The organism is Marinoscillum sp. MHG1-6 (assembly GCF_024714475.1).
In the GTDB taxonomy this organism is placed as follows: Bacteria; Bacteroidota; Bacteroidia; order Cytophagales; family Cyclobacteriaceae; genus JAMZMI01.
This window is the reverse complement of sequence record NZ_JAMZMI010000001.1, coordinates 807,403-865,073: the sequence shown is the minus strand read 5'-3', so window position 1 is coordinate 865,073 and position 57,671 is coordinate 807,403. Positions and strand designations below refer to the sequence as shown.

The 57,671-nt window shown below is 43.8% G+C and carries 51 protein-coding genes (2 of these 51 only partly in view); 30 read left to right on the top strand and 21 right to left on the bottom strand.

Annotation, left to right across the window (positions count from 1 at the left end; translation table 11 throughout):
* On the top strand, nt 1-283 hold the 3' portion of the coding sequence (locus tag NXR94_RS03780) for an MmcQ/YjbR family DNA-binding protein (RefSeq protein WP_258103242.1). It extends 65 nt beyond the left edge of the window; the window shows 283 of its 348 coding nt (coding positions 66-348); its start codon lies beyond the left edge, outside the window; the stop codon is at nt 281-283.
* 294 nt (nt 284-577) lie between these two features.
* On the opposite strand, the gene NXR94_RS03775 is transcribed toward NXR94_RS03780, so the two are convergent.
* Nucleotides 578-2,245: a DUF5107 domain-containing protein gene (locus tag NXR94_RS03775; RefSeq protein ID WP_258103241.1), complete on the bottom strand. Its 1,668-nt coding sequence runs from the start codon at nt 2,243-2,245 to the stop codon at nt 578-580.
* Nucleotides 2,246-2,563: 318 nt separating this feature from the next.
* Here NXR94_RS03775 and NXR94_RS03770 point away from each other — a divergent pair, with 318 nt between their 5' ends.
* The 3 genes from NXR94_RS03770 to NXR94_RS03760 all read left to right on the top strand — a co-directional run bounded on the left by NXR94_RS03770 (nt 2,564) and on the right by NXR94_RS03760 (nt 4,863).
* Complete coding sequence (locus NXR94_RS03770) at nt 2,564-3,166, top strand: hypothetical protein (protein WP_258103240.1); 603 nt, start codon at nt 2,564-2,566, stop codon at nt 3,164-3,166.
* A gap of 123 nt (nt 3,167-3,289) precedes the next feature.
* Nucleotides 3,290-3,736, top strand: coding sequence for an SRPBCC domain-containing protein (locus tag NXR94_RS03765; RefSeq protein ID WP_258103239.1), 447 nt, complete (start codon nt 3,290-3,292; stop codon nt 3,734-3,736).
* Between the two features lie 8 nt (nt 3,737-3,744).
* Nucleotides 3,745-4,863: an NAD(P)/FAD-dependent oxidoreductase gene (locus NXR94_RS03760; RefSeq protein ID WP_258103238.1), complete on the top strand. Its 1,119-nt coding sequence runs from the start codon at nt 3,745-3,747 to the stop codon at nt 4,861-4,863.
* A gap of 6 nt (nt 4,864-4,869) precedes the next feature.
* Here NXR94_RS03760 and NXR94_RS03755 read toward each other — a convergent pair whose 3' ends face one another.
* Nucleotides 4,870-5,550, bottom strand: coding sequence for a DUF481 domain-containing protein (locus NXR94_RS03755; RefSeq protein ID WP_258103237.1), 681 nt, complete (start codon nt 5,548-5,550; stop codon nt 4,870-4,872).
* A 295-nt stretch (nt 5,551-5,845) separates the two neighbouring features.
* Between NXR94_RS03755 and NXR94_RS03750 the strand changes: the two genes are divergently transcribed.
* From NXR94_RS03750 to NXR94_RS03735, 4 genes are all read left to right on the top strand, one after another.
* Nucleotides 5,846-6,799, top strand: a complete 954-nt coding sequence (locus NXR94_RS03750) for a hypothetical protein (protein ID WP_258103236.1) — start codon at nt 5,846-5,848, stop codon at nt 6,797-6,799.
* 293 nt (nt 6,800-7,092) lie between these two features.
* Nucleotides 7,093-9,456 (top strand): beta-glucosidase, encoded by a 2,364-nt coding sequence (locus NXR94_RS03745; protein WP_258103235.1) that lies wholly within the window; start codon nt 7,093-7,095, stop codon nt 9,454-9,456.
* An 82-nt stretch (nt 9,457-9,538) separates the two neighbouring features.
* On the top strand, nt 9,539-10,891 hold the full coding sequence (locus tag NXR94_RS03740) for a M28 family metallopeptidase (protein ID WP_258103234.1): 1,353 nt from the start codon (nt 9,539-9,541) through the stop codon (nt 10,889-10,891).
* Between the two features lie 90 nt (nt 10,892-10,981).
* Nucleotides 10,982-11,503: a hypothetical protein gene (locus NXR94_RS03735; RefSeq protein ID WP_258103233.1), complete on the top strand. Its 522-nt coding sequence runs from the start codon at nt 10,982-10,984 to the stop codon at nt 11,501-11,503.
* Between the two features lie 46 nt (nt 11,504-11,549).
* Here the strand turns inward: NXR94_RS03735 and NXR94_RS03730 are convergent, their stop codons facing one another.
* Genes NXR94_RS03730 through NXR94_RS03710 form a run of 5 tightly spaced genes read right to left on the bottom strand, consistent with a single transcriptional unit; the run spans nt 11,550 to nt 16,517 of the window.
* A complete protein-coding gene (locus NXR94_RS03730; RefSeq protein WP_258103232.1) occupies nt 11,550-12,566 on the bottom strand; it encodes a sugar kinase in 1,017 nt (338 codons plus the stop codon).
* Nucleotides 12,567-12,602: 36 nt separating this feature from the next.
* Complete coding sequence (locus NXR94_RS03725; RefSeq protein ID WP_258103231.1) at nt 12,603-13,532, bottom strand: rhomboid family intramembrane serine protease; 930 nt, start codon at nt 13,530-13,532, stop codon at nt 12,603-12,605.
* Nucleotides 13,532-14,326 (bottom strand): rhomboid family intramembrane serine protease, encoded by a 795-nt coding sequence (locus tag NXR94_RS03720; RefSeq protein ID WP_258103230.1) that lies wholly within the window; start codon nt 14,324-14,326, stop codon nt 13,532-13,534. The genes NXR94_RS03725 and NXR94_RS03720 overlap by 1 nt, the downstream gene beginning before the upstream one ends.
* A complete protein-coding gene (mutL, locus tag NXR94_RS03715) occupies nt 14,323-16,170 on the bottom strand; it encodes a DNA mismatch repair endonuclease MutL (RefSeq protein WP_258103229.1) in 1,848 nt (615 codons plus the stop codon). Before mutL ends, NXR94_RS03720 begins: the two co-directional genes overlap by 4 nt.
* Nucleotides 16,170-16,517 (bottom strand): hypothetical protein, encoded by a 348-nt coding sequence (locus NXR94_RS03710; protein ID WP_258103228.1) that lies wholly within the window; start codon nt 16,515-16,517, stop codon nt 16,170-16,172. The genes mutL and NXR94_RS03710 overlap by 1 nt, the downstream gene beginning before the upstream one ends.
* A 233-nt stretch (nt 16,518-16,750) precedes the next feature.
* Between NXR94_RS03710 and NXR94_RS03705 the strand changes: the two genes are divergently transcribed.
* The 9 genes from NXR94_RS03705 to NXR94_RS03665 all read left to right on the top strand — a co-directional run bounded on the left by NXR94_RS03705 (nt 16,751) and on the right by NXR94_RS03665 (nt 28,257).
* On the top strand, nt 16,751-19,135 hold the full coding sequence (locus NXR94_RS03705; RefSeq protein WP_258103227.1) for a serine hydrolase: 2,385 nt from the start codon (nt 16,751-16,753) through the stop codon (nt 19,133-19,135).
* Between the two features lie 44 nt (nt 19,136-19,179).
* On the top strand, nt 19,180-20,328 hold the full coding sequence (bshA, locus tag NXR94_RS03700) for an N-acetyl-alpha-D-glucosaminyl L-malate synthase BshA (RefSeq protein WP_258103226.1): 1,149 nt from the start codon (nt 19,180-19,182) through the stop codon (nt 20,326-20,328).
* A gap of 49 nt (nt 20,329-20,377) precedes the next feature.
* Nucleotides 20,378-20,992: a sterol desaturase family protein gene (locus NXR94_RS03695; RefSeq protein ID WP_258103225.1), complete on the top strand. Its 615-nt coding sequence runs from the start codon at nt 20,378-20,380 to the stop codon at nt 20,990-20,992.
* Between the two features lie 306 nt (nt 20,993-21,298).
* The gene (locus NXR94_RS03690; RefSeq protein ID WP_258103224.1) at nt 21,299-22,396 is read left to right on the top strand and encodes a VWA domain-containing protein; all 1,098 of its coding nucleotides are present in this window, start codon (nt 21,299-21,301) and stop codon (nt 22,394-22,396) included.
* A 9-nt stretch (nt 22,397-22,405) separates the two neighbouring features.
* Entirely contained in the window at nt 22,406-23,941 is a 1,536-nt protein-coding gene (locus NXR94_RS03685) for a magnesium chelatase (RefSeq protein ID WP_258103223.1), read from the top strand.
* A gap of 14 nt (nt 23,942-23,955) precedes the next feature.
* Nucleotides 23,956-24,594 carry a helix-turn-helix domain-containing protein gene (locus tag NXR94_RS03680; protein ID WP_258103222.1) on the top strand — a complete coding sequence of 213 codons (639 nt, stop codon included), beginning with the start codon at nt 23,956-23,958 and terminating at the stop codon, nt 24,592-24,594.
* Nucleotides 24,595-24,690: 96 nt separating this feature from the next.
* A complete protein-coding gene (locus NXR94_RS03675) occupies nt 24,691-26,028 on the top strand; it encodes a PhoH family protein (RefSeq protein WP_258103221.1) in 1,338 nt (445 codons plus the stop codon).
* Between the two features lies 1 nt (nt 26,029).
* Nucleotides 26,030-26,662, top strand: coding sequence for an MOSC domain-containing protein (locus NXR94_RS03670; RefSeq protein ID WP_258103220.1), 633 nt, complete (start codon nt 26,030-26,032; stop codon nt 26,660-26,662).
* A gap of 212 nt (nt 26,663-26,874) precedes the next feature.
* Nucleotides 26,875-28,257, top strand: coding sequence for a TIGR00341 family protein (locus NXR94_RS03665; RefSeq protein WP_258103219.1), 1,383 nt, complete (start codon nt 26,875-26,877; stop codon nt 28,255-28,257).
* A gap of 37 nt (nt 28,258-28,294) precedes the next feature.
* On the opposite strand, the gene NXR94_RS03660 is transcribed toward NXR94_RS03665, so the two are convergent.
* Entirely contained in the window at nt 28,295-28,486 is a 192-nt protein-coding gene (locus NXR94_RS03660) for a hypothetical protein (RefSeq protein ID WP_258103218.1), read from the bottom strand.
* 214 nt (nt 28,487-28,700) lie between these two features.
* Here NXR94_RS03660 and NXR94_RS03655 point away from each other — a divergent pair, with 214 nt between their 5' ends.
* The 4 genes from NXR94_RS03655 to NXR94_RS03640 all read left to right on the top strand — a co-directional run bounded on the left by NXR94_RS03655 (nt 28,701) and on the right by NXR94_RS03640 (nt 33,221).
* Nucleotides 28,701-30,077 carry a BatD family protein gene (locus NXR94_RS03655; protein ID WP_258103217.1) on the top strand — a complete coding sequence of 459 codons (1,377 nt, stop codon included), beginning with the start codon at nt 28,701-28,703 and terminating at the stop codon, nt 30,075-30,077.
* Nucleotides 30,070-31,146: a chorismate synthase gene (gene aroC / locus NXR94_RS03650; RefSeq protein WP_258103216.1), complete on the top strand. Its 1,077-nt coding sequence runs from the start codon at nt 30,070-30,072 to the stop codon at nt 31,144-31,146. Before NXR94_RS03655 ends, aroC begins: the two co-directional genes overlap by 8 nt.
* Nucleotides 31,147-31,161: 15 nt before the next feature.
* Nucleotides 31,162-32,568, top strand: a complete 1,407-nt coding sequence (locus NXR94_RS03645; RefSeq protein WP_258103215.1) for a dicarboxylate/amino acid:cation symporter — start codon at nt 31,162-31,164, stop codon at nt 32,566-32,568.
* Nucleotides 32,569-32,636: 68 nt separating this feature from the next.
* On the top strand, nt 32,637-33,221 hold the full coding sequence (locus NXR94_RS03640) for a NifU family protein (protein ID WP_258103214.1): 585 nt from the start codon (nt 32,637-32,639) through the stop codon (nt 33,219-33,221).
* Here the strand turns inward: NXR94_RS03640 and NXR94_RS03635 are convergent.
* The 3 genes from NXR94_RS03635 to fabG form a co-directional block, all read right to left on the bottom strand.
* The gene (locus NXR94_RS03635; protein ID WP_258103213.1) at nt 33,218-33,778 is read right to left on the bottom strand and encodes an EF-hand domain-containing protein; all 561 of its coding nucleotides are present in this window, start codon (nt 33,776-33,778) and stop codon (nt 33,218-33,220) included. The two genes, NXR94_RS03640 and NXR94_RS03635, sit on opposite strands and share 4 nt — an antisense overlap.
* A 170-nt stretch (nt 33,779-33,948) precedes the next feature.
* The gene (locus NXR94_RS03630; protein ID WP_258103212.1) at nt 33,949-35,994 is read right to left on the bottom strand and encodes a hypothetical protein; all 2,046 of its coding nucleotides are present in this window, start codon (nt 35,992-35,994) and stop codon (nt 33,949-33,951) included.
* Nucleotides 35,995-36,064: 70 nt separating this feature from the next.
* Nucleotides 36,065-36,811: a 3-oxoacyl-[acyl-carrier-protein] reductase gene (gene fabG, locus NXR94_RS03625; protein WP_258103211.1), complete on the bottom strand. Its 747-nt coding sequence runs from the start codon at nt 36,809-36,811 to the stop codon at nt 36,065-36,067.
* A 63-nt stretch (nt 36,812-36,874) separates the two neighbouring features.
* On the opposite strand from fabG, the gene NXR94_RS03620 reads away from it, so the two are divergent.
* A complete protein-coding gene (locus NXR94_RS03620; RefSeq protein ID WP_258103210.1) occupies nt 36,875-37,942 on the top strand; it encodes a hypothetical protein in 1,068 nt (355 codons plus the stop codon).
* Between the two features lie 72 nt (nt 37,943-38,014).
* Entirely contained in the window at nt 38,015-39,409 is a 1,395-nt protein-coding gene (lpdA, locus tag NXR94_RS03615) for a dihydrolipoyl dehydrogenase (RefSeq protein WP_258103209.1), read from the top strand.
* Nucleotides 39,410-39,474: 65 nt separating this feature from the next.
* Here lpdA and NXR94_RS03610 read toward each other — a convergent pair whose 3' ends face one another.
* From NXR94_RS03610 to NXR94_RS03590, 5 genes are all read right to left on the bottom strand, one after another.
* A complete protein-coding gene (locus NXR94_RS03610; RefSeq protein WP_258103208.1) occupies nt 39,475-39,792 on the bottom strand; it encodes a hypothetical protein in 318 nt (105 codons plus the stop codon).
* Nucleotides 39,793-39,941: 149 nt separating this feature from the next.
* A complete protein-coding gene (locus NXR94_RS03605) occupies nt 39,942-40,103 on the bottom strand; it encodes a hypothetical protein (protein ID WP_258103207.1) in 162 nt (53 codons plus the stop codon).
* 39 nt (nt 40,104-40,142) lie between these two features.
* Nucleotides 40,143-40,481, bottom strand: a complete 339-nt coding sequence (locus NXR94_RS03600) for a hypothetical protein (RefSeq protein ID WP_258103206.1) — start codon at nt 40,479-40,481, stop codon at nt 40,143-40,145.
* Nucleotides 40,482-40,498: 17 nt separating this feature from the next.
* A complete protein-coding gene (locus NXR94_RS03595) occupies nt 40,499-41,848 on the bottom strand; it encodes a serine hydrolase (RefSeq protein ID WP_258103205.1) in 1,350 nt (449 codons plus the stop codon).
* 36 nt (nt 41,849-41,884) lie between these two features.
* Nucleotides 41,885-42,292, bottom strand: coding sequence for a hypothetical protein (locus tag NXR94_RS03590; RefSeq protein ID WP_258103204.1), 408 nt, complete (start codon nt 42,290-42,292; stop codon nt 41,885-41,887).
* A 144-nt stretch (nt 42,293-42,436) separates the two neighbouring features.
* On the opposite strand from NXR94_RS03590, the gene NXR94_RS03585 reads away from it, so the two are divergent.
* Nucleotides 42,437-43,108, top strand: a complete 672-nt coding sequence (locus NXR94_RS03585; RefSeq protein ID WP_258103203.1) for a hypothetical protein — start codon at nt 42,437-42,439, stop codon at nt 43,106-43,108.
* A 7-nt stretch (nt 43,109-43,115) separates the two neighbouring features.
* On the opposite strand, the gene NXR94_RS03580 is transcribed toward NXR94_RS03585, so the two are convergent.
* The gene (locus tag NXR94_RS03580; RefSeq protein WP_258103202.1) at nt 43,116-45,530 is read right to left on the bottom strand and encodes a TonB-dependent receptor; all 2,415 of its coding nucleotides are present in this window, start codon (nt 45,528-45,530) and stop codon (nt 43,116-43,118) included.
* 121 nt (nt 45,531-45,651) lie between these two features.
* Between NXR94_RS03580 and NXR94_RS03575 the strand changes: the two genes are divergently transcribed.
* Together NXR94_RS03575 and NXR94_RS03570 are read left to right on the top strand one after the other, a co-directional pair.
* Complete coding sequence (locus tag NXR94_RS03575) at nt 45,652-46,251, top strand: ribonuclease HII (RefSeq protein ID WP_258103201.1); 600 nt, start codon at nt 45,652-45,654, stop codon at nt 46,249-46,251.
* Nucleotides 46,252-46,884 carry a hypothetical protein gene (locus tag NXR94_RS03570; protein ID WP_258103200.1) on the top strand — a complete coding sequence of 211 codons (633 nt, stop codon included), beginning with the start codon at nt 46,252-46,254 and terminating at the stop codon, nt 46,882-46,884.
* A gap of 114 nt (nt 46,885-46,998) precedes the next feature.
* Here the strand turns inward: NXR94_RS03570 and NXR94_RS03565 are convergent, their stop codons facing one another.
* On the bottom strand, nt 46,999-47,871 hold the full coding sequence (locus NXR94_RS03565; protein WP_258103199.1) for an esterase family protein: 873 nt from the start codon (nt 47,869-47,871) through the stop codon (nt 46,999-47,001).
* Nucleotides 47,872-48,151: 280 nt separating this feature from the next.
* On the opposite strand from NXR94_RS03565, the gene nadA reads away from it, so the two are divergent.
* The 4 genes from nadA to NXR94_RS03545 all read left to right on the top strand — a co-directional run bounded on the left by nadA (nt 48,152) and on the right by NXR94_RS03545 (nt 54,276).
* On the top strand, nt 48,152-49,075 hold the full coding sequence (gene nadA / locus NXR94_RS03560; RefSeq protein WP_258103198.1) for a quinolinate synthase NadA: 924 nt from the start codon (nt 48,152-48,154) through the stop codon (nt 49,073-49,075).
* A gap of 3 nt (nt 49,076-49,078) precedes the next feature.
* On the top strand, nt 49,079-50,608 hold the full coding sequence (nadB, locus tag NXR94_RS03555) for an L-aspartate oxidase (RefSeq protein ID WP_258103197.1): 1,530 nt from the start codon (nt 49,079-49,081) through the stop codon (nt 50,606-50,608).
* Nucleotides 50,609-50,613: 5 nt separating this feature from the next.
* Nucleotides 50,614-52,422, top strand: coding sequence for a hypothetical protein (locus NXR94_RS03550; RefSeq protein WP_258103196.1), 1,809 nt, complete (start codon nt 50,614-50,616; stop codon nt 52,420-52,422).
* A 168-nt stretch (nt 52,423-52,590) separates the two neighbouring features.
* Nucleotides 52,591-54,276: a hypothetical protein gene (locus NXR94_RS03545; protein WP_258103195.1), complete on the top strand. Its 1,686-nt coding sequence runs from the start codon at nt 52,591-52,593 to the stop codon at nt 54,274-54,276.
* 47 nt (nt 54,277-54,323) lie between these two features.
* Here NXR94_RS03545 and NXR94_RS03540 read toward each other — a convergent pair whose 3' ends face one another.
* The 3 genes in view from NXR94_RS03540 to trkA are tightly spaced (at most 3 nt apart) and all read right to left on the bottom strand, a layout consistent with a single transcriptional unit that may run on beyond the window.
* Nucleotides 54,324-55,433, bottom strand: coding sequence for a prolipoprotein diacylglyceryl transferase (locus NXR94_RS03540; RefSeq protein WP_258103194.1), 1,110 nt, complete (start codon nt 55,431-55,433; stop codon nt 54,324-54,326).
* A gap of 3 nt (nt 55,434-55,436) precedes the next feature.
* The gene (locus NXR94_RS03535; protein WP_258103193.1) at nt 55,437-56,891 is read right to left on the bottom strand and encodes a TrkH family potassium uptake protein; all 1,455 of its coding nucleotides are present in this window, start codon (nt 56,889-56,891) and stop codon (nt 55,437-55,439) included.
* Nucleotide 56,892: 1 nt separating this feature from the next.
* Nucleotides 56,893-57,671: the 3' portion of a Trk system potassium transporter TrkA gene (gene trkA / locus NXR94_RS03530; RefSeq protein WP_258103192.1), read on the bottom strand. Its footprint extends 562 nt past the window's final position; 779 of the gene's 1,341 nt are visible here — the last part of the coding sequence; the start codon falls outside the window, past its right edge; it ends in the stop codon at nt 56,893-56,895.

Here is a 57,671-nt window from a genome sequence, read left to right as displayed (position 1 = left end):
CTTTGAAAAGATCTCCTTTCGGGTCAGAAAGAAAATTTTCGCTACCTACAACGAAACGAACCATAAGGTCACAGTTAAATTATCAGCAACTGACCAGGAGGCATATTCCTCAAAGAGCTCGAACATTTATCAAGTTGATAAAAAGTGGGGGAAACAAGGTTGGACATTCGTAGACCTAGAGGAAGTCAATGAAGAGTTGTTGAAGGATGTGCTCAAGTCAGCATATTGTGAAGTTGCTCCAAAAAATCTCTCGGAAATTGTCATCCCCGACAATAAAGAATAAAACGAAAATAACGCTCCCTCGCTATTTTAAGTGTTCAGCGATAAGCGTCACTTAAAATGGCATATCATCTTAAGTGTCTCTGACACGGATTTTCCTATTGCCAAAGGTTATTTCCAATAATTACGAGGTCAACAATCATCTCCGGACCTCAATATTGATAATTATTATCATTCGATTTTAGGAGCCTGTGTCTGAAGACACTGACCTTCATTTTTCCTGTTTAAATTGAGCCACGCTAACACTTAAAACACCTTAGCTTAAATCAGCATATTGCGAAGTTGCCCCAAAAAAACCTTATCTAACCAGAATCTTTTTGGACCAGGTCGTACCATTTTCTTGTACAACTAGAATCAATATTCCAGACTGAACCAGAGGAATTGCTACTTGTTGCTCTATGGATTCAACGGTCGAGATCATTCTTCCATGTAGATCATAGACCCATATCGCCCGACTTGCTGAGCCGTTAAATTGGATCTGAATTTCCCCATTTACAATACTAAGCTTTGGATCGAAGGATGGTTGTGTCCCTAGCAGCACGGCCGAGTTCATCGTTTTGGTAAAGGCTATTTCATTGTTTCGGATCAGCGAGACGTTAACCTCATATTCCCCTACTCGACCCAGACTTTCCAGGTTGAGTTCATAAACCGTTGATTCATCCAACGCGGGAATTACGGAAACATTTTCTGTATACACGGTCTCAGCTATGCCCTTCTCTTTAATGATCAAATCGATCCCATAAGCATCCGCTGCGATTGGCTGAAATGCATATGCTTTGAGGGTGTTATCATCCATCTCTGCATAAAATGAGACCTCCTTATTGATAAAGTCTGTACCCGGTATCCCAACAGTGGGTAGATAGGTCTCTGTCCAGCTGGTGGATTGGTTCGCACCTAGAAAGGCATCCTCAAAAAACTCCTGAGATACGCCTGACCATAATTCGATGTAAGGTCGCGCTGCATTATAGAAGTCCGTGGGATCAGCAGATAGTCCCTGTTGATCGCCCCATGTCCAAAATTTCATGCCGGGCGTGGTGGACTGATCACTGGAAATCCTGAACAACCCCTCCTCATTGTCGTGATTAACCACCCCATAGTGGTTTTCCTGTAATGTTGGGTAAGCATAGGCGATTCCCATATCCTGCCAGTTGGATAAGTGTGCGAGCTGATCATACTCACGTACGATATCGAAAGTACCTTGCACTATTGGATCCAGCCGGTTCATCCAGTCTCCGTTATTCCAGCCCACCTGGTACCTATCAATAGGAACGATCATTTCTGAGTTGCTCGGCGTTAAGGTCTTCCCAACTTCTGATCCAGGCGCAAAGGTGATGCATGTCCAATATTCGTAATTGTTGGATGTGGCATCATTCTCTAAAGTCACATCCACATCAAAATAGGGTTTGCCCTTCTCCAGAATCACATTAAAATGGCAGGTGATGCCTGTCTCCCCATTGTTATATTGACCGGGATGTCCGGGGTTGTTAAGGTCATCTGTACGCCACATGGATACTTCAATTTTTTCAGGGGTATTTGTGATCACCTCATAGTTCCATGGGGTATTCCAGTATTTGCCATGTTCAGGCTCAGGAAACGTGGGAAAGATCCCACCGTAGACCATCAACCAGTTGTGGTAAAAGATGCCCGTCTCAATTTGGTAGGGAACCCCTATCGGATTTTGATAGAGCTGCTCATGTCCTGTGGGTTTATAGATAAAGGAGATGATCCTGCCACCAAATTCGGGTATCAGACAAAGCTTCACCAGTTCATTTTCAAGTGTCACTCCATTGAAAGTCCTGTCGACAACCTTATTACGATCATATTGCTGAATGCCATAATATTCATTGAGCGAATAATCGAAATGCCGCCAGCTGATAGATGTATCCCGCAGGACAACTTGCGCCTGAAGAGGCTTAGCAGGAATGATGAGTAACAGGGTAATAAGGGCCATTGTTATTTTACGCATATAGGAATTTAGCCCCCCTATTCATAGAAGGGACAACTCACAGCGCTTCTGATGTAGTATTGAAGTATTAATTCTACAATTAATCGACGATTGCAGGGAAGTTCAGCAATTATTTAGCTGAATTTCACAATAACTCACCCTCTACGGCAATGAAATATTTGGCCTTCTGGAAATGAATTTGGGAAAGAGCCTGACCATGCCTCTCGTTATTTTAAGTGTTGGGCGATGAGCGTCACTTAAAACAACTAACGATATTAACTGGCGGTGCGGATATTTCAAGAATATCTTCATATTTGAATCAAATTGTTCAATTCCTCTATGAAGCCAACCACCTACCTCACCTACACCAACCAAAACGCTAAGATTGCAGTATATGCTGGAATGGCCATTTTGGCCCTATGCACGGTGGTGCCTTTGGCATTGACACCCCCTGAGGAAATAAGCTGGCATTGGGGTTATTTGGTTCCCGGAGGCATAATTGGGTTTTTTATCTACGTCATTGTAGCCTCGTTTCTAAAGTTTTTCATCCGTTTTACTATCTCTCAGGATGGCCTAACCATCCGAAAGCCTCTTTTTCACAAGCGTTTCATCCGATTTGATGAAATCGAGCAGGTGATTCTTTTGGATCAGGATAAGACCTATGACTTTTTCCTGAATGAAGTAAGTACACAATATGGCCTCAGGGACGATTCGGACCTGAGTACTTTGATCTATAAAATCAGGAAGGAGTCCCCGGCTTACATATACCTGACTATCACCCCCCGAGGCAGTAGCAGCGGCTCGGAAAATGCCGAACGACTAAGTTCTCTTCATATCGAAGCGGAGATGTTACTCATCAAGCTAAAAGACGGACAAATGTTTTTCCTGTCACCTGAAAAGATTCAGGTGTTTTATGATCAGCTGGTGAAGGGTATCAACTAATGAGGATAGACATTATAAGCTGTCCCTCATACACATTGGTCATATGACAAACGCCTCTACTGACCTCTTCGATATCAAATTTCCTTTCTTACCTTTAAGCTGACAGAGGACATACGAGAAGCAATGTCGAAAAAAGTAGAAGTCAATATTGAAATTGATACCACTCCTGAACGGGTGATCGAAGCCTTCATGGACGCACAAATGCTGAAGGAATGGTGGGAAGTGGAGAAATGTCTGATTCAAAAAAAGGTTGGCGGTATCTATACACTTGCCTGGAATATAACAGAGTCCGGTATGGCATTTGTCTCCACTGGGATTATCAAGAACTACGATCCCGCTGGCGAATTAACAATTACCGATTTTGTTTATCTCAATCCCGATAAACCCTTTTTGGGGCCAATGTCTCTCTGGGTGAAGGCGATTCCAAATGACTCTTCCTCCGATGTTTATTTATGCCAGGATGGCTATCAGGAAGGTGATGACTGGGATTGGTACTATCAGGCAGTCAAAGAAGCCTGGCCAAAGGTGATGGTCAGCTTCAAAGAATATCTTGAGGGCATCTCCCCCTGACAAAGCCTATGAACGACCTTAATACGCTAATCATTGGGGCGAGCGCTGCTGGTCTCTCCTGTGCAGCCCAACTTGGGAAGATAGGGGTTGATTATCTTATCATCGAAAAGCATCCTCACGTTGCCAATGCCTGGAGGCACCACTATGACCGGTTACACCTCCACACAAATAAAAGTGCCTCCAACCTACCCTTCCTTAAGTATTCAAGTGACATACCAAAGTACCCTTCCAGGCAACAGGTAGTCGAATACATGGAAAAGTACTGCCTTGACTTAGGTATCAACCCCAGTTATGAAACAGAAGCAAATAACATTTATCAGCGGGATGGGCAGTGGATCACCGAAACAAACAACGGCACCTTTCGGTCACAAAATCTGATCATCTGCACTGGAAACACGAACCGGCCCAGGCAATACACCAAGAAAGGTTTGGAGACTTTTCCAGGGGAAGTCCTGCATAGCACCGAGTATAAAAATGGAAAGCCTTTTCAAGGCAAAAAGGTATTGGTCATCGGGTTTGGTAATTCTGCCTGTGAAATTGCCATTTGCCTTCATGAGCATGGTGCCAGGCCCGCACTCTCCGTTCGCTCACCTGTGAATGTGGTCCCAAGGGATATATTGGGTATTCCTGTATTGCAAATCGGCATTTGGCAATCCAGATTCCGACCCGGGTGGGTAGACAAACTCAATCATCTTATACTTCGACTCATCGTTGGAGACTTTGAAAAATACGGTCTGAAAAAACTTCCTTATGGTCCCTTTGAGCAAATAACGGAGCATCATCGGATTCCTTTGCTGGATGTTGGCACCATGGATCTGATCCGAAAAGGCGCTATAAGGGTCTTTGGTGATGTTGACCAAATCCACAACGATTTGATACGATTCAAGGACGAACGCGAAGAGCAGTTTGATGCTATCATTACAGCTGTAGGCTATGAAAACGGGTTAGATAAACTGCTAAAGCTGGATGAGGAACGCAAGGAAGACCTCAAAAACAAGCTTTCCGATAGGACATACTTTGGAAAAGACAATCTCTACTTCTGCGGTTTCCACGTATCATCTACAGGAATGCTGAGAGAAGTTGCTCTTGAATCGAAAATCATTGCCGATGCCTTGAAGCCGGGTTGACTTTTCTCAAAACGACCATTTCAAACCATTTGTGAGCGAATACACAAACCCATTGATGGGTATGATCGGATGGTCCTCATATTGAGCAGCGAAAGTGGTATTAAACGCCAAAACATCGGTCAGCTTGATATTGAGTACCGCGTTTCCGCTAATGCGGTTTCGGAAAAGGTCAGCGTCTTTATCATAACCAACCTGGTAGTAGGCAATCAGATTGAGGTCCACGCTTTGGTTAATCGCCTGCTTGTAGCTGATATAATTGGTCATTTTAAATAGGTTCTTTTCTATAATAGGGGACCCCTCTGTCAGCATTTTCCAGTTTTCCCTTTCATACATGGCCCCTACCCCAAGGTACAGTTTGGTCTTCCTGTTTTTCAGTCTAATCCTGACATTTCCTCCTTCCAGCATTCGGAACGGCATCTTTCGTCCATCATCATATTGCACCTGCGTAAAGACCTCATAAGAGACTTTTCGCTTACGCAGAAAATTGACCCGAAAATGGGCATATCCCGTACTGAATAAAGGACCGCCAGTGGTTTTAAAATAATTCAGTTGATTGATGAGAATGAAGGCATGTTCTTTACCCACATAGACCAAATCTCCACCCGCAATCAGCCCCACATAAGTGATACTTTGCTCGGCCGTGGCACTTTTATTATTGAGGTTAAAGTCCAGATTCACGCTGCCCATCAGGTACCCTGCTGAATCAGCAGTGAGGTCCCCCTTGTCTACCTTAAGGATTTGAGAGTACCCCTCGGTAACGATAAAAAGTGATATGAAAAATATATAGTGTCTAATAATAAGTGTCTTTTATAGATCAACGAAGCTTCAGAATATTAGTATGTCCATCTGATCTTAATTTAGTCGCTCCCGGAATTGCGCTCCGGCGCTTTGATTTTGCTATTTGAAAACAGTATAATTAAGCTGGTAAACAACGAGGTAGCATCCTGTTTTAAAAAAATCGATGACTCCAGACCATTTTGCAATGCACAATAGAGACAACAGAACAATTGGCAAGGTCATTATTGGAGATGGGAGGCCATTGCTCATCTTCACAGGCCTGATCCTTATACTCTCTGGCTTGCTAGTGATCGCGCAATCATTAAGTGGCCATTTTCTTCCTCATGACACTGAGTTTATTGGTCTCTCTGCTTCGGAGCTTTGGAAGTATAATGAGGGAAGGATCAACCTTTTCATGTTTCACGACCGCGTAGCTTTCGGAGGATCCATTATTGCGGTCGGAGCATTATATATGTGGCTCACCGAATTTCCACTTAGAAATGGAGAGCCCTGGGCCTGGTTCTTACTCTTAATATCAGGCATTGTTGGGTTTGGTAGTTTTTTGACCTACCTGGGATATGGCTACCTCGACTCATGGCATGGATTGTCGACGCTATTATTGCTCCCATTTTTCATTTTAGGGATGGTCAGGTCCTATACCCTTCTCGATAATAAGAGCTTTAAGGACTTGCTCGGACAATCAGAAAAGATCAACTTGAAAACCCGGTATGGACTTGGAAAAGCATTATTGCTCTTCACCTCACTTGGACTGGTGGCGGGAGGCCTTACGATCATGACTGTAGGTATGACCACCGTTTTTGTTCCCCAGGATCTAGCCTTCATGAAAATTACCGTTTGCGGACTAGATGAAGTAAACGAGAACCTGATTCCATTAATCGCACATGATCGGGCTTCCTTCGGTGGTGGTGTTGCGACTATCGGCCTGCTCTTCTTTTTCAGTATTAGGCGTGCGAAAGCTACCATTAACCTTAGACAAATTGTGTTCATAGCTATGACTGCTGGATTTGGTTGTGCTGTAGGTGTTCATTTTGTTGTAGGGTATACTGATCTGATACATTTGTTGCCCGCCTACGCAGGAATGGTCATATGCTACTTAGGACTGATTTTGTGGCGGAAAAACGACTCTAACGGTCAATAATCATGCATTCTCCTAATTGACTGGCTATGTTCGCTTAATCGAATAAATACATTCATAACCTCCAGGCAATCACTCCCGACCACAGGAAAATCATCCACCGCCTCCTGTCAATGACAGACGACCATCCGGCAATCATTCACCACCATCAGTCAATCGTTCCCGACCTAGAGCCAATCATTTCCGACCGGAATTAGAAAGACTTCAAAAATGCTTTCACGGAGCCATTCATGTTTTTTGTGGCCAAATAGCTGTAAATTTCTAATAGCCTCAACATCCCCATAAATGACTTAGCCATGAAACTTTCTATCCTACCCCTGTTACTTCTTTTGGCCCTTTCATGCTCACAGAAACCTCAAAACTTTACCGACCTCAATGGTGATGGCACCATGCAGCCTTACGAAAATCAGGACTTGAGCACCGATAAACGCGTCAATGATATTCTGACACGGCTCACGGTTGATGACAAAATCAATCTAGTTGTTGGAATAGGGTTCAACTTCCCCGGCCGTTTCGAAACCTCCCAACCTATAAGAGTGGCAGGTGCTGTTGGTGGCACGTACACCTTTGATTCTCTGGGCATCCGGGGGCTACTCACCACGGATGGTCCTGCAGGAGTCCGCATTATGCCGATCGAAGGAACGGAAACCTATTATTGTACAGCATTCCCCATAGCCACATTGATTTCTTCTACCTGGGATACCGATCTGGCCTATCAAATGGGTGTAGCTATGGGCAACGAAGTGAAAGAATACGGCATGGACATACTGCTAGCGCCAGCTCTCAATATTCACCGTGACCCTCGGGCAGGCAGGAACTACGAATACTATTCAGAAGACCCATTATTATCCGGGAAAATAACGGCTTCTTTGGTCAATGGAGTTCAGTCTCTCGGTGTTGGTACCTCTGTTAAACATTTTGTAGCTAACAATCAGGAGACAAATAGAAACCTGCTGAATACTGTCGTGAGTGAACGAGCATTAAGAGAAATTTATTTGAAAGGATTTGAAATAGCCATCAAAGAGTCCAGCCCCTGGACAGTTATGAGTGCTTATAACATGGTCAATGGTACACCTACTTCTGAAGACTACGATTTACTCACCGGCATTCTCAGAAATGAATGGGGTTATGAAGGCTTCGTGATGACCGACTGGTTTGCCGGGACAGATGCAGTGAGCCAGTTGAAAGCCGGAAATGACCTGCTCATGCCGGGAACATCTGAACAGCGAAAAGCTCTTAAAGATGGCTTCAACGACGGAACACTTACCGAATCAGACCTGGACCTCAATGCAGGACGCATCCTGAAAATATTGCTCAACTCCCCTTCATTTAATGGTTATGCATACAGCAACAAACCCAACCTGGATGCCAATGCACAATTATCAAGGAAGGTCGCAGTTGAAGGAACAGTATTGTTGAAAAATGATGAAGTCCTTCCGGTTGAATCCAATGAGCTAAAAGTTGGGGCCTTTGGTATTGGTTCCTATGATTTTATTACCGGAGGGACAGGCAGTGGTGATGTCGTAGAGGCCTACAGCATTTCACTGGTTCAGGGCCTCAGAAACGCCGGCATTACCATTGATGAAAAACTCGAGGTAGCTTACGAAGCCTATTTGAAAGATGAAAAAGCTAAAAGTCCCCCACGCGCCAATATTTTCATGCCGCTCCCGGTCATTCCTGAACGACCATTAACCAATGAGGAAGTTGAAAGCATTGCCAATAATTCTGATCTGGCATTGATTACCTTAAGTCGAAGTTCTGGAGAATTTGAAGATAGAAAACTGGAAGGAGACTTCTACCTCACTGTAACTGAACAGGATATGATTGAAAAAATATCAAAGTCCTATCATGCACAAGGTAAAAAAGTAGTCATGATACTCAATATCGGTAATGTGATCGAAATGCAGTCCTGGAGAGACAAAGTCGATGCCATCGTACTACCATGGCAGGGAGGCCAGGAAGCTGGAAATGCAGTAGTGGATGTACTGACCGGAAAGGTTAATCCCTCCGGCAAACTACCCACCTCCTTTCCGATCAAATATGAGCATGTGCCTAGCTCCAAAAACTTTCCGGGAGAGGAATTGGGTGATCCTATAAACATTCGCGGAATATTTACAGCAGCTCCTGCTCAAGTCATTTATGAAGAAGGTATTTATGTAGGCTACAGATACTATTCCACCTTCGATCAACAAGTGGCCTATCCGTTCGGTTACGGATTATCCTATACCTCATTTGAATTTGACGCTGCGACCATCAGCAATAATGCAGGAAAGATTGAAATTAAGGTCAATGTACGTAACAGTGGCAACCGGGCTGGAAAAGAAGTGGTACAGGTCTATATTACCTCACCGGATACCGTGCTGGATCAACCAGCCCTGGAGCTTAGGGCTTTTGGTAAAACCCCGTTACTTGATCCCCAACAGGAAATGGAGATGACCTTTACCATAGCGCCTAAAGATTACGCCTCATGGAATACAGATCGGGCCTCCTGGGTTGTGTCAGCTGGCGAATATGAGGTAAAAATTGGCTCCTCGTCCGAAGACATTAGAACCACAGCAAACTTTGTGATAGCTGATGAAATCGTAGTTGAAACACTCAGTAATGCGGTCAAGCCAAAAATGGCAATTAATGATTTGTCCTCCTCAAGCATAAGCCGTTGATTGATTTAATTCCTAAACACTCTGTCAATTCCTCAAACCGCTTTATTGGTTTTGCTTACCGAAAGTGGTATTATTAATTAGGTTGAAAAATATTTACGCATCATCTTTCTCACTTATGCTTCATGATCAAAAGGCTCAAAGCCTTCAAATACGGTCCAAATACTTCTTCACAATCATACTCAGTATTATTACTTCATGGATGGCAGTTGCTCAGGACTTCAGCTATGCAAAGGAGGTTGTGAAGACCCTGGCATCAGATGAGTTTTATGGTCGTGGCTATGTTTCTTCCGGTGACAAAATCGCGGCGGAGTACATAAGTACTGAATTTGATGAAATTGGACTTAAGTGTTTCAAAAAGGACTACCAACAGAAATTTACAACTTCGGTCAATACCTTCCCGGCTACGATGTCACTTTCAATAAACGGGCTGCAGCTAAAAGCTGGGGCCGATTATTTGATTGACGCAGGGTCACCGGGCCTTCAGGGAAGTTTCACGACGGTAACCATTGGTGCGGATGACCTCCTGGATCGTCCGACCCTGATCGAAAAATTAAGAAGTGCTCAGGATCAATTTATTGTCATACCTGCCTACGATCAGGCTGACTACTCAAAGGACGAACAAAAGGAACTCACGGAGGTCATCAACTTCATCAAATATCATCCCGACAGTCCGGCAGCGGGCACTATCACTCTGACCAAGGATAAATTGACCTGGGGTGGGTCTACCATTGAATACAGTAAGCCGTCTTTCACGGTTTCGACGAAAAGCATCTCCGGGAAAGTCCTTCAGGTCTCAGTGGAGGTCGAAAACAAGTTCTTTCCTAAATACAAAACTCAAAATGTTATAGGATATCTCGAAGGTGAAAGCCAGGATTCTCTGGTAGTGCTGATTGCGCATTATGATCACCTTGGTATGATGGGGTCAGATGCCATTTTTCCTGGGGCTAATGACAATGCCAGCGGGATTGCCCTATTGCTAAACATGGCCAAATATTACAAGGCTAATAAACCGAAATATAACACGGTCTTTATCGCATTCGGAGGTGAAGAGCTTGGTTTGCTCGGTGCTCAACATTTCGTAAAGAACCCACTGTTTGAACTTGCCAAAATCAAGTTCCTCATCAATTTTGATATTTCAGGAACCGGTGATGATGGCATTCAAGTGGTCAATGGGTCTGTTTACAAGGAGCAATTCGATCGTCTGGTACAAATCAATGAAGAGCAAGATCTCCTGGCCGCAGTGAAAATCAGAGGTGAGGCCTGCAACAGTGATCACTGTATCTTTCACATCAAAAAGGTACCATGCTTTTTTATTTATACCCTGGGCGGAATACAAGCCTACCACGACATCTACGACCGGTCAGAAACCCTCCCACTCACAGAATTTGAAGACTACTTCAGACTCATGACAAGGTTTATTGACGGCATCAATTAAGCCGTTAAAAACAGACTACTACCCTACATGGATTAGGTTAAGCCTTTTCAGTTATTTTCAATAACTTTCTGTAAACCATATAATTACAACATGAAAAACCTAATCTACACCCTAATCACTGGTATGATCATCGTATCCTGCCAAGCGCCGGTAGACAATTCTGCCCAATTGAAATATGAACAAAATGCTCAGACCATACTGGACTACCTGGCCAGTTATCAGAACGAATCGGTTGACCACGCAAAATTTTATGCCGATAGTGCAGTCATTCGTGCCACCTACTTCGGAGCCAAAAAAGACTCTATCAGTCTCTCTGAGTTAATAAAGTATGATCAAAAATCCTTCGATGGATATGATTGGAAGTTGGTCAATGGCCCTATAGTGCTACCCGGCGTCGATGGACAAACCAAGCTCCCCAACGGCTCCGTTCGCTATTATGGAGATTGGAAGGTGACCAAACCGGGCACAGATTCCACCGAAGCAAAATCCGGAGTCGTAAAAGGATATGAGTCCTTCGACTTCAATGAAGAAGGAAAAATTGTTTATCAGCAGTTTTACGGTGACGCCGGCTCCCTGTTCAGATACCTGAATGATACAACAATCTCACTTTAGAATATAACTGAGGTCTCAAAGGAAGGCTCTGTCTTATCTTTGGGACCTATCTACTAATATTCCCGACCCCGCTTTCCAGCAAGTCCTGAACATCATCTACCGATACCAGATTAAAATCTCCCGAAATGGTGTGCTTAATCCCAGAGGCCGCTGTAGCAAAATCAATAGTCCTTTGCGGGTCATCATATTTCACCACACCATAGATCAGTCCGGCCATAAATGCATCTCCTCCTCCCACTCTATCAATCAGAGGGTATAGATCATATTCCTTCGACTGGTACAGTTTTGTACCGTCATAGATCACACCCATCCACTTATGATGAGTATCGTTGATGATCGTCCGCAGGGAGGTAGAGATATACTTGAGGTTTGGAAATTTCTTAAAAACCAAATCGTAATAATCGGGAAGCTTATCTAACTGCTCCTTGATATCACCTTTGAATGGGTTAGGAATGCCTGTCATCGTTTCCAGGGACCTGGGGTCACCGAGCATCAGTGTAGTGCGCTCCAGCAGTTCCGGCATGATATCATAAGGTGTTTTACCATACTTCCACAGCGTTGATCGATAGTTGAGATCAGTAGAAATGGTAATACCGGCATCTGAAGCTCTTTTCACGGCCTCTAAACAAACCTTTGCACAATTGTCCGAAAGAGCAGGTGTTATTCCCGACCAGTGAAACCAGTCTACTCCGACAAATACACGGTTCCAATCCAGTCCAGTAGGTTTCAGCTTCGCAAAGGAAGAATTTTCCCGATCGTAAATCACCTTACTCTTGCGAATAGATGACCCCTGCTGTACGAAATACAGGCCCATCTTGTTTCCGTTCATCGGGATGTGATGGGTATCTACCTTGTATTTTGACAGTTCGAAACTGGCTGCTTTGCCCAGGTCATTATCAGGAAGTGCTGATATGAATCGGGTAGGTACTTTAAAATTGGCCAGAGATATGGCCACGTTGGCTTCAGAGCCCCCAAAGTTGGCGTGATAAGTTCCCATTTGCTGGATCATACCATTGTCCTGAGGGGTGAGTCTCAACAGGATCTCTCCAAGTGTTGCAATCATATTATTACTAAGGCTAGGTTATCGTTTATTGAATGGCTATTTACTCGCGTTAAATAGCTTTTGTTTTTCTTCTTTGGTGAGGCTGTCATAACCCGACTGCGAAATTTTATCCAAAATGGCATCGATCTCGGCCTGATCAGGAGAATCCGCTCCGGCACTCCTGACAGTTCCCCGGGAGGTGGATTTTCTGGTGGTGGATTTCTCTGCTTTATGGGTCACTTTGATCTTGGGTTGTGACACAAAGAAGCTTTTCACCCAGTCAATGGTCCCTATGATCCAGGCTCCAATATCTGTTCCTTTTCTAAGCTGAGAAATGTACAACCAGCCGATCAAAGCACCTCCGAGATGGGCAATGTTACCCCCGGCATTTCCTCCGGCTGAACCCAGAAGTGACAGGATCACATAAAAGGCAGCTATATATTTAATCCTTACTGGTCCCAAAAACAGTAAAAAGAAAGTATAGTTTGGCATAAAAACAGCCGCTGCCACCACGATCGCAAAGACTGCAGCCGAGGCACCAACCATTCCGCTGAGGTTACCAATCTGCTCCTGATAAAATGGAATCGTATTATACACCAACAGGTATGCCGCCGCTCCTGCCAGCACCCCTAATACATAAATGGCTATAACTTTCTTATTTCCCAGAAACTCCAATATCAATTTGGAGAACCAGTAAAACACCAGCATGTTGAAGATGATGTGAAAAATATCCGAAAGGCTATGCGCAAACCCATAGGTGATGAGTGTCCATGGTCTGGTCAAAAATTCCGCCATAGAGGGAGGAATAGAAAACTGATCGTATACTACGGCGAAGAAAGCCTCAAAACCACCAATCCTCGAAACCAGGTAGAGTAAGGCTAAAAATAAATAGACAACGACGTTGATGATGATCAGCTGCGCCGGGGAATTGTTGGGCCTGTTCCACGCATTTTTGAAGTCATCGAGTATGCTGTTTCCTCCTAGCATCAATAAAATCTATTGCTTTTTCGAGCCCAATATTTAATTAAAATGAATGCAATAAGCATTCCTCCCAGGTGAGCCAGGTGGGCCACGTTGTCTCCCGGCGCACGACTAAATTCGGCATAAAGTTCGTACAGACCATAAAAAAGGACAATATATTTTGCCCTGACAGGTATCGGCGGGAAAAGCAGCATCAGCTGGGTGTTTGGAAACAACATTCCGAAGGCCATTAGAATTCCAAAAACGGCTCCCGATGCTCCTACCATCGATCCATTAATATAGATCGACAGTATTTCACTCACATAACGCTTACTCTGGTTGATCATAGTCTGATCATCCGGATGCTCATAATACTCATCGGAAAAGTCCGTGAGCATACTTGCACTGCGTACATCCAGCTTATGGTCGAGAATAAAGATTCTAAAATCCTCGGGATTCGGATTCATAACGTACTCCTGCGCCTGCTGCTTGACCGGTAGTTTTTCAAAAAAATCGGCTACCCCATAAAGTACACCCGCACCCACTCCACAGATCATGTAAAAAGTAAGAAAGCGTTTAGAACCCCATACATGCTCGAGCATCGGTCCGAAAATAAATACCGCGAACATGTTTCCGAAAAGGTGCCACATGCCTGCATGCAGCCACATGTAGGTAAAAAATTGCCAGGGTGCCCACTCAGGTGAAAAGATCACCCGCAATGACAGCCAGTCGTTGAGCGGCAGGTTTAAAAAGCCCTGAATCAAGGCGATCACCACATTGATGATCAGTATATTCTTTACGATGGGAGTCATTCTCATCATGACGAAAACCAGGATTTAACTTGTTCTAAATTGATGATTACAAAAGTGGACACACCATCGGGTGTATAATTTGGCTGACTGCAAGCGAAAAGCTGATCGATCAATCTTTCTGCCTCCGGCTCTGCCAGATTTTTACATTTGATAGTTGCGGTCCTTTTGGCCAGTGCCCGGCAAAGATTCTCATTATTGGATGATACGCCAAGCTCCCTTTTATTAAACTTAAACTGCTCCAGCAATTCCTCAAACACTTCTTTCTCGTTACATCCCGAAAGTTCCGCAGGCACCCCCTGAATAACGATCATTTGCTGACCTAGTTCTTCAAATTCGAAGCCAAGCCGCTGGATCTCCGACCTGATCTCCATGACCAGCGCGTAATCCGAAGGGTTCAACGCCACTTGCTGGGGAAACAAACTCGACTGGGAGGCTCCTCCCTGCGTATCCATCTTTTGCTTGTATCGTTCGAAAAGGATACGCTCAAAAGCTGCCTTTTGGTCGATCACCACCATTCCCGACTTTACCTGCCGGATGAGGTATTTATCATGCAGAGGAAAGGTTTTCCCTTGATCCACCACCTTTTCCTCCATGTGGTTTGCCGCACTGGAAAATGTCATGGTAGGAGACTCCGGCAATCCCTCAGACTCCTTTTGCAGCTGCTCCGGACTAATGATGTCCTCTCTCTTGGCAAAGTCATAAAGCGATTCCCAGTTTTTGGCTTTGTCCTTATCCCGGTCAATATTTTTAAACTGAGCATATTGCTTGTCACTCGCAGATTCTTTCGGTCGATCAAAAGAGGTATTCTGCGTCATGAAATGCTCGAAGTTTACATCTGTATTGAAATCCAGCGATGGCGTCACATTGAATGAACCCAACGCCTGACGGATGGCAGCACTCACAACCCCGTAAAGCATGCGATCATCATCAAACTTGACCTCCGTTTTGGTTGGATGCACATTGATATCCACATGTACAGGGTCCATCTCGATGAAAAGCACATAGAATGGAAAATAATCTTCCTTAAGCAGTCCCTGGTAAGCCGTAGTCACGGCATGGTTGAGGTAGCTGCTTTTGATAAAGCGATTATTGACAAAGAAATACTGCTCTCCACGGGTCTTCTTTGAAAATTCCGGTTTTCCGATGTAGCCCGTGATCTTCACGTGTGGGGTTTCTTCCTGGCAGGGGATCAACTGCTGCTGATAGTTTTTACCAAAGAGCTGTACAATCCTCCTCGACAGCTTGCCCCCCTCCACATTGTAGATCTCCATGTCATTATGGATCAGGCTCATGGACACCTGAGCATTGGCCAGCGCCACACGCTGAAACTCATCCGTAATATGTCTTAACTCAACCGGATTGGACTTGAGGAAATTTCTTCTTGCCGGAACATTATAGAAAAGGTTCTTGACCGAGATAGAAGTTCCGGCTTTGGTTTGGATCGGTTCCTGCTTTTTTACTTCTGAGGCTTCAATTTGCAAAAGTGTCCCTAGCTCATCTTCAACTCTCCTCGTCTTCATTTCCACCTGTGCAACTGCAGCAATGGAGGCCAACGCTTCTCCACGAAAACCCATGGTCATGATTCTGAAGAGGTCTTCGGCTGTCCGAATCTTAGATGTCGCATGCCTTTCAAAGCTCATGCGTGCATCTGTCACGCTCATCCCCTTACCATCGTCAATAATCTGGATGAGGGTTTTTCCCGCCTCCCGTATGATCAGCTTGATCTCTTTTGCTCCTGCATCAATACTGTTTTCCAGCATCTCCTTCACCACAGAAGCAGGACGTTGAACGACCTCTCCCGCCGCGATCTGATTTGCGATACTATCCGGCAAAAGATGAATGATGTCTTGCATTAACGACCTTTAGGAATACGATTTTTAAAGCGAAAGTAAAGATAAACGGGAACGGCCAGCCAAAGCGCGTAGAGCACGTCATTGCCATAAAATAACCAGCCAATTACTCCCAGACCCAAGACAGCCGCAATGATCATCTGTAAAAATGATGAATTGGGCACCGATTGGGCCTTCCGCTCAAATTTGATTCTTCCCGAGGTGTAATTATTATCTCCCTGCTCACCTTCCATTTCCTGCTTGATGCGCTCGGTTCTTTCCTCTATTTCCTCCTTTATTGGGTCATAATACCTGGGAGTAAACTCGAACCGCCTGTTTCTAGGGAGTCTTATGAATGATGGAAATCTCACTTACTTATCAATAATATGGTCAAACTTGGGCTTTCGGAATCTCCTTTTCTCTTTCAAAAATGATGTACGCATGCCATTCTCCACAACCTGCTCATTATGAGTGCAATGAGCAAAAAATCCACACGCATGGAATTCCTGCCAGCCGAACTTTCGTTGAATTAAAAAGACAATAACATCAATATCTTTTCATTCATTCATTCAAAGTTAAGAGATTTGACTCAATGCGCTTTTTGTTGATCATATTTATAGCCATTTTCCTACCTCATTGGGTGTGGGCTGGACCTACTTTGAGCAACAAAAAAGCAGATAGTTTGTATCTGACCATGACCCCGGAAGAAAAGGCCCGGCAGCTTATTTGGATTATGGTAGATGGCAATCAGGATCTGGCTGAACTGAGCCCTAACTCGATTAGTGAAAATGGTGGGATCTACCTTACACGGCCTTTTGGTGCATTTGACGAATATATTTTTAACAGGGATTTTATTCCTTCCCTGTCGCTACAGCTAGATCATCGACTTAACCCCTCTCCGGAGGAGTTGGATAACCTTCCCACCCTGCACACTTTGGCATCCATTGGAAACGAAGAAATCCTGCTGGAGTACTTTTCTTTCTTAAAAAACCTGTGCAAAAGCTATGGTGTCAACCGGGCAGTGTTGCCTGATGGAAATGAAACTAATCCTAGAGAAGCCGAATTAATTGACCTGATTCACTCATTTGACCCCTTCTTCTTTATAGCTAAAAGTGATATTTCGCTTTCCAGGAGCAAAAAGAAAAAACACATACGGAAAGTTTTTGATGAACACTCCTTTTGGGCAATGAGTCCATCTACGTTAGTCGATCTGGAGAGTAGTATTCAAAAACACGCCAGGCGTATTGAGTTTAGCGGTCACCAGATTGACATAAAAAATGCTTTGATGCAGAAATATGCGCCTGCCAGCGACATACATAAGAGAAAGCTGCCTAACAAACTCGCAGTAGCAATCAGTAGGGAATCAATTATCCCTATCCAAAAACAAGCAGGGGTGCTCCCCCTCAAATATGATACTATTTGCCTCATTACTCTGCGACCCTTTAGTCCCATGGCACAAATGCTGGAAAAATATGCCTACCTAATTACTTCGAAAGATGGTATTCAAAACAGTCAAGCCCCAATCGTAATCGACAATTTGGATGTGGATCTAAAAGATTACAACACTGCCAATAGATGTATAATCTTCATGGGTGAATTAAGTCAGGGACTGCAATATGACCAGCAAATCGATGGTGCCCTCCTGACCTCTACGTATAATTCTATGTATGAATATGAGCTCCCCCAGATACTTATGGGTGCGGCTGGAGCTTCCGGCACTATGCCAACCGCAGCCTTCAATAATTATTATAACCGGCCTTTATTAGGAACAGGACGGTTAGGGTATGCTCCAGCAGAAATGGTAGGGCTTGATCAGGAGAGTAAAGAAAGAATTCAGGAAATTATTAATGAGGCCATTAATACAGGAAGTACACCAGGATGCCAGGTCGCAGTTGCAGTAGATGGGACCATTGTAATGGAAGAAGGATTCGGATATCTCACCTATGACAGCCTGATTCCCACAAGTAATAGCACCTTATATGATCTTGCTTCTGTCACCAAAGTATCTGCCACGTTATTAGCCGTGATGAAACTTTATGAGCAAGGGAAAATTCAGCTGGATGAGTCCATCTCCAGGTACCTTCCCGAATATGAAGCAACCAATAAAGCGAGCATCACCCTCCGTCAATTACTTTCTCACAATGCCGGCCTGGTATCCTACGTCCCTTTTTGGAAAAAAACGATTGGGGCAGATCGACTGGAGCCATTTTACTATGAAGATGAAGAGGCAGAGAAAAATGATACTCGTTCTTATGGTCTGAAGCCAACACCTGCCCTGATGGATTCATTAAAAAACTGGATTCGCTTAAGTCCGCTGACACGTTTTGACAGTATTCCGAGCTACAGATACTCAGACATTGGTTTCATGATGCTGCATCAGGTAGTAGAAGCGGTTGCACAGCAACCGATGGAAACATTTCTGGACGAACATTTTTATATCCCTCTCGGGCTGAACCGACTCACCTTTTCCCCAATGGAGAAAAATATTGACCGTTATGAGATCGCCCCAACGGAATACGATTATTATTTCCGCAATGAACAGGTTTGGGGACAGGTTCATGATCGCAATGCTGCCATTTTCGGAGGAGTCGCCGGCCATGCAGGATTATTTTCAAATGCTCACGACCTGATCATCATCATGCAGATGATTGCCCAGGGAGGTCGCTATGGTGACAAGCAGGTGCTTCTTCCGGAGACTATAGACTACTTTAATCAGAAATATTTTGAAGGTAATCGTCGTGCACTGGGCTGGGATAAAAAAAGCTATTTTTCGAAAAATGCTTCGCAAAATGCTTCAATCAACAGTTTTGGGCATACGGGATTTACCGGCACGCTGGTTTGGATTGACCCTGAATTTGATCTGGTTTTTGTTTTTTTGTCGAACCGAATATATCCGGACGCGAATAATTATAAACTTATTAGGAATGACATCCGTAGAAGGGTTCAGGATGTAGTTTATGAAGCTATCTTGTCCAAATGGATTAACTAGGAACAAAGGCAGCACATGTTGTGTTAACTTTGGAATCGAGTAATATGAAAATAGGAATTGTTTGTTATCCGACCTACGGGGGAAGTGGCGTGGTGGCCACAGAGTTGGGAAAAGCGTTGGCAAAAGAAGGCCATCAGGTGCATTTTATCACTTATTCTCAGCCATCTAGGCTTGATTTTTTCAATGCCAATCTTTTTTACCACGAAGTATCTGTAAAATCTTATCCTCTATTTGATTACCCACCTTATGAACTGGCATTATCCAGTAAAATGGTGGATGTCGTGGAGCATGAGGGGCTTGATCTGCTGCATGTACATTATGCTATCCCGCATGCATCCGCTGCATATATGGCAAGAGAGATATTAAAGGCGAAGGGGATTCATATTCCATTCATTACGACGCTTCACGGTACAGATATTACGTTGGTAGGAAAAGATGCCACCTACGAGCCTGTGGTGACCTTCTCCATCAATGAATCTGATGGAGTGACTGCAGTTTCAGAAGACCTTAAAAAAGATACCCTCGCTCATTTCGATATTAAGCGGGAGATAGAAGTGATCCCTAACTTCATTGACATGGATCGTTTCAAAAAGCAGAAGAAAGAACACTTCAAAAAGGCAATCTGCCCGAATGATGAAAAACTCATCATCCACACCTCAAACTTTAGAAAAGTAAAGCGTGTCAGAGACGTGCTGGATATTTTCAAGAATGTCAACGAGACGGTTCCCTCAAAATTACTCATGGTGGGTGATGGCCCTGAGAGGTATGAAATGGAAGAGGTTTGCCGCGAGTATCGTATCTGTGATGATGTGAGATTTTTGGGTAAACTGGAAGCCGTTGAAGAGGTCTTATCAGTAGCAGATTTATTCTTGCTTACGTCGGAAAAAGAAAGCTTTGGACTAGCCGCCTTAGAGGCCATGGCTTGCGAAGTTCCGGTGATCTCTACCAATGCAGGAGGCCTACCAGAGCTTAATCTCAATGGCGTTTCCGGCTTTACCTGCGATGTGGGTGATATTAAGACCATGACCGAAAAGGCAATGCATATTTTGGATGACAGAAATTTGTCCACTTTCAAATCTAACGCCTTAAAAAGAGCGCTTGATTTCGAAGTAAGCAACATTTTGCCGGTCTATGAATCTCTGTACAATAGAACTTTACAGAAAACAAAATCAAAGGCATCATCTTTGATATAGTTCAAAATTGTAATTTAGGGCTAACTTTGTACCAGTTCACTTATCCGAGATGAAACTCAAAAACAAACCACACACCAACGGCACGAAAGCGTTATTCAACAACCCGCTTCTTGAAAAGCTTACCAGAACACACATAGCGATCCCTTTGATCATTTTCAGTGTTATTTCTGCTAGTCTGATTTATTTTGGAATTGACTACGGATACATCAGTGCTTTGAACGCTCCTCTACTCTTTGTAGGCGGATTACTCACCTTCACGCTGGTCGAGTACATAATGCACCGTTTTGTTTTTCACTTGACTCCGCATACGCCGAAACAGGAAAAGTTTGCTTACACAGTTCATGGAGTTCACCATGATTATCCAAAAGATAAAGATCGTCTGGCTATGCCGCCACCATTATCATTACTATTGGCTGCAGGATTCTTCTTCCTTTTTAGACTAATTATGGGAGATTTCGTGTTCGGTTTTTTACCGGGATTTCTGATGGGATACGCCTCTTACCTTTGGGTTCACTATATGGTTCATGCCTTCAAGCCACCTAAGAATTTCTTCAAAGTGCTTTGGGTGCATCACGGTATCCATCATTATAAGGACGAAAACAACGCATTTGGGGTGTCCTCCCCGCTTTGGGATTACATCTTCAGAACGATGCCCAAGAAATAAGCGATTTAAGACTCAGGGGGAGAAGTTTTCTTCCCTTTTTTTATCCTCTTCGCCCTACGCTCTACTGGGGAAGCCGGCTCTATGGTCGCTTTAAACAACGTGTCTCTTAAAAAACGGTAAATGTTTGTGACCAGAGTTGCGAATATGGGTCTTCTGCCAGGCATATGTTTTAGACGATTAGTTCGCTAAAATTAAGTCATCACATTTGTTCTGACAAATGCATTAATTCAACAACAAAATCAGGAATATCACTGACAATAGAAATCATTATTGGGTATTTTTAGTTGTAGTAACTAAAACTGCGAAATGATAGGCTATAGGTTTACCGAGTTCATTCCAGATAAAGACCCTCAGAAGTCGGCCTTTGAGAATCTGCTACAGGTTTTTATCCAGTTACTGACCATCACTTCCGGCAATGCCAGTGAGGCGTTAAGCTGGCTTACCAACCTTGATCGTCAATATAACCTCACCAGTCCGGATTATGGAATGGGAGATTTCATTGATGACCTCAAGAGCAAAGGATATATCACTGACGAGGAAGGCAAAGGCGAGATCAGGATCACACCAAAAAGTGAACAAAGCATTCGAAAAAGTGCACTGGAGGAAATTTTCGGAAAACTTAAAAAGTCAGGGAAAGGAAACCATCACACCCCACACTCTGGTCAGGGAGATGAAATTGGTAGTGACTTCCGTGAATTTCAGTTTGGAGACTCCCCGGAGCAAATTGAACTAACCGAAAGTCTGAGAAATGCCCAAATCAACCATGGGTTTGGCGATTTTATGTTAACGGAAAGCGATCTATCTATCCGAGAGCGTGAATTCAAATCGCAGACCTCTACAGTATTGATGATTGACATTAGTCATTCCATGATACTGTACGGAGAAGACCGGATCACTCCGGCCAAAAAAGTGGCAATGGCGCTGGCCGAGCTGATCACTAAGAAATACCCCAAAGACACCCTGGATATCATTGTTTTTGGAAACGATGCCTGGCAAATAGAAATAAAAGATCTCCCCTATCTCAATGTAGGACCCTATCATACCAACACGGTTGCAGGGCTGGAACTGGCCATGGACCTCCTGAGGAGAAGAAAAAATAAGAACAAGCAAATATTTATGATCACCGACGGGAAGCCCACCTGCCTGAAACAAGGGATCAAATATTATAAAAACAGTTTCGGACTAGACCCAAAAATCCTGAACAAAACACTCAATCTGGCGGCGCAATGCCGGAGGATCAATGTGCCAATCACAACTTTTATGATTGCCTCAGATCCATATCTAAAACAGTTTGTGAGAGAATTTACCCAGGTCAATAATGGCAATGCCTACTACAGCAGTCTCAAGGGGCTGGGTAATCTGATTTTTGAAGATTATAAACGAAACCGACGCAAGAACCTCTGAATATTAAGGATGAAGCCATACAACGAACTTACAGCTAAAGAGCTACTCAAAATAACTACGCTCGGGGCACTCAAACAATCAGGGTATGAGCCCATCGGCATTAAAGATGAGCTAAGAAAGAACCTGATTCAAAAGTTGCAGAAAAAGGATAATGTTTTCGAAGGTATCTGGGGATACGAAGACACTGTCATCCCGGATATAGAGCGAGCCATCCTGGCCAGACACAACATCAACTTTCTTGGTCTCCGGGGACAGGCGAAAACCCGGATTGCAAGGATGATGACCTCGCTTCTGGACGAATATATTCCCGTTGTGGCAGGTTCCGTTCTAAACGACGACCCTTTGAGACCATTATCGAAATATGCGCAAGACGAAGTCAAAGCACATGGAGATGATACGAAAGTAGAATGGGTTCATCGCTCGGAGAGATATACTGAGAAACTGGCAACTCCTGATGTGACTATCGCTGACCTGATTGGTGATGTCGACCCAATCAAGGCGGCCAGCTTAAAACTGCCCTACAGCGATGAACGGGTGATCCACTATGGACTTATCCCAAGATCACACCGGGCCATTTTTGTGATCAATGAACTACCTGATCTTCAGGCCCGCATTCAGGTAGCCCTTTTCAATATCCTTCAGGAAGGTGATATCCAAATTAGGGGATTCAAACTTAGACTCCCGTTGGATATTCAATTTGTTTTTACTGCGAATCCCGAGGACTATACTAATCGAGGAAGTATCGTCACTCCGCTCAAAGATCGGATCGACAGCCAGATCATTACTCACTACCCCAAAAGCATTGAGGTAGGCAAAAAAATTACTGAACAGGAGGCTCGCTTAGAAAAAGATCAGACGGATAAGGTGGTAGTCTTTGACCTGATGAAAGACCTCATTGAGCAGATCGCGTTTGAAGCGCGTGAAAGTGAATATGTGGATAGCAAAAGTGGAGTATCCGCACGACTGACAATTTCAGCTTATGAAAGCCTCATAGGTGCGGCAGAACTCAGACTCCTGAAGTCCGGTGAGAAATCGACCTTCTCAAGACTCTCCGACTTTATGGGGGTGATCCCCGCCATCACAGGGAAGGTAGAGTTGGTTTATGAAGGCGAACAGGAAGGAGCCGGAATCGTGGCAAGAACGCTGATCGGAAAGGCAATCAGAACGCAGTTCGTTCAGTATTTTCCGGATCCTGAAAAAAGTCGCAAATCAAAAGCTGATAAAAATCCGTACAAAGAAATCACCGACTGGTTTGGGGAAGGAAATATGATTGATCTGATCAATGATTATAGCCTTCAGGAATATGAATCAGAGCTGAATAAGGTTCCCGGACTCGAACAATTGGTTATTCATTCCAATGGGAAACATCCTCGAGAATTTAAGTTGTTTCTGATGGAGTTTGCCTTACACGGTCTGGCCGAATACAGCATGCTGAGCAAGCATTATTTGGAACGTGGGATGCAATTCAAGGATCTGTTGAGCAGTATGTTTTCGATGTCCGAAAACGAGGAAGATGATGAAAATGATGACGATGACTTATATTAGTCAATCCCATGGATTTGTTGAAGATAAAACGATTAGTCTACCAGGGCGAGGATGAGACGGTAGAATTCAAACGAAAGATCGTGCACCCGGAAAAGGTGATCAAAGAGGTGGTGGCATTTGCCAACTCCAAAGGTGGATACCTGCTGGTCGGAGTAGACGATAACCAAACTATCCCCGGACTCAAATACCCTGAAGAAGAGGACTTTATTATGCAGAAAGCCTTCAGAGATCTTATCCGACCAAAGGTTGACTTTGATACTCATTTAATCCGTCTCAATGAAAAGCGGGCTGTCATTTGCTATTACATCCACCCCGGTCAAAACAAGCCCTATTATGCCTTTGAAAAGAAATCTCACAGGTATGGCAAGGCCTTCGTCCGAGTGAAGGATCGTTCCATCCAGGCCAGCCCCGAAATCAGAAAAATTTTAAAATTCAACAACGCTCCAAAGGATGTTCAATTTTCCTACGGAGAAAACGAAAGTAGACTTTTCCGATTTCTTCATGATAATGGCCATATCACGTTGCCCCAGTTTCAGGAAATGACCGGATTGGACTACAAGCCATCATCCCAAATCCTGATACAAATGGTGCTGGCTAATGCCCTCAAAATACTCCCTAGAGAATCGGAAGACTGGTACATGGCAGCGGAATAAATTTTCCCAATTTTTCATCTGCTTTGATATCAGAAAGAAAACAATTCTCTTATATTACAATCACCACCTAGTTTACACGATACTCGACGACAACATATGGCTAAGAGCGCGAAAGAAAAGAAGATTTTTGTCCTTGACACCTCTGTAATTCTCTTCTCACATGACTCCATCCTCAACTTTGCCGAACATGATGTAGGAATCCCGATCACGGTACTTGAGGAACTTGATAACTTCAAAAAAGGAAACGATACCAAGAACTTTGAAGCACGGGAATTTACCCGATTGCTGGATAAACTGGCTGCCGGACATCTGCTCCAGGAATGGATCCCTTTAAATGGGAAATCCAAAGGAAAATTTAAGGTCCTGATGGAATCGGACAGCACCGTGGATGCCAGAAAAGTTTTCGGTGATAATAAGAACGACCACCGGATTCTCAATGCCGCCCTGGCGCTGAAGGAAACCGAAAAAAACAAGACGGTGATCCTGGTCAGCAAGGATATCAATCTACGCCTCAAAGCCAAGTCACTGGATATCTCTGCGGAGGACTACGAAACAGGAAAGATCAAAAACGTCAGCTCGCTGCATACCGGTAAATATGAGGTGGATGGCGTGGACTCAATTGAAATCGATACCCTGTTTAAGGATGGCGCGGTTCCGAGAAAAAATATTCTGAAAACCAAAAAAGCGATTGCCAATAGTTATTATATCCTGAAAAGCGATAAAAACTCGGTACTATCCTATTATAATCCGGAGACAAAATACCTGGATAAGGTTGACAAGACCTCCGTTTACAATATCAAACCAAGAAACGCCGAGCAGACCTTTGCAATCCATGCCATGCTCAATCCAAACATTAGGCTGGTGAGTATCAATGGAGTGGCAGGAACTGGAAAAACCTTGCTAGCGCTGGCATCAGCGCTCGAGCAACGTCGCGCCTATAAGCAGATTTACCTTGCCCGACCAATTGTACCCTTGAGCAATAAAGACATCGGCTATTTGCCTGGTGACATCAAATCAAAACTCAACCCGTACATGGAGCCGCTTTGGGATAACCTGAAGCTGATCCAAAATCAATACAAAGAAACGGATAAGGAGTTTAAGAACATCACCGAAATGGTGAATAAGGAAAAGCTTTTGATCACTCCATTGGCGTATATCAGGGGACGTAGCTTGAGTAACATTTTCTTCATCGTAGATGAGGCGCAAAACCTGACTCCACATGAGATCAAGACCATCATCACTCGAGCAGGGGAAAACACCAAGATCATTTTTACTGGGGATATTCATCAGATCGATACACCTTATTTGGATTCACAAAGTAACGGCTTGTCCTATCTGATTGACCGCATCCAGGACCATCCAATGTACGCTCATGTTACCCTGGAAAAAGGAGAGCGATCGGAGTTGGCCAACCTGGCAAACGAATTACTTTAAAATGAAAGTCGTTTCCGTCAATCGGGGGGAAAGGAAGAAGGTTCAATGGCGATTCAGAATAGTTGAAACCGGGATTTTCAAACACCCGGTAGACGAAATCCACCTTGGAGCCACAGATGTTGAGCAGGATCATGTAGTTGACCGACGATATCATGGGGGTATTGACAAGGCCTGCTACCTCTACTCGGCTGATCCTTATCCTACCTGGAAAAAACGATACCCAAAACTGAACTGGGATTGGGGCATGTTCGGGGAAAACGTGACCGTTGAGGGGTTGCAGGAAAGGGAGGTATTTATTGGTTCCCGATATCGTTTGGGAACGGCCCTTGTGGAAGTCTCAGAACCCAGACAGCCCTGCTTCAAATTCGGAATCCGCATGGGTACTCAGAAAGCACTCAAGGAATTTATTTCACTTGGACACTCCGGTGTCTACGTAAGGGTGATTGAGCCGGGAATTGTGAAGCCCGGTGATGAAATGATCTTAGAGGTAAAAGGAAGTGAGTTTAGCATCAGCGATGTATTTCAGCTTCTTTACAAACGCCATCCACAACCTGAGATAATCGGAGATATTCTGACAATTGATACGCTGGCGGAAAGCGCAAAAAGGGATCTTCAAAAAGCCTACAGTTTTTAATACCAATACCAGAAAAACAAGTGGTTAATGATCACATCTTTTTTTTGCTTATTTGGTATTAGATCAGCTCTATAACGCTTTATTTTTATCGGTTGAAAAATAATATTCTCAACAGCACATTCAGCACTAAAAATTTTTTGGACGCTTCGTTTACTAGCCCAATTTGATTGCTGATCAAACAAAACATATGCTTATTTAGTCATATCTAGCAAATGAGTAATAACAACGCTGCCGCTCGACTGGTGATTGCCTTCCGGCAATTCATGAATGAACGTTTCAACCTCCATGAGGATAAGGAGCGGGAATCGACCACAATCAATGAAATCAAAAAAGGAGTTGAGTTTAAGGGAGCCAATCTTTGGATTCTCATCTTCGCGATCTTTATAGCCTCTATCGGCCTAAATGTCGATTCCACGGCAGTGATCATAGGTGCCATGTTAATTTCCCCGCTCATGGGACCGATCATCGGCGTAGGACTGGGAGCAGGAATCAACGACTTTGAGCTCATCAAAAAGGCCTTTAAAAACCTGAGTGTAGCAGTTCTTGCCAGTGTACTTACTTCGGCACTGTATTTCTGGATAACACCCCTTCATGAGGCTCAAAATGAATTGCTGGCCAGAACAGAGCCTACTCTTTGGGATGTGCTCATTGCCTTCTTTGGTGGTCTTGCTGGTATCGTAGCAGGCTCACGAAAGGAAAAATCAAATGCCATTCCCGGTGTTGCGATTGCAACGGCCCTCATGCCGCCACTATGTACAGCGGGATACGGTCTCGCCAATGGAAACTGGTATTTCTTTATTGGAGCCTTTTATCTGTTCTTCATTAACAGTGTACTAATAAGTGTGGCCACCTTCCTCATCGTACGGGCTCTGAAGTACCCGAAAAAGAAATTTGAGAGTCCGGCCGCAGAACGTAAGGTGAAGTCATACATCCTCGCCTTTGTATTGATCACAATTATTCCTAGTGTTTATCTGGCTTATGGTGTCGTTAGAAGAACCCTCTTTGAGCAAAATGCCCGTCATTTCGTGTCAACAGAAGTTGCTTTTGAAGAAACTTATGTCATCAATCAGGAATACGCCATCCAGGAAAATAAGGGGATCATTAACTTAACTCTGTACGGAAAGCCACTTACTGATGAGGAGATCAAAGAGCTGGAGGGAAGAATGAAAAATTATAAGCTCGGGGAGGCCGAATTGGTAATCCGCCAGGGGTATGAAGAAGATCGAAGTGAAGAAACCAAAGAGGAATTTGAACGTATGAGTGCCTCTCTGAAACTAGATATTCTCAATGACCTTTACTCTCAAAGCGAGGAACAGATCAAATCAAAAGATGACCAGATTGCCGTATTGGAAGAGGAGCTTTTTAAGCTGAGATCTAAGCGCTATCCAATAACGGATATCTCCAAAGAGCTATCTATCCAATACCCTACGCTTAAAACCATCTCCATCGGTGACATGACCAATCAAAATCAAGACACTGTTTGCTATGCAGTGCTGTCATTCACCCGTACGCCTTACAGAAGGGACATTGCTAAAATCGAAGAATGGTTAACCGTCAGGACCAAAGCGGACTCTTTGGTGGTAGTGTTGAAATAAAACAAAAAACCCCGGGGGGTTGTCCGGGGTTTCTTATTCATGCTGCCTGAGAAGCGAAGCACTTGATGAGCACCGGCCCATACCGATCTTCATAGTTCTCGAAGCACCAATCTTCTAATGTAGATACTTCTTCATCATTCAATGAAGAAATCGCCTTGAGAAGTTCCTTTTCGAACAAAATATCGTCGAAACTTACTTTTGATAAGACGGTTTTGAAGTACTCTAACATATCCGCTAAATTTTGTTAAAGATGATAACTACAATGTAAATTTGACGTTCTCTTTTGAAGTCAGGTTTTCCTGAAGATTATTTAATTAAATCTTTTTTCGATTAATATTAATTCCTCAGTAAAGGTTTCCCGTGGTGCTATGATTCTTACGAGAGCAAGACTAGTAAGTTACTTAATTTTTTGTTTTTTCCTAACAAAAATTCACGCCCAAGAGGTGTCTGTAAATTATAATAAGCGAGAAATCGCTCTAAACGAATATTTTACTATTACCCTGACGCTAAAAAATGAGCGATTGAGGGATTACTCCGGGTTCCCGGATATTGAAGGTTTTATCAAGAGGGGTACTTCTTCCAGCTCCTCTACAACGTTCACTAACGGACAAATGGCTAGTAGCCAGAGTATTACACAAAATTATCAGGCACAAAGAGAAGGCACGTTTACCATTGCTCCGTTTACCCTGAAAGTCAATGGAAAAGAATTTAAAGTGTCTGGGTCAAGTGTCAAAGTGGGGCCAGCCCAGCAACAACAGCAACAAAGAAGAGATCCATTTTATGACCCTTTTGATGTATTCAGAAATGATACTCCCCAAGAGTTTATCGACGTCAAAGCCGACGCTTTTTTAGCTCTGACCACAGACAAATCTGAAGTGTATGTTGGAGAGGGCTTTACCACAACCCTGGCATTCTATGTAGCGGAGACGAACCAGGCCAATATGCGGTTTTATGACCTGGTCAATCAGCTTTCGGAGATTGTCAAAGACATTAAACCAGCAAACACCTGGGAAGAAAATTTTAACATTGATGATATCAAAGGTGAGCCAGTCACGATCAGTGGAAAAAAATATAACCAATTCAAGCTTTTCCAAGCGACCTACTATCCTCTTAATGAGGAACCCATCGATTTCCCTTCAATTGATCTGAAGGTCATTAAATATAAAGTGGCTAAAAACCCGACTTTCTTTGGCCGCAACCGTCAGGAAGATTTTGAAACCTTCTCCTCTCGCACCAAGAGGGTTAAGGTCAAAGTGCTCCCCCCTCATCCGCTTCGTGATCAGGTAGCAGTAGGAAACTATCGCATGGCAGAGCAAATCAGTGAACTGGAATTACAGACTGGACAAAGTTTCAGCTACACCTTCAACATCCTCGGCGAAGGGAATATCAGTGCCATCGAAGCGCCTGCGATACCTGAATCAGGTCACTTCGACATCTACGCTCCGAATATTAAGCAGGATATCACAAGGGCAAACGGCAGAGTGAAAGGAACCAAGAGTTTTAGTTATTATGGTATTCCAAACGAACCCGGGACTTACAAATTAGGGGATTATTTCAACTGGATTTTCTTTAACCCTGCTAAAGGCACTTACGATACATTACAATCGAGACAAACAGTAACGGTCACTGGAGAAAGCCGCAAGAACGAATATATCATGTCAAATGACATGGGAACATTTTACGATGGCATCGAATTTGAAAATAATGAACTGTCTCCACTCAAAGAAAACCCGTGGATTCGTATTTTTGCAAACATTTTAATTTTAACCTTATTAGTGCTGACAGCATTAATCGCAATCCGCAAGAAATCGAATGGGTAGTATTTTCGGAAAAATCTTTTCCATCACAACATTTGGAGAATCACATGGGCCTGCCATTGGCGCCACCATATCCGGCTGTCCGGCGGGTGTTCCTATCGACCTGGATTTTATTCAAAATGAACTGGCAAGAAGGAAGCCCGGTCAATCCAGGATCACTACCCAACGTAAGGAGGAAGACCAGGTAGAGATTCTTTCCGGAGTATTTGAAGGCGTCAGCACGGGAACACCAATTGCCCTGTTGATCCGCAATAAGGATCAGAAAAGTAAAGACTACTCACATATCGCTGATAAGTTTCGTCCTTCACATGCCGATTATACTTACGAGCAAAAGTATGGTGTCAGAGACTATCGAGGTGGAGGTCGGAGTTCTGCACGTGAGACAGCTGCAAGAGTAGCCGCCGGAGCCATTGCCAAGCTGATGCTGAAAGAAGTAGGTGTTTCCTTCCAGGCATATGTTTCTCAGGTGGGAGAATTACAACTGAGTAAGCCATACACTGAACTTGACCTTGCTTTGACAGAGACCAACGACGTTAGATGTCCGGATCCTGAGATGGCTCAAAAGATGTATGACTACATAGATGACGTAAGAAAAAGCCAGGATACCGTCGGTGGCGTGGTGACCGGTGTTATTCAGGGAGTACCAGTTGGTCTGGGCGAACCGGTATTTGACCGTCTACATGCTGAACTTGGGAAGGCCATGCTAAGCATCAATGCCGTTAAAGGATTTGAGTATGGTAGTGGCTTTGAAGGCATCAAACTGAAGGGTTCGCAGCATAACGATGAATTTTTCAATGATGGAGACAAGATCAGAACCAAGACTAATCTTTCAGGAGGAATCCAGGGTGGCATCTCCAATGGTGAAGACATTTATTTCAATGTGGCATTTAAGCCTGTAGCCACCATTATGAAAGATCAGGACAGCGTTGATAAAGAGGGAAAGGCCGTTACCGTCAGTGGAAAAGGAAGACATGATCCTTGCGTTGTTCCTCGTGCAGTACCGATCGTGGAAGCCATGGCTGCATTAGTCATCGCTGATTATTATCTTATCGCCCGAACAAACAAGATCTAATCGAAACAGCCTCCCATGATGAAAAATCTCCCACTGCACGTAAAAATTATTATTGGACTTGTTTTGGGAATTCTCTGGGCATTTCTGTCCAGCTCCCTTGGCTGGAACCAGTTTACCATTGACTGGATAGACCCATTTGGTCAGATTTTTATCAGGCTGCTAAAGTTTATTGCTGTACCGCTGGTTCTGTTCTCAATCATTGATGGCGTTTCGGGACTCAACGATACCTCCTCCCTTGGAAGGATGGGAGCTAAAACTTTGGCACTTTATCTGGTGACCACTGTTAGCGCCATTACTGTTGGTCTATTGGTTGTCAACTTTATCGCTCCCGGTACCCATATGGATGATTCCCAAAGGATCAAAAACAGAATCTCTTATGAGATCTGGACGCAGAGTGCGGGAGTCGAAATAAAAGATGGTAAAAACTTTTTAGCTGATCCCGAGTACCGGGAAATGGCTGAAGCCCTTGTAGCCAGCGGTGAACTCGAAGAAGCTCAACAAAATGTTGAGGAAAAGGTTGCAGTTGCGAAAAAACAAAAAGAAGAACCGCCACTACAGTTTGTGGTGGACATGGTTCCGGAAAATATCATTTTGTCCATATCGGACAACCAGCTCATGCTGCAGGTCATCTTTTTTGCCATCTTTTTTGGTATAACCCTGGCAGTGGTTCCGGACGACAAGGGTGCTCCGGTGAAGAATTTTATTTCTTCCATCAATGAGGTCTTCCTGAGAATGGTGGACACCATCATGAGAGCTGCACCTTTCTTTGTTTTTGCACTATTGGCTGGGGTAGTGGCAAAAATGGCCAACAGCCCTTCTGAGGTTTTTGAGATTTTTAAGGGATTGGGATCTTATACCATTGTTGTACTTCTGGGGCTATCATTTATGCTTTTTGCCTTCTATCCACTTTTAGCAAGGCTCTTTATCAAAGGGATGAAATACAAGAAGTTTTTCAGGATTCTTAGCCCTGCTCAATTCCTGGCCTTTTCTACCAGCTCCAGTGCGGCGACCCTGCCAGTAACAATGGAGTGCGTTGAAGAAGGAATGGGTGTCTCTAAAAATGTATCCAGCTTCGTTCTGCCGATAGGAGCCACTGTGAATATGGATGGCACCAGCCTTTACCTGGCAATAGCTACGGTATTCCTGGCCCAGGTTCACCTTGTCGACCTCTCATTAGCTCAGCAGCTTACAATCGTTTTGACTGCCACCATGGGATCAATAGGTACCGCAGCAGTACCCGGAGCCAGCCTGGTGATGTTGATCATTATCCTGCAAACCGTAGGACTGAATCCTGCATGGGTCGCTATTATTTTCCCAGTGGATCGTATTCTCGATATGACCCGGACTGTAGCTAACATTACAGGGGATGCAACTGTAGCAACCATTATTGCCGGGAGTGAGGACGAGTTAAGAAAGGACTAAATACCTATCGGTTTTCCGAACTTATATCCCAACTTTGTGTTTAAATAGATTCATAACACTGAAGAACAATGGAAGCTACTGATAAACCAGTCATCAATATATATACCGAGTCCAACCCGAATCCCAACTCATTGAAGTTTGTTTTGAATTTCATGTTGCTACCTGAGGGTGTCAGCCGTGATTTCCCGGATAAGGCCTCTACTACAGAAGCGCCTTTGGCCTCAGAACTTTTCAATTACCCGTATGTGAAGCGGGTATTCTACATGAGCAATTTTGTGACAGTCACCAAAGACGATGCGACGGATTGGTATGAGGTAAAAACCGACATCCAAAATCACATTAAGAAATTTTTGGAGGATGGACGTCAGATCCTGACAGAAAAAGAAGTTCAGGAAGACCACAAGGTGAGCGATGATGACTCAGATGTTGAAGTAAAAATCAAAGGGATTCTGGATGAGTACATCCGCCCGGCTGTTGAAATGGACGGAGGTGCCATCAGCTTTGGTTCTTATGATGACGGCGTGGTGAAAGTGATCTTGCAAGGTTCTTGTTCAGGGTGCCCATCTTCTACGGTAACCTTGAAAGCCGGTATTGAAACCCTTTTGAAAAAAATGGTGCCGGAAGTTCAGGAAGTTGTCGCGGAAGGAGTTTAAGCCTCTACCAGATCAAAATTACCAAAGATCCAGTTGCCCGGAACAGTTTCTGAATCTGATAGAAAAAAGTCGTAGAAGGCCTGCACCACTTCATAGAATTGCAATACGCCATCACCATTCAGATCTAATTTCTTGAATGCAATAATAGCGTACTCGTCCTCCAGGCCGTATACACTAAACATATTGAGGTATTCATTGAGAGAAACAACCCTGTCTCCGTTGCTATCAAACAGGGAGAAAATATAAGCCGCGGTACGGTGCACATAGCCTTTGATCTTGCGCTCATTAGGAAGCAACACATTTTCAAATACGTATAGCCATTCTTCCTTCGAGATGGAGGCTTCTTCCTTTTGCATATCCGTAAGTAACTGGATGAATAGCCTGAAAGATTTCACCTTTAGATTAAGCCTGTTCGTTGAGTGCTCAGAATATCCCTTGACATCACTGATCTTAGTCGCAACTCGCTCGAAATCATCGGGCTGCAGCTCGCCATTCTTGTTAATGTCCAGAACGTCGAATAAAAGCAGAATTTTCTTTTTCTGAATAGTACTGATCATCGCAGGCGGTATTAGGTGAATTCTATCAATCTAATAATCAGATTAATAAGTTATTCAATAAAGACATTCACTGTTGATATTTTCGGTGAATAGGACTTTTTAAACGATGAAACCCCAAAAAATGCCTACGGACAAAATGAGCTATTTTCTCGAAATAGGAGATTGTTGCCTTAATAGGCGCCCCAGTATTTCCTTAAGAACCATTCCACAGACAATAAAAGCATAATGAAGGCAATCAGCCATAGACTGTTAATTAGGGGCATTAAGTCGCTTTCTGTATGAATCACACCCGGAAAATGAGCATTGAGCAGCGTCTGCTTGAGGTTTTCGCGTTCCTCCCATTTGAAAAACTTACCATCCGTATTTCTCGAAACAGCCCTCAAAAGATCATGATCAGCCTGTAAATTCAGTGCTTCAAGTTGAATTGAACGGACCACAAACTCCCCTTCCTCTGTTATTTGCTTGTTTCCTACGGTAGTTCCGGCCTTATAACGATATACTCCAGCCTTGAGCCTCCCAAGGTTAAAATAATTACTCAACTCACTATCAATCAGCTGGTAATTAGTGACTTCCCCCTCCTCATTAATAAGATTCAAATCGATCGTATTACCATAAACACGTTCATATACATTGTTATATACTTCCGTATCAATATAAATCCGGTCATTCTCAGTGAAGGTTTGTTGTCTAGGCCTCACATTGAATCGTTTCTTATCCGCCTTGATACTGAGGTATTGGATAGTTTTTAATATCAACTCCTTGAATAAAGGTGCCTCTCCATGGCTTCCGAACTCCTGAAGTCTCCACTGCCAGAAGCCGGTGCCGACGGTTATGGCCTGCTTATCAGTGCCATCATCATAGTACATCATCAACGGCCTGTCTGTATCCACAGATCCAACACCTTGTGATAACAACACCTCAACGGGTCCCGACAGGGTGTACTGACCAAAAGGCACATTTAATGGTGGATATTGCTTCAGGTGCTCCAACTCCTCTGCATTTAAGGTAAACAAGGAAAACTCCGGCTTATAGATTGGCACCACGTTGTCGGTCTGTCCTCCTCTTTGGCTAATCCGCAAAAAGCTGATATTTCGACGTAATCCAAGGGTACTGCGAGAGCCGATAATATACCATTTTCCACCTGCCTTTACCTTAGGATATCTGCTATAAGCAAATGCCTGATGCTCAATGAGGACATCAAACTCGCCTGCTAAGTCAGACTCTGAAATTCCAGGAATATACAGCACCGTCTCGTAATTGGCGGCTTCATCCAAAACCCTTCTGATAGCTGATATGTCCGGATGTGGCGCCGGAGCCATGATCAGAATTCGCTCCTTTCCTTCTACCACATTGATATAGGCATCCTGCTGATTATTTTGTGTGGATGACTCTCCAGACAACCTTGATACCAATACCTTTAGCCTTTTCAATCCGGCTTCATCAGCTTTAAGATTAAAATTGATCGAGGTCAAAGGGGATTCAAGCCTGACATTTTTTTCAGCTTTCAGAGTGCTCCCCTCTCGAACTTCAAGTCGTACCGTCTGCCCATCAAAACCATTTTGCCTAAGTTGGACACTCACCGGAAACTGGTTTCCCTGGTAGGCGACCTTGTTATTTTTAACATAGTTGATCGAAAGATCTTTGGGCATGGTGGTATCTCCAACACCTATACCATAGATAGGGAAAGTATATTGCCCATACTGCGGAAGGAGTCCAGAATTGACAATGCCATCCGAAACAAGGACAACAGCAGCTACATTTTCTCCTTCATAATTGGCAGCAATATTCTGCAGCATCCCGGATAGATTCGTAACCTGACCATCAAAACGAATGGTATCCAATTCAGATCCGTCCATCCCAATCAAGGTTGCGTCATATTGTTCTGATAACATCTGAAACGCTCCTCCAACCCAGGCAGACAGGTCAGCATCCTGACCTACAGCTCCCCTCATTGTCATTGACCTGGAATTATCTATTGCAAGGATCACTTTGGGCATCTCGGTGTGATTGACAGATAGCTTTAAAAGTGGGTTCAGCAATAATAGCGCGATGAGAAAAACTGACATCATGCGAAAAAAGCCCAATATCAGGTTTTGATTTCGGGACCAGGGGACCTGTTTTTGAGCATAAAGAAAATACGCCAATACTGCTGCCAACACCAGGGTTAACAACACCCATCCCAAAGAAACTTCTAAAGAATACCAGCTATTTTCCATATTAAAAAAACAAAGCCGTTTACAGGCACAGGTGTTGCAAACGGCTTCTGAAAGAATATTGTTTAGGTTATCAGGTCAACATACCGCCATCCACCTGGATGGTTTGCCCTGTAATATAAGCGGACATATCTGATCCTAGAAATACACATGCGTTCGCAACATCTTCCGGCTGACCGCCTCTTTTCAAAGGAATCGCATCTCTCCAGCTTTGAACTACCTTTTCGTCCAATACCTCGGTCATCTCGGTCTCGATAAAGCCTGGCGCAACCGCATTGCATCGAATACCTCGGGAACCAAGCTCCAGCGCTACAGACTTTGTAAAACCGATGATACCAGCTTTTGATGCAGCGTAGTTAGACTGTCCCGGGTTACCTTTCACACCGACAACAGAAGACATATTGATGATAGAACCGCTTCTCTGTTTCATGAAAGTTCTGGCAGAGGCTTTTACAGTATTAAAACAAGATTTCAGGTTAACCTGCATGATTTCATCCCAGCTTTCCTCAGTCATCCTCATAAGTAGATTATCCCTGGTGATTCCAGCATTGTTGATAAGGATATCAAGAGAACCAAAATCTGCAACCACTCCGTCAATCAATTCCTGAGCGGCAGCAAAATCAGAAGCATCAGAACGATATCCTTTTGCCTTGACGCCAAATGCTTCCAATTCTTTTACAAGTGCCTCACCTTTTTCCACGCTTGACAAGTATGTAAATGCAACGTTGGCACCCTCTTCAGCATATGTTAAGGCTATTGATCTACCGATTCCTTTAGAAGCCCCGGTGATCAGGGCGGTTTTTCCTTCTAGTATTTTCATAAATTGAGACTTTTTAGTCAGCTTGTTAACAAATCTTAGTCTTCCCTCATCCTGAAGCCAGTAATGAAAGACCGGAGCGCAATTTTAATAATATTTGGATTATCCTCGGCACTCGCTTTAATTTCTAACTGGCATGGTATAGGGTATACTGCTGACAGCTGCTACTATCTGAAGGAAGCAGGACAATTATCAGGTAAGGGCCTTTGGGCATTCTTGTCAGATCATGGATTGCCGCAAAGTCTTCTGATCATACTATTGTCCGGAATACCTGAAAATGGATGCCGGATTATGTCAATCATCAATATCTTATGCTTTTCTGCTTCAGCAACCCTGTGGTTCTGTATGACCAAAGAGCTTTTCACCCTGCGATCTAGATGGCTGGCCTTTGGACTGCTTATGGCTTTTAATACCCCGATGTTAATGGGGATTAGTTTTTTATGGACAGAAGCATTGTTCTTTCTTATTTTCTTGTTGGTGGTTTACTCGGCCATTCGTCTGGAAAAGAATATGAATTCAGGGAACATTGCAATACTTCTTTTAAGTGTGATCCTTCTGATTATGGCACGTAAAGCGGGAATGATCGTTGGACTAGCTATTGCCATATATCTTATCTGGACTATCCTCTCTGAAAATAAACTCAAATGGGTCCTGACTTCAGTTTTAGGTTTGCTCATATTTGCTTTCTATGGAAACCTCGGACTACCGAACCTCATCGGGGAAAGACCTTCTATCGACTTTTCCTTTCAAAATGTGCTGTACCAAATGGATACTATCGGAAGTTGGATTGTTCCTTTTTGGGCCACAATGGCTTGCGTTGGCATAATAATCACAGTGATTGCCTACCTGATAACCGGAAAACTGAAAGGCGTTCGATTACCGCTTGTCATTCTATCTTGCTACATCTTCATTCGACTCTTCTTTGAGCGGGAATGGGCCGAAGAACATGAACGCTATCTCTCTGTGATCTATCCCCTGTTTTTAGTTGTTGGAATTAAATGTTTTGATATTAGTCACCGGCATAAGCCATTAAAATACGGATCTGAGGTGATCTTATGGTTGATCGTCCTTTATAATGCTGTTCGCGCAATAAAAAATGTCTGGATGTGGCACCATGTGGGATGCATGTTGTAATTACAATTTTATTTGTTGCCTTCAGGACTTAGATTTGCGGCTCGATTAACTAAGCATTAAACTTTATCAGATATGGCATCTCAATATGATCTTATCGTCATCGGCAGTGGTCCAGGCGGGTATGTAGCAGCAATTCGAGCTTCTCAACTAGGAATGAAAGTAGCTGTAGTAGAACGTGCCGAGCTAGGTGGAATCTGTTTGAACTGGGGATGTATCCCGACCAAAGCATTGTTGAAAAGTGCACAGGTTTTTGAATACACGCAGCATGCGGAGGATTATGGGATCAAAATTCAGAAAGCTGAGGCCGATTTCGACGGCATGGTGAAAAGAAGCCGTGGTGTTGCTGATGGCATGAGCAAGGGGGTGACCTTCCTGATGAAGAAGAATAAAATTGAGGTCATTAAGGGTTTTGGAAAACTGGCAAAAGGTAAGAAGGTTGAGGTGACTGACGATGCCGGAAAGAAAACCCTTTATGATGCGAAAAACATTATCCTGGCTACAGGTGCTCGCTCCAGAGAACTTCCTGCACTTCCGATCGATGGTAAAAAAATCATCGGTTACAGACAGGCGATGGTACTTGACAAGCAACCTAAAAAAATGGTTGTGGTTGGATCCGGTGCGATCGGTGTAGAATTTGCCTACTTCTATCACTCATTAGGAACTGAGATCACAATAGTAGAATTCCTTCCAAACGTGGTGCCGGTTGAAGATGAAGAGGTAAGTAAAGCACTTGAAACCAGCTTCAAGAAGAAGGGCATGAAAATCATGACTTCCAGCGAAGTAACCAACGTAGACACCAAAGGAAAAGGCTGTGTGGTTACTGTGAAGACCAAGAAAGGTGAAGAGAAGATCGAGTGTGACGTTGTCCTTTCTGCTGTAGGTATCGCTACCAACCTTGAGGGCCTTGGCCTGGAAGATCTTGGTGTTAAGCACGACAAAGGCAAAGTCCTTGTAAATGACTATTACAAAACCAACATCGAAGGTGTTTACGCCATCGGTGATATCGTACATGGCCCGGCGCTGGCACACGTAGCCTCTGCAGAAGGTATTATCTGCGTGGAGAAAATTGCAGGTCAGAGCCCTCATCCATTGAACTATGGAAACATCCCTGGATGTACTTACTGTACTCCTGAGATCGCTTCAGTAGGTATGACGGAGAAAGCCGCCAAAGAAGCAGGTTACGAAATCAAAGTGGGTAAATTCCCATTCTCTGCATCAGGTAAGGCATCTGCTGCCGGTTCAAAAGAAGGATTCGTAAAAGTGATCTTCGATGCGAAATACGGTGAGTGGTTAGGTTGCCACATGATAGGTGCAGGTGTGACTGACATGATCGCTGAGGCGGTTGTTGCCAGAAACCTCGAGACCACAGGCCATGAAATCATCAAATCTGTTCACCCTCACCCTACCATGTCTGAGGCAGTGATGGAAGCTGCAGCAGCGGCTTACGATGAGGTGATTCACCTGTAATAAAAAACTCGTTTTAAATCTTAGAGGCCGGTTGTTAACGCAATCGGCTTTTTTGTGTCATATAACTACCTTAAAACAAACGGCACCACGATCGCTGTGATCCCAGTCAATACTACTACCATCATAAACAAATTGTACCGCGTATAATAATTTCCTAAAAGACTAAGATCATAGTACTTTTCAACCTTTTGATCCTTATACATTTCCAACAAACCATTCAGTAGCTTCTGTCTTGTTTGCTTCCCTTTGGTCAGGCCGAAAATCACTACGACATTAATCAAGATCAGTAGGGTCACAAATAGCATCATTACGACCAACATCGTTTGATTAGATCTTGATTCATGAGACATTCCGGCGTTGACAGCCAGTATGATCAAGTTCAAAGCTATCGAGGTGATGATAAAATGATATCCGTTTTCGTATTCTGATGCAACTCAGAAGTGATGTGTTTGTGTACATGCTCAATCATGATGGTAGGGGTTAATTGGTACAACATTTCATTAAGTGTCAACAACAGTCGATACTTGTGATTTTACTTTATCAGAATCTTTCTCTTCTCTCGGTTAAACGTTCCTGCAATACTTTCATACTTACTCTCATATTCAAATTTTTCCTCATCCTGAAGCTCAAGAATTGCCTTTCGGATCGATGCCAAAGTTGAGTCCTGGCCGTTTATAATCGTCAGATTGTCCATGAAAAGAGATGGTTCCTGTATCGCGGAAGGAAAAAACAATCACATAGAATAAGCTATGGTCATACAATCGCCGGGTTGCAATTGAAATGATAGGGTATTCTCGTTTACCTCCACGATTCCCCTGGTTTTATACCACATCTGAAAATAACAGCTTTGACAGTGGGCAAAATCTGCATTATCAAAACTGATACAAACCTCCGGATCCCTACTATTGTAGTAGTCTAAAGGATTGTTCACCAGATAATCTTCAGAAGCATAGGTCAGCACGGTAGCAGGCTGATCGGTGCAATTGATAATCTCCAGTGAGTTCCATCCCTCGCAATAGGTGCTCAAAAAGAGAAGGCTAAGTGGTAAAGTGAGTGAATAAAAGGTGTTCATTTCTATATCATTTTGACCTAACCAACTTCATCAAAGCATTCCAGTACCTTCTTCAAAAAAGCATTAGCATCGATCTCGAATAAACCCATACGAACAACCACCAGTTTTTTGGACGGAATAATGAATACCCGCTGTCCTCCATACCCATCGATATAATACATATCCTGCGGAACATCCGGGAATTTTCGCTGGTTAGGGTTTTCCTTATCGTATCCATTTAACCATAACTGGTACCCGTGCTGCTTCAATTTATCAGCGCTCGAAGGAGTGGTGCTTTCCGTGACCCAATTCACAGGTAGGATTTGCTCCCCATTCCATGCTCCATTATTATAATAGAGCAGTCCAACCCGGGCAAAATCTCTTGCTGTGGCATAGCTATACGCTGATCCCACGTAAGTTCCCGACGCATCAGGTTCCAACAAAAAGCTATACGCATTGATTTTATAGAACAACTCTTCAAAAGGGAAAGAAGCATAATCATCCTCATCTACCTGATCTCGGATAATCCGACTAAGAATATTGGTATTCCCACTACTGTAATTAAAGGATGTCCCAGGCTCATGAATCAATTTTAATCCGGCTGAATAGGCTGCCATGTCCCCCTCACTAAACAGCATCTGGATCACATTGCTTGGTCGGGCATAATTTTCCACGAAATCAATCCCTGAGGTTTGTTGAAGCAGATGCTTTATCGTAATGGCTCCTTTTTCATTATCTGACCATTCTGGTACCGGCGCTTGATCGTCAACAGATAATTTGCCCTGCTTTACCAGTATGCCCACCATCGCAGCAGTAAGCGTTTTAGACATAGACCAACCTAACATGACCGTGTTTTTGTCATAACCATCGGCATAGTGCTCCGCGACAATCTTTCCATCAAAGAGCACGAGAACTGCTCGGGTGTCTGCAAAATGACCATTCTCTGATTGCTCCCTCATCACATCTTTAATCGCTGTGTTCAATTGCTGATAATCCACATTCGGCAGTGCTTGTTGCTCAACAAAGTCACCAACCGGCCAGAGAATAGAATCTTTATTGATTGTCGGAGGCTTTGGGATCACAATTTTTTGGGCCCTGATCGTAGCTTCCTCAAAGTCATTAACCAATGTGCATCCGCATTCCTTTCTGTAAATGGCTTTCCTACCTGCCAATCCCCATACAAAACCGGTTGTTGAAGCATCTTCTGAATCCCAGGTGAAGGCACCCAGTGAAACAGGAAAATGGGAAAGATCCTCCTGAATAACATCAGATGACTCCCGGTGCTGAAGATAAATGGCCGAACAAAGATTTTTGGCACCATAGCCGCTAATCCCCGGGAAGACATTTAAGTAAAGCCATAAAAAGACACACATTAAAACAATGGGCATCAACAAAAGAATGATTTTGAGCATTTTCTTCATATGCTAGTGGACCTTGGTGATACTCCTTTTCATAATTCCATAAGACAGATAGAGGAGACAAGGTGGTAATATTCCGAATAAAAAGATACCAGTATCCTCAATAAAATGATGCAAACTGAACTCTTGCGTCACAAAAAATGAAGTAAACAAGCATACCATAGCTAAAGTAGAAATAAGGCCTCCTGTTAGTTCACTCCTATATCCAATAATTAGACCTATAACCGTAGAAACTGGAAAACATGCGAACATAAAAATCTCTTCTGGCCCCTGGAAACCATTACCCTGTCGGCCTTCAAAAATGGCTCCGTAGATATGAGCGAATACAAAAAGCAGGATGAAGGCCAAAATTAGGCTACCCCAGATTCTGGCTGACCATAGTAGAATACGTGTCGAATTTGATAGATTCTTCATAACTATGTTAAATTTAGAAGGAGCCTTTGCCTTAGATTAAGTTAGATATTAAGATTTTTATCCCGTTGCATAACGCTTGTAAAACAGTTGTAAAATCTATGTATAAGAACTCAATGCCTATTTTTCATCACCCTAACCGATATTATGGAGCCGGCTGAATCTGACCTTTTTGGATTGCTCAAAAGCAAAATCGTTAAAGTGATGCAGCGATCTCATCCCGGCATGCCGGACAAGATGGCTAACTGGAAAGGACATGAAATCACCAAGTTCCAGGAAGACCTGCTATCCAAACAAAGGCAAAACATTAGTGCGAAATGGTTCTATACCCACATGAAATCGGAAAATGAGCAACTGCCAAGGATTGACGTGTTAAATTTCCTCTCGCAGTATGCCGGCTACCGGGATTGGGCAGATTTCAAGTATCAAATCTCTCTAAACTACCGAGATAACGTTACTTCGGCCGAAACACCCTTAGCTCAAGACGGATCGAATCGGGTATTCTACGTGATACCGGCCATAGTAATACTGACGCTTGGCTTTTTTTTCGTCATTTTTCAATTGCTCAGCAAAGAGGAAGTCATTATCTGCTTTTATGACTATCATACGGGCAAAGCCATAACACATCATAACATAAAAGTTCGGATGCTCAATAATGGAGAGACCATAACTTATGACTGTAGCTGGGATGGGTGTTGCAGCGTAGAAACTCTCGAAGAAACTATCACCTTCATTGCCAGTGTACCTCAATACCAAACGGACACTCTCACAAGAAAGGCCATCAAGAGCGGCATTCAGGTCAACCTCATACCTGAATAGTTCATACCTAAAACTCCACCCGATAGCTGATATTCGGAAAGAAACCCAGCTGCGAGGCCGAGTAAATTTTCCCATCTGCATAGTATCTACCATATTCATTGGTCACTGCAAATACATTCTGGATATTCAGGGCGATCACGCTAGCTGCATACTGCCTGTTGACCTTGTAGCTTGCACCCAAATCAATGCGCCAGTAGTCGTTCATCTTGGCGGTATTATTTCGGTCATAATCCCTTACTGTATATCCTGCTTCCTGAGATTGCTGAAAAAGGATCGGAGCTTCTCGCTTACCTCCCGAATAGATAAAGCGCATATTGAGGTTAAGGATCTTTTGTCCTCCCGCATACTTAAATTCCTTTCCTCCAAGTGCATTAAAAATATAGTTTCCATTGAAAACTGTATTTCGTTCCACACCATCGATACCCGTATACCTTGATTGGTACAAGGAGCCATTGATCATAAAGTACCGATCACGAACAAAAAATTTCTCCAGGGAAATCTCCACTCCATAATTTCTTCCTGTCCCCTCATTCACCAACTTTTCGGCAGTGTAACCATCATATTCATTCAATGCACTCAAGGTAAGCAAGTATGGATCAGATACAGTATCTGATGCCCAAACCGGCACCTCAAACAGATATTGATAATAAGCCTCGGTCTTCAGCCTCAGGTCTGAGCGTAACATGCGTTCAAAGCCTATCACCCCATGGGCAGCACGAGAAAATCCCAGATCCTTATTTTCCTGCACATAACTCCCATCAGAAAGCTCATACTGAGACTTATAAAGTGAAAGTGACTCCATACGGCTATGCAAACCAAACCCCGTTGTGATCACGGAATTGGAGTTTAACTGCCAGCGTGCTCCGATTCGCGGCTCCAGATAGGTGTTTCCATTCAATGCAAACCAGGAGCCATGTACACCTGTGTTAATCGTCACATTCTCGTTAAGTCGGTGCTGCCATTGTACATAGCTTTGATAAAAGTAAGTGTGACCACTTTCATCTAGAAGCACCGTGTATTTGCCATCTCCACGCCACCACTCTTCATTGTACAGGTCAAAATTTAGTCGGCTTGCAATCAGACCAATGCGCATCGTATTTTTCGCATTAAACTTCTGGTTTAAGTAGGTGGAAAAGCGAACCGCAGTTTCCAGCATTTCCTCTGTTTCAATCACCCTGACTCTCATGGAGTCGTATCGACCCTGAATGTTTTGAGCAGTGACAGACAAAACGGACTGAATGTACAGGTTAGGATTTAGGTGAATCGTGTGGGTCACCCCTGTAGCCCCCATATATTGCTTCTCCTTTTCAAAGCTGCGATAGAGTGCAGTGGAATCTTCGTCGTATCCGAATTGACTAAAATAAGTGGCTGCATAGGCCGAATCCTGCGAAAAATCGTAGAAGTTGTAGTATTTCCCCGTGTAAGTGTTGATTCCTCCAAGGCCCCAAACGGAGAAGGTGCCCATTTTCTTAGTGGGGAGGTTAAGCTTAAAAGACAAGTCCTGAAAAGAAATCGCCTCCTCTTCTCCAAGAATATCCAAACCGATGGCCGAAAATAGGCCAAGGGTTGAGTACCTATAGTTAAAAAGATAGGATGCATTGGATTCTCCTTTAAACGGCCCCTCGGATGAGGCCTGAATCCCTAACATACCGGCCTGAAAAGTAGTCTCGCGCTTATCGAAATTTCCATTGCGCATGCGCAGATCAAAAATACCTGAGTAGGCATTACCATATTGTGCCGGAAAGGCTCCGGTAAAAAAATCTGAGTTGCTCAAAACATTGGCGCTCAACATACTGATACCTCCCGCTGAGGACCCTACCTCCGCAAAATGATTAGGGTTAGGAATCTCTACCCCTTCCAGTCGCCATAGCAACCCTTTTGGAGAATTCCCACGGATCACTATTTCATTGAGGAGATCATCCCCACCACCACTGACACCTGCCTGTGACAAGGCTGCCCGAGCCGGATCATCAAAAGTCGCCGCGTATCGGCTGGTTTCCTCCACACTCATCGAAATGGCACTGACACTCGCCATATCATCTAATGGCTGCCCCTTGGCCTGTTTATCTGCGACAATAACCACTTCTTCCATCTGGGTAAGTGATTCAATCAGTTCGATCTCCAATATCGTTTCCTTCCCTGAGCCGACAATAACATTCGGAATGGACTTACTTTCATAACCGACGGATGAAAAAACGAGGGTCAAACGACCGATCGGAACCTCTGTAATACGGAAATAACCCTCATAATCAGTTGTGCCACCCATGAGAGGATCTGAATCCTTGATCAGGACAGTGGCTCCAATTACCGGGCTTTTGGATTGTTGATCAACAACACGGCCTTTAATAGTTTGTGTAAATTCCTGCGCCAACGTTGTTAATGTCAGGCACATCAAAGCAATTAGACAGGTGAATGTTCTCATATCAAGAGATGCGTGCTTAAAAAATATTTTGGTCTGCAAAATGATCAAATTTTTTATTGAGGGTTGCATGCGCTCATAAAAATGTATTCCCTCATCTAATTCCTTTGACCTAATTTTACCTATGCTCAAATCGTACTTTGATGAGAACAAAATAGAAGCAGGCTGCGATGAAGCCGGACGTGGATGTCTGGCAGGCCCCGTGGTAGCCTCTGCTGTAATTCTCCCAAAGGATTTTAGCGATCCTCTCTTGAATGATTCGAAGCAATTAACGGAAACCCAGCGGCTAGGGTTAATGGAAATGATCAAAAAAGAAGCGATCGCCTATGCCGTTGCGGAGGTCTCTCAGGAAGTAATTGATGAAATCAATATACTGAACGCGTCTTTCCTGGCAATGAACAAGGCAGTGGAGATGCTGGGACAGCAACCGGAATTATTGCTGATCGACGGAAACCGGTTCCGCACCCAGGGTGATATACCGTACGAATGCATCATAAAGGGTGACGGAAAATATTATTCAATAGCGGCGGCCTCTATTCTGGCGAAAACCCATCGTGATGACCTTATGAGAGCGGCAGCCGAGCAATACCCGGGTTACGGTTGGGAAACGAATGTGGGCTACCCCACCGTAGCTCATCGCAATGCCATCCGTGAACAAGGAGTTACCCCGCTTCACCGCATGAGCTTTCAGCTACTGCCAAGACAATTGGAACTTTTCAAATAGATGGACGTCCTTTCCAGATTAGCCTCTTCACAAGAACGACTGGACCAAGACCCCAACAAGGTCCTCGCTCAGGAGATCGTACAAAGCAACGACATACTGGCTATTGGGGAATTGAAGGCCCTGCTCCAACACAAAAGTACCAATATCCTTTTCGATGCGTTGAAGGTACTGGAGGTGGTTGGGGAAAATGACCCGGAGCTGATCCGTGACCTCTTTGATGACCTTGTTCCCTTACTCACTCATAAAACAAACAAAATAGTCTGGATAGCCATGAGTGCCTTTTGCCAAATCACCCATTACCATCCCGAAAAGACCTTTGATCACCTCCCCCGGATTCTGCAGATCATGGATGAGGGCAGTGTCATCACCCGAGATAAGGGCTTTAAAATTCTGGTAGGTCTTTATACTGATGAGCGCTATCGGGATGAATGCAAGCCACTCATCCGGGAGCAGCTGATTAAAGCGCCAGATAATCAATTTGGGATGTACACTGAAAAATGGATGGAGGTGATCCAGCCTTCGGACCTCAGGTCGCTCATTACCATCGTGGAGAAACGACACCCTGAACTCACCAGCCCGAGTCATATCAAACGTGCACAAAAGAATTTAGCCCGGCTTCTGAAACGTCGTTAGTTGGAACCACACATACCCCGCAATCGCTTGGCTATGCAGATTGATTCATAAGGATCCAACCGGAATACCAGAGAATTGAATTCCAACTTCATAACTCATGCACGGATGTTTCTACTACCTATGAAAGCTTGATGAGATAAATTTGAGCACCTCCGGCAGTGCGGTGCGCCAATAAGTCCAGTTATGGTCACCATCTCGTACACGAAACTCATGAGGGATCTTTTTGTCAAGCATGAGCGCATGAAGTTCCATGTTGTTCTTGATCAGGAAGTCATCGTCACCACAGTCTATATAGTATTTAACAGTCTTAAATGGCTCAACGTCATCGTTTTCGAGCATAAACAAGGGGTTATTTGCTTTCATATATGCTGTGATCCGCTCCTCTCCGACCCCTTTTCTCTCACCAAACGAATGCCTTAAATACTTGTTGTACTCCTCATCGGATGATTCAAGGACAAACTCCCTGGTCAAAACTGCAGCACTCAAAGCGCCTACTGCAGCAAACATATCCGGGTGTTTAAACGCATAAAGCATTGCTCCATGTCCACCCATGGAAAGACCTGCCACAGCCCTGAATTGCTTTTCAGCCCTCACCCGGTACTGCGTCTCGATATGGGGGATAAACTCCTTAAAGAAAAAATCTTCATACATGATTTTTCCATCGTAAGAATTAAAATAAAAATCCAGCCCGGCATCCGGCATGGCAATAATCATATCCGTCACTTCCAGATCAGAGATCAGGGCATCGCCTATTTTTTTCACTTCACCGAATTGTGTCCACCCGGTCTCATCATCAGAATATCCATGTAGAAGGTACAGCACCGGGTATTTTCGGTTTGACTGGTCATAATCTTGCGGGAGATACACACTGTATTCCACGGTTTTGTTTAGGCTTTTGCTTTTGATTTTCAGGCTCTCCTGGAGATTGCCCTGAGAATATGTACTGATACCCACAGCAAGCATCAATAGACAGATGAGGTTTCGCATTGAATAAAGATAGTAAAAAGAGAAATCCATTGTCCATGACTGGTCAGCACTTAGCTTTTAATATGACCTACATAATCTATCAAAAGTGATTCCCGGCCTTAGAGAGGAATGGCTTGATCAAAACACCACTTATTAAACCCCATATCTCAACCTAGCTGAACTTTCTCACAGCGTCTACTGATCCTCATCATAACTGGATCTGACAATCAGGAAGACCTTTGTAGGCTCAACCGGAATTGTTTTTCGGTTTACGGAAGGTTATGTGCTTAAACCGATTGAGATGTCTCTGAGGGAGAAAATATTAGCATTAAAAGAAGAGAAAAATGCCATTATCCTGGCGCACTACTATCAGGAGGACGCCATTCAGGAACTTGCAGATTTTGTGGGTGATAGCCTGGAACTGGCCAGAAAGGCTTCAGAGCAGGAATCCGATATCATAGTATTTGCCGGGGTGCATTTTATGGCCGAAACCGCCAAAATTTTAAACCCTGACAGGAAAGTACTTCTTCCTGACCTGGCTGCTGGTTGTTCCCTTGCGGACCACTGTCCACCCGATGCGTTCAAAGCCTTCCTGGACCAATACCCCGATCACGTGGTCGTGACCTACATCAACTGTAGTGCAGAAATCAAAAGCATGAGTGATTATGTATGTACATCTTCCAATGCTGAAAATATAATCCGATCCATCCCGCAAGATCAACCTATAGTCTTTGCTCCGGACAAAAATCTGGGAAGGCATCTAGCCCAAATTACCGGACGAGATCTGGTGCTATGGGATGGCAGCTGCATCGTACACGAAGCCTTTAGTATTGACAAATTGCTGAGGCTTCATCAAAAATATCCTGAGGCAGAAATAATCGCCCATCCCGAGAGTGAAACCCCTGTATTGAAAGCAGCCTCATTCATTGGTTCCACCGCCAAATTGATCAGGTATGCACAGCAAAGTGCTTCGCAGGAATTCATTGTAGCTACTGAGGCCGGGATTCTGTTCGAAATGCAAAGGTTAATGCCGGACAAAACATTCATTCCTGCGCCCTCTCTGGAAGACAATACCTGTGCCTGCAGCGAATGTTCCTATATGAAGGTCAACACCCTTGAAAAAATTTACCAGTGTTTACTGCTTGAAACTCCTGAGATACAATTGCCCCGAAATCTTCAGGAGGCCGCATATCAACCCATTAAACGAATGCTTGAATTTTCATAGCGTATGGAGAAGGAACGATGTGACGTACTCATTGTTGGAACAGGGATAGCCGGACTCAGCTTCGCGCTGTATCTGAATGACCTCAGACCAGATCTTAGCATCATCCTCCTGAGCAAAGGTAAACTTCCGGAAACCAACACCCGCTTGGCTCAGGGAGGAATCGCTGCGGTCATAGATCACACCAGAGATTCATTTGAGCAGCACAAGAAAGATACACTCCAGGCAGGTGGCGGATATTGTGACGAAGCTGTAGTCAATATGGTTGTCAATGAGGCTCCCTGTTTGATTGACGATCTGATTCATTGGGGAGTGAAATTCGATTATGAAGGGTCTCAATTTCACCTTAACCGCGAAGGAGGTCACTCAGCCTTTCGGATACTGCATCATAAGGATTTTACCGGCAGAGAGATTCATCGCCGATTGTTAGATCAGGTTAAAAAAAGGAAAAACCTCATCATTAAAACCAATGCCTTTGCAGTTGATTTAGTAATTGAAAATAATCAGGTATTCGGTATGGACTATTGCTACTCCGAAAGTCGTGAGTACTCCCGGATCCTGGCAAAATCCGTCATGCTGGCTACCGGAGGAACTGGGCAGGTTTTTCCCTTCACCACCAATGACCCCTGTGCCACAGGTGATGGTCTTGCCATGGCTTCGAGAGCGGGGGCAATAATACAGGGGCTACAATTTTATCAGTTTCACCCCACTGCCCTGTACAGCGAAGGCAGCAACCGCTCCTTTCTGATATCGGAAGCAGTGAGAGGATTTGGGGCCCAGGTACTTAATAAATTCAACGATCGGTTTTTATTCAAATATGACCCCAGGGGTGAGCTGGCCACAAGAGACATTGTATCCAGCGCGATTTACCAGGAAATGATCGAGACTGTTAGCCCCTTTGTATCCTTAAGTGTCAAACACCTGGATTTGAATAAGTTCAAAGCCCAATTCCCAACTATTTGGGAAACCTGTCACAAGAATGGCATCGACCCGGGCAAAGAAGGTATCCCGGTCGTTCCGGCCGCGCACTATCAATGCGGAGGCATTCAGGTTGATATGGACGGTCAGTCCACGATAGAAAGATTATATGCCGGCGGAGAATGTGCCCACACAGGATTGCATGGTTCCAACAGACTCGCTTCCAATTCACTGCTGGAAGCGCTGGTTTTTTCACGTCGATCAGCCCACTCGGTAGCCAAGCATATTGATGGCTGGGACCAGAAAGAAATATTCGGGTCGCCTAGCATTGATTTTAATTCTAATACGCACAAGATATTAAAGATATCGGCGAAAAAACGAGCCTTGCAGCTACTCATGGAGCATGCCTGGCACCACCGAAATGAACCTGAACAATTAGAAAAAGCCTTAAGCAAGGTCTGGTCATGGAGAAAAGAATTAGCTCAACACCCTTTCAAAATCAATAGAACAACTGGTGAATTTCTCAACTTAATAGAGACATCCACCCTTATGCTCCGGGCACTACTAGAGCATTGTAAAATGATTAAATCTGCATCTTCAATACTCATCTCAAATTAAAAAAAATGAATCTTCATCATTTCCATATTCCGGTCATGGGACTGGCCTACACCATCGACACGCCCATTAAAGTAGCGCACTATGGTATTTCTTCCGTAGTATCAATCGTTCAGGACAACCTCATCGAAAAGATGAGAAAGCATTACTATGAGCACATTGGTGAAACTTATCATCCTATAAAAAATGGATCATCGGATTATCGTGCTCGCAGGATCACGGATTATCTCAACCTGATGAAGCACATCGTAGATCAAAATACAGATAAGCTCCGAGAATCCTACTTTGTAGAAGGTAGTGACATTACCAAATACTTTGAAATGCTCCCTGAGAGTATCCCGCTCAAAAAAACCTATAAGTTGATGAAGGGCATGCAAAATCCGGAGGAAAAAGCCAAACTTCAAAACTGGCTAAGAAACCACATTACGCCTGGAAGCATCGATGTCAATATCATGACCAAACTGGACAACCCAAGCATGGATCAGGAGGGAAATGAAATTGAAAACGGATCTGATGCAGTAGCTGCCTTAAGAGGTTATGCTAACAGTCAGCTTGAAGATTCTACTATCGTACTTTCTGCGGGTATGAATCCAAGATTATTTGCTTATATGGAAGGTCAAACTGCCTTTGACGCAAACACTGAAGGGAAATTTCAGAAAAAGATCGCCATCAAAGTCTCAGATTATCGTTCGGCATTGATTCAAGGAAAAATGCTGGCCAAAAAAGGCTTGTGGGTTAGTGAATTCAGAATTGAGTCAGGGCTGAATTGTGGAGGCCATGCCTTTGCAACTGACGGCTATTTACTGGGTGTGATCCTGGATGAGTTTAAAACCAAACGAGAGGAATTGACACAATCGCTTTTCGATATTTATAACCAAGCATTGACCTCAAGGGGTAACCCTGGCTTTGATCAACCTCACCAACTAAAAATTACTGTACAGGGTGGGATAGGAACACATGAAGAAAATCAGCTGCTGATGAAACAATACAACGTGGATGCACTCGGCTGGGGCACCCCATTTTTGCTGGTACCAGAAGCCACTACGGTTGACGAGCCGACCTTAAAGTCACTCGTCGCGGCTCGGGAAAAAGATGTGTTCCTTAGTAATAATTCTCCCTTGGGGGTACGTTTTCATTACCTGAAAGGCACTTCGGGTGAGCTAGAAAAGCTGAAACGTATTGCTAATGGCAAACCCGGCAGCCCTTGTACAGAGAAATACCTGGTGTCCAATACGGAGTTTGGGGATAAGCCAATTTGCACCGCTTCACACAATTATCAAAAAAAGAAACTCAAAGAGCTCAATGAGGCGGGACTAGATCCAGCCGAATATGAACGACAAAAAAAATTAGTCCTGGACAAGGAATGTTTATGTATTGGACTGAGCAACGCGGCCATCAATCAATACCAACTGACCCCATTCAAAAATCGTACGGCTACCAACATTTGCCCGGGACCAAACATCGCCTACTTTTCTGAGATCGTTTCGCTCAGGAGTATGGTGGATCATATTTATGGCCGACATAACGTTCTCAAGGACCAATCACGTCCTCATATGTTCATTAAGGAACTATCGCTTTATATCGATTACCTGAAGGAGCTAGTGACAGAAGAGCATCAATCACTGGATGATCGTCAACTTAAATATGTCCGTAAATTTCATGAAAACCTTCAGAATGGAATTACTTATTACCGAGGGTTGATGGCCAAAGTTAGACATGAATTTTCAGAGATGAGTGCTTCGGTAACTCGAAAGTTGGATGAGGCGGAACTACTTCTTAGCGACATCATGGAAGTAACACTGGCCCCGGTGGTATAGTCAATTATCATCAAGGCAATGTTCTTTGAAGAAAGGTAATTTAAAACAAGAATAACACCAAGTCATAGCATTTGACCACGCAGCTGTCAGTGTCTACCTCCGGCATAACAAGAAGGAAGTGGAAACAGTACACTATATTGTGATACCGAACACACAGATTATTATGATATGTCGGTATTCAAATTTCACTTCTGTCTGATTGTGATATTAGGGTTTGGGGCCTGCAATCAAAAGAAACCCAGCTCTAAAATCAAGGATATCGACCTCCTTAGAGGTAACATCACACTATGCGGCGACGGAGGCTTTGGAGAAGTAAATTTTGCCCTCGACTGCAATTTAGATGTTCGTGAGACATTCAATTTGGCTATCTCACTTTTGCATTCCTTTGAGTACAATGAAGCCGAAAAAGCCTTTGTCCAGGTAATCGATGCAGATCCCAATTGTGCAATGGCCTATTGGGGTGTTGCTATGAGCAATTTCCATGCGCTTTGGCTACAGTCCGGAACCGATTATCTGGTGAAAGGCTCGAAGATTTTAAAAGCAAGTAGCTCTTTAGAAAAATCAGAAAAAGCAAAAGATTATATCAACGCGATTTCAAGTTTTTATGACGATTGGGAAAATGTTAGCCATAAAGAGCGAGTCGAATTATTTGAGAACAAAATGAGACAAGTTTACCTCAAGTATGGTGACGATCGGGAAGCAGCCATTTTTTATGCCCTGGCACTTAGAGCGGCATCAGATCCCTCTGATAAGACCTATAGTAACCAAAAAGAATCAGGGAAAATCTTAGAATCTATCTATCAAGATCAGCCTAATCACCCTGGAATAGCTCATTATATTATCCATAATTATGATTACCCGGAATTAGCGGAACTTGCCCTCCCAACGGCAAGGCGTTATGCAGAGATAGCCCCGGCATCTGCACATGCTCAACATATGCCCTCTCACATCTTTACCCGACTTGGATTGTGGAAAGAATCGATTAACTCCAACCTCAATTCAACTGCTGCTGCCCTTTGCTATGCGAAAAGCATTGACATCAATGGTCATTGGGATGAGGAACTACACGGAATGGACTATTTAGTCTACGCTTATCTTCAAAAGGGTGATAATCGCATGGCCCAAGAACAGTACGATTACCTCAAAACTTTCAACGATGTTTTTCCCGCAAACTTTAAGGTGGCCTATGCTGCTGCAGCCATTCCATCCCGAATCGCTTTGGAGAATAAGAACTGGGAATCAGCCTCAAAACTTGAGCTGCCCTCACTGGCGATTGAATGGAGTGACTTCCCTTGGCAAAGGTCACTATTACACTTTGCGAGGGCAATGGGGGCTGTAAGGTCCGGTAAATTAAAACAGACCGAAAGTGAATTGAACGTTTTAGAATTAAACCTAAAAGAGCTTGTATACATCAATGATTCTTACAAAGCCAATCAGGTACAAATCCAAATAAACATCATTCGCGCCTGGCTACAGTTTTCCAACGGAGGAGAAAAGGAAGCCTTGTCTATGATGAAGCAAACTACTGAGATGGAATACAATACGAACAAACATCCAGTTACTCCCGGTGAAATACTTCCGGCCGGTGAAATTTATGGAGACCTCTTGCTAGAGGCTAATCAACCACTCAAAGCATTAAAGGCCTACGAAAGTGATTTAAAACGTCATCCTGGAAGATTGAATGGCATTTTCGGGGCTGCCGTGGCTGCAAAAAGCATTGGTGATGAAGAAACGGCAAATAGGTATTTCAACCAGTTGATCAGCCAATGCGCAGACTCCCATTCTGAAAGGAATGAACTTCTACTTGCAAAGGATTATCTAGGAAGACCAGAAGTAACCAAGACAATAGAATAGATCAGAAAACAACAATGAAGTTTAAGGCCCGGAACTTTATGAAGAAATTACTCCGCCATTCTGGGCCAGCCTCTCTTTCTGGAAACGTAGACCATCAGCCATACTCCAAATAAGGCCATAGGAATACTCAGTAGTTGTCCCATATTGAGCGCAAGGTTTGCTTCGAAAGCTTCCTGGTTCATTTTGAAGAACTCATCTACGAAACGCAGGCTCCAAAGCAAAAACATGAACAGGCCAAAAGAAAATCCAGCTGGCAGCGTCTGACGCTTCTTCCACCAGAGCCAGTAAAGGAGTAGCATAAGAACCACACAATATCCTGCCTCATACAATTGGGCAGCATGTCTTACAATCCCGGAACCGTAGATTTCCACAACAGATCTTCCACCCTTATCGACAATGGTATACTTCAATGGGCCCTCTCCAAAATCAATATGCTCCCGTACATCACTATACCTGTTGAGTGCAGACTTCAGGTTATTTTCAATAAATAACTTTTCCTGTGGGCTAACTATTGAGGCATAGGTCAAAACCGCTTTTACCGGCACCCTTCCCGGCTCTTCAAGTTCTCTTGAATCATCCGACTCAATTTGAACGGATTTCACTCGTTCATCATATTGCAACAAACTCTCGGTAAAAGCGGCATAAACCACCCCCATGTTCGAATGGGTTTCTGTCCCTTCCATTTCGGAATTAAAGAAATTCCCGATGCGTATCATCGCACCTGTCAACGCCACCACAATCACCATCCGGTCTACAATCCATCGGAGTTTATAAAGGGGATACTTTTTGCAAAACATATAAAGCCCTAGGAACATCCCCAGGGCCCCTCCATGGCTCGCCAATCCGCCTTCCCAAACTTTAATGATCTCAATTGGATTGGAGAGGTAATAACCGGGATTGTAAAACAGGCAGTGCCCCAAACGGGCTCCAACAACCACAGCTACCACCATGTAGACCGTCAGTTTTTCAACATCCTTTTCCGGTCTTCCTTCCTTCCTGAAAATTCTAAAAAGAACCTGCTGGCTGAGGATAAAGCCACCCGCGAATAACAACCCATACCATCTAACCGGTCGGTCTTCCAAACCTAAAAAGGACAATGGGATCGTGAAAATATCGGGATCAGGCGACCAGAGCAGGTAGCTAAGTATGAAGTTCATTCGTTAATTCGTTTTCCAAAAATATGGGCTAAACAATATTAGTACGGTAAATAACTCCAGGCGACCAAGCAACATCAGAAAAGATAGTAGCCACTTACCTCCGGAAGATATGCTCGCAAAGTTATCCACCGGACCCACACTACCAAGCCCCGGACCTATATTTCCAAGACAAGTCGCCACCGAACCTACGGAAGTATTAAAATCAGCACCAAGCGCCCCCATAACGGCAGATCCTACTCCGAAGATCATTATATAGATCATCATGAAAGCCAGAATATTGAAGGTGATTTCTCTCGAAACTGCTCTTCCATTGAATCTTACAGGGATAACGGCATTGGGGTGTAGTTGTCGTTTGAGCTCCAGAAAACTGTTTTTGACCAGTATGATGTGTCGAACAATCTTTACTCCTCCAGCAGTAGAGCCTGCGGATGCTCCAAAAAACATCATCATGAAGAACAACAAAGTAATAAAAGAGGTCCAACTCGTGTAATCAGCTGTAATATATCCGGTAGTCGTAATCACCGACACTACCTGAAAGGCAGCGGTTCGAAAGGATTCCTCCACAGGCCCACCCAACAGGTAAATTCCCACAGCCACCACAAGGGTCAACACTACGCAGAAGGCCATGTAAAATTTGAATTCATCATTTTGAAAAACCTTTTTAAACTCCCCATGTAGAGCAAAGTAGGTCATGGTGAAGTTGGTCCCGGCAAGGAACATGAAAGCTATAATGACATATTGAATGAAAGGGGAAGTATAAAATGCGATACTGGCATTTTTAGTAGAAAATCCTCCGGTCGCCATGGTCGTCAAAGCGTGATTGATGGCATCATAGAAGGTCATCCCCCCCAGCCATAGCAACACGGTTTCTCCGATGGTTAATCCTAGATAGATCATCCAAAGCCTTTTAGCCGTTTCTTTGATCCTTGGCTGCAATTTATCAGGCGATATACCCGGCGCTTCTGCTACAAAGAGTTGCATCCCTCCAATACCCAAAAAGGGCAGAATGGCTACCGTCAATACAATGATTCCCATTCCCCCAATCCACTGGGTCAAACTTCTCCAAAAAAGTATCCCCTTATGTACAGATTCAATGTCCGTCAGAATGGTAGCACCAGTAGTTGAAAATCCGGATATTGTCTCAAAGAAAGCATTGGTAAGATCCGGAATAGTACCACTAAATATATAAGGCAATGAACCAAAAAAGGACATCGTCAGCCAGCCCAAACTTACAACCAAATATCCATCCCGCTTCTTAAGCTCCTTTACCTGATTTTTCCTGGTAAGAAAAAAGATGATCAGCCCAATTGCCAGAGTAAGTAATCCGGCTCCAAGTATAGATAGCAGGTCTCCCTCCCCATAAAAAATTGAAAAGGGCAGGCACAAAAACATAAACGCTCCGTTCATTATCAAGAGAATGCCCAGAATGTTTAAGATGACCCGGTAGTTTAAAAACATATTATTTGAAGAAACTCTCTACGGTATGAATACAATCAGCCTTGGAGAGTACTACCACTCGGTCTTTCTCCTCAAATTTGAAATTTCCTCTTACCGTATATCCGGTATCCCTTCTTATCACTCCTCCAATGATGGCTGTTTTAGGGAAGTTCAGGTTTCGCAGTTCGTGTTCCAGAATTTTCGACTTTGGTTTAACCTCAAATTCGAGAATTTCTGCGTCCACACCGTGCAAACTGGTCAAACTCAGCACTTCTCCTCTGCGAATGTATCGGAAAATGAAGTTCGCCGCAATCAGTTTCTTGTTGATCATCGTATCTACCCCAATACTCTGCGATAAATGGATGTAGTCTATATTCTCAACTGCCGCGATGGTCTTTCTAACACCATTTTTCTTCGCTACCAGTGAGGCGATGATATTCGTTTCCGAATTTCCTGTCACCGCAATAAACGCATCCATACGGTCAAGGCCCTCATCCTTAAGCAAGTTGGTATCCCGTACATCACCATTGATCACCATCACATCAGGTAATTCATCTGCGAGCGTAAAGCATTTTTCCTTATCCTTCTCAATAAGTTTGATCTTGTACTTTTTGCTCAGCTGACGTGCAGCATTGATCCCGATCTTACTCCCGCCCAGGATCATAATATTTTTAATCTCGAAACGCTCCTTGCCTGCCAGTGACATCACCCGATCGATGCCGCTTGGCTCCGCAATGAAATAGGCATGGTCTTCCTTACTGAATTTATTTTCACCATGAGGAATGATTGTCTCATTCTCCC

Coding starts and splice junctions, on each gene's coding strand:
- NXR94_RS03775 (WP_258103241.1), bottom strand. CDS start 2,245: ATGCGTAAAATAACAATGGCCCTTATTACCCTGTTACTCATCATTCCT.
- NXR94_RS03770 (WP_258103240.1), top strand. CDS start 2,564: ATGAAGCCAACCACCTACCTCACCTACACCAACCAAAACGCTAAGATT.
- NXR94_RS03765 (WP_258103239.1), top strand. CDS start 3,290: ATGTCGAAAAAAGTAGAAGTCAATATTGAAATTGATACCACTCCTGAA.
- NXR94_RS03760 (WP_258103238.1), top strand. CDS start 3,745: ATGAACGACCTTAATACGCTAATCATTGGGGCGAGCGCTGCTGGTCTC.
- NXR94_RS03755 (WP_258103237.1), bottom strand. CDS start 5,550: ATGGGCAGCGTGAATCTGGACTTTAACCTCAATAATAAAAGTGCCACG.
- NXR94_RS03750 (WP_258103236.1), top strand. CDS start 5,846: ATGCACAATAGAGACAACAGAACAATTGGCAAGGTCATTATTGGAGAT.
- NXR94_RS03745 (WP_258103235.1), top strand. CDS start 7,093: ATGAAACTTTCTATCCTACCCCTGTTACTTCTTTTGGCCCTTTCATGC.
- NXR94_RS03735 (WP_258103233.1), top strand. CDS start 10,982: ATGAAAAACCTAATCTACACCCTAATCACTGGTATGATCATCGTATCC.
- NXR94_RS03730 (WP_258103232.1), bottom strand. CDS start 12,566: ATGATTGCAACACTTGGAGAGATCCTGTTGAGACTCACCCCTCAGGAC.
- NXR94_RS03725 (WP_258103231.1), bottom strand. CDS start 13,532: ATGCTAGGAGGAAACAGCATACTCGATGACTTCAAAAATGCGTGGAAC.
- NXR94_RS03720 (WP_258103230.1), bottom strand. CDS start 14,326: ATGATGAGAATGACTCCCATCGTAAAGAATATACTGATCATCAATGTG.
- mutL (WP_258103229.1), bottom strand. CDS start 16,170: ATGCAAGACATCATTCATCTTTTGCCGGATAGTATCGCAAATCAGATC.
- bshA (WP_258103226.1), top strand. CDS start 19,180: ATGAAAATAGGAATTGTTTGTTATCCGACCTACGGGGGAAGTGGCGTG.
- NXR94_RS03695 (WP_258103225.1), top strand. CDS start 20,378: ATGAAACTCAAAAACAAACCACACACCAACGGCACGAAAGCGTTATTC.
- NXR94_RS03690 (WP_258103224.1), top strand. CDS start 21,299: ATGATAGGCTATAGGTTTACCGAGTTCATTCCAGATAAAGACCCTCAG.
- NXR94_RS03685 (WP_258103223.1), top strand. CDS start 22,406: ATGAAGCCATACAACGAACTTACAGCTAAAGAGCTACTCAAAATAACT.
- NXR94_RS03675 (WP_258103221.1), top strand. CDS start 24,691: ATGGCTAAGAGCGCGAAAGAAAAGAAGATTTTTGTCCTTGACACCTCT.
- NXR94_RS03670 (WP_258103220.1), top strand. CDS start 26,030: ATGAAAGTCGTTTCCGTCAATCGGGGGGAAAGGAAGAAGGTTCAATGG.
- NXR94_RS03665 (WP_258103219.1), top strand. CDS start 26,875: ATGAGTAATAACAACGCTGCCGCTCGACTGGTGATTGCCTTCCGGCAA.
- NXR94_RS03660 (WP_258103218.1), bottom strand. CDS start 28,486: ATGTTAGAGTACTTCAAAACCGTCTTATCAAAAGTAAGTTTCGACGAT.
- aroC (WP_258103216.1), top strand. CDS start 30,070: ATGGGTAGTATTTTCGGAAAAATCTTTTCCATCACAACATTTGGAGAA.
- NXR94_RS03645 (WP_258103215.1), top strand. CDS start 31,162: ATGATGAAAAATCTCCCACTGCACGTAAAAATTATTATTGGACTTGTT.
- NXR94_RS03640 (WP_258103214.1), top strand. CDS start 32,637: ATGGAAGCTACTGATAAACCAGTCATCAATATATATACCGAGTCCAAC.
- NXR94_RS03635 (WP_258103213.1), bottom strand. CDS start 33,778: ATGATCAGTACTATTCAGAAAAAGAAAATTCTGCTTTTATTCGACGTT.
- NXR94_RS03630 (WP_258103212.1), bottom strand. CDS start 35,994: ATGGAAAATAGCTGGTATTCTTTAGAAGTTTCTTTGGGATGGGTGTTG.
- fabG (WP_258103211.1), bottom strand. CDS start 36,811: ATGAAAATACTAGAAGGAAAAACCGCCCTGATCACCGGGGCTTCTAAA.
- NXR94_RS03620 (WP_258103210.1), top strand. CDS start 36,875: ATGAAAGACCGGAGCGCAATTTTAATAATATTTGGATTATCCTCGGCA.
- lpdA (WP_258103209.1), top strand. CDS start 38,015: ATGGCATCTCAATATGATCTTATCGTCATCGGCAGTGGTCCAGGCGGG.
- NXR94_RS03605 (WP_258103207.1), bottom strand. CDS start 40,103: ATGGACAATCTGACGATTATAAACGGCCAGGACTCAACTTTGGCATCG.
- NXR94_RS03600 (WP_258103206.1), bottom strand. CDS start 40,481: ATGAACACCTTTTATTCACTCACTTTACCACTTAGCCTTCTCTTTTTG.
- NXR94_RS03595 (WP_258103205.1), bottom strand. CDS start 41,848: ATGCCCATTGTTTTAATGTGTGTCTTTTTATGGCTTTACTTAAATGTC.
- NXR94_RS03590 (WP_258103204.1), bottom strand. CDS start 42,292: ATGAAGAATCTATCAAATTCGACACGTATTCTACTATGGTCAGCCAGA.
- NXR94_RS03585 (WP_258103203.1), top strand. CDS start 42,437: ATGGAGCCGGCTGAATCTGACCTTTTTGGATTGCTCAAAAGCAAAATC.
- NXR94_RS03580 (WP_258103202.1), bottom strand. CDS start 45,530: ATGAGAACATTCACCTGTCTAATTGCTTTGATGTGCCTGACATTAACA.
- NXR94_RS03575 (WP_258103201.1), top strand. CDS start 45,652: ATGCTCAAATCGTACTTTGATGAGAACAAAATAGAAGCAGGCTGCGAT.
- NXR94_RS03570 (WP_258103200.1), top strand. CDS start 46,252: ATGGACGTCCTTTCCAGATTAGCCTCTTCACAAGAACGACTGGACCAA.
- NXR94_RS03565 (WP_258103199.1), bottom strand. CDS start 47,871: ATGCGAAACCTCATCTGTCTATTGATGCTTGCTGTGGGTATCAGTACA.
- nadA (WP_258103198.1), top strand. CDS start 48,152: ATGTCTCTGAGGGAGAAAATATTAGCATTAAAAGAAGAGAAAAATGCC.
- nadB (WP_258103197.1), top strand. CDS start 49,079: ATGGAGAAGGAACGATGTGACGTACTCATTGTTGGAACAGGGATAGCC.
- NXR94_RS03550 (WP_258103196.1), top strand. CDS start 50,614: ATGAATCTTCATCATTTCCATATTCCGGTCATGGGACTGGCCTACACC.
- NXR94_RS03545 (WP_258103195.1), top strand. CDS start 52,591: ATGTCGGTATTCAAATTTCACTTCTGTCTGATTGTGATATTAGGGTTT.
- NXR94_RS03540 (WP_258103194.1), bottom strand. CDS start 55,433: ATGAACTTCATACTTAGCTACCTGCTCTGGTCGCCTGATCCCGATATT.
- NXR94_RS03535 (WP_258103193.1), bottom strand. CDS start 56,891: ATGTTTTTAAACTACCGGGTCATCTTAAACATTCTGGGCATTCTCTTG.